Source organism: Campylobacter sp. RM9333, from assembly GCF_020137705.1.
In the GTDB taxonomy this organism is placed as follows: Bacteria; Campylobacterota; Campylobacteria; order Campylobacterales; family Campylobacteraceae; genus Campylobacter_E.
Genome location: NZ_JACGAY010000004.1, coordinates 1 through 57,671 on the forward strand (window position 1 = coordinate 1; position 57,671 = coordinate 57,671).

The 57,671-nt window shown below is 27.6% G+C and carries 56 protein-coding genes and 1 pseudogene; 18 read left to right on the forward strand and 39 right to left on the reverse strand.

Features of this window, described 5'->3' with window-relative positions; genetic code table 11:
• The 8 genes from AVBRAN9333_RS02500 to AVBRAN9333_RS02535 all read right to left on the reverse strand — a co-directional run.
• Positions 1-1,001, reverse strand: a 1,001-nt coding sequence (locus AVBRAN9333_RS02500) for a cache domain-containing protein (protein WP_336607021.1), incomplete at its 3' end; no start/stop codon positions are given.
• A gap of 154 nt (positions 1,002-1,155) precedes the next feature.
• Positions 1,156-1,743 (reverse strand): response regulator transcription factor, encoded by a 588-nt coding sequence (locus tag AVBRAN9333_RS02505; RefSeq protein WP_214118426.1) that lies wholly within the window; start codon positions 1,741-1,743, stop codon positions 1,156-1,158.
• A complete protein-coding gene (locus tag AVBRAN9333_RS02510) occupies positions 1,743-3,035 on the reverse strand; it encodes an HlyD family type I secretion periplasmic adaptor subunit (protein WP_214118428.1) in 1,293 nt (430 codons plus the stop codon). The genes AVBRAN9333_RS02505 and AVBRAN9333_RS02510 overlap by 1 nt, the downstream gene beginning before the upstream one ends.
• Complete coding sequence (locus AVBRAN9333_RS02515; RefSeq protein ID WP_336608565.1) at positions 3,032-5,167, reverse strand: type I secretion system permease/ATPase; 2,136 nt, start codon at positions 5,165-5,167, stop codon at positions 3,032-3,034. Before AVBRAN9333_RS02515 ends, AVBRAN9333_RS02510 begins: the two co-directional genes overlap by 4 nt.
• On the reverse strand, positions 5,164-7,056 hold the full coding sequence (locus tag AVBRAN9333_RS02520) for a bifunctional diguanylate cyclase/phosphodiesterase (protein WP_214118432.1): 1,893 nt from the start codon (positions 7,054-7,056) through the stop codon (positions 5,164-5,166). Before AVBRAN9333_RS02520 ends, AVBRAN9333_RS02515 begins: the two co-directional genes overlap by 4 nt.
• Positions 7,053-7,718, reverse strand: coding sequence for a transglutaminase-like cysteine peptidase (locus AVBRAN9333_RS02525; protein ID WP_214120625.1), 666 nt, complete (start codon positions 7,716-7,718; stop codon positions 7,053-7,055). Before AVBRAN9333_RS02525 ends, AVBRAN9333_RS02520 begins: the two co-directional genes overlap by 4 nt.
• A 3-nt stretch (positions 7,719-7,721) precedes the next feature.
• On the reverse strand, positions 7,722-9,521 hold the full coding sequence (locus tag AVBRAN9333_RS02530; protein WP_336609371.1) for a TolC family protein: 1,800 nt from the start codon (positions 9,519-9,521) through the stop codon (positions 7,722-7,724).
• A gap of 132 nt (positions 9,522-9,653) precedes the next feature.
• Complete coding sequence (locus AVBRAN9333_RS02535; protein ID WP_336609372.1) at positions 9,654-10,955, reverse strand: triphosphoribosyl-dephospho-CoA synthase; 1,302 nt, start codon at positions 10,953-10,955, stop codon at positions 9,654-9,656.
• A 61-nt stretch (positions 10,956-11,016) separates the two neighbouring features.
• Between AVBRAN9333_RS02535 and AVBRAN9333_RS02540 the strand changes: the two genes are divergently transcribed.
• From AVBRAN9333_RS02540 to citF, 6 genes are all read left to right on the forward strand, one after another.
• On the forward strand, positions 11,017-12,555 hold the full coding sequence (locus AVBRAN9333_RS02540; RefSeq protein WP_336609373.1) for a sensor histidine kinase: 1,539 nt from the start codon (positions 11,017-11,019) through the stop codon (positions 12,553-12,555).
• Positions 12,548-13,198, forward strand: coding sequence for a response regulator (locus AVBRAN9333_RS02545; RefSeq protein WP_214118448.1), 651 nt, complete (start codon positions 12,548-12,550; stop codon positions 13,196-13,198). The genes AVBRAN9333_RS02540 and AVBRAN9333_RS02545 overlap by 8 nt, the downstream gene beginning before the upstream one ends.
• Positions 13,199-13,300: 102 nt before the next feature.
• On the forward strand, positions 13,301-14,572 hold the full coding sequence (locus AVBRAN9333_RS02550; protein ID WP_336609374.1) for a 2-hydroxycarboxylate transporter family protein: 1,272 nt from the start codon (positions 13,301-13,303) through the stop codon (positions 14,570-14,572).
• 1 nt (position 14,573) lies between these two features.
• On the forward strand, positions 14,574-14,819 hold the full coding sequence (locus AVBRAN9333_RS02555; protein WP_336609375.1) for a hypothetical protein: 246 nt from the start codon (positions 14,574-14,576) through the stop codon (positions 14,817-14,819).
• Positions 14,816-15,631 (forward strand): HpcH/HpaI aldolase/citrate lyase family protein, encoded by an 816-nt coding sequence (locus tag AVBRAN9333_RS02560; RefSeq protein WP_214120171.1) that lies wholly within the window; start codon positions 14,816-14,818, stop codon positions 15,629-15,631. The genes AVBRAN9333_RS02555 and AVBRAN9333_RS02560 overlap by 4 nt, the downstream gene beginning before the upstream one ends.
• Positions 15,628-17,136 carry a citrate lyase subunit alpha gene (citF, locus tag AVBRAN9333_RS02565; RefSeq protein ID WP_336609376.1) on the forward strand — a complete coding sequence of 503 codons (1,509 nt, stop codon included), beginning with the start codon at positions 15,628-15,630 and terminating at the stop codon, positions 17,134-17,136. Before AVBRAN9333_RS02560 ends, citF begins: the two co-directional genes overlap by 4 nt.
• Positions 17,137-17,179: 43 nt before the next feature.
• Here the strand turns inward: citF and AVBRAN9333_RS02570 are convergent, their stop codons facing one another.
• The 4 genes from AVBRAN9333_RS02570 to AVBRAN9333_RS02585 form a co-directional block, all read right to left on the reverse strand.
• Positions 17,180-18,445 carry an MFS transporter gene (locus tag AVBRAN9333_RS02570; protein ID WP_214118458.1) on the reverse strand — a complete coding sequence of 422 codons (1,266 nt, stop codon included), beginning with the start codon at positions 18,443-18,445 and terminating at the stop codon, positions 17,180-17,182.
• The gene (locus AVBRAN9333_RS02575; RefSeq protein ID WP_336609377.1) at positions 18,435-19,640 is read right to left on the reverse strand and encodes a hydantoinase/carbamoylase family amidase; all 1,206 of its coding nucleotides are present in this window, start codon (positions 19,638-19,640) and stop codon (positions 18,435-18,437) included. Before AVBRAN9333_RS02575 ends, AVBRAN9333_RS02570 begins: the two co-directional genes overlap by 11 nt.
• Before the next feature lies 1 nt (position 19,641).
• Complete coding sequence (locus AVBRAN9333_RS02580; protein WP_214120167.1) at positions 19,642-21,012, reverse strand: dihydroorotase; 1,371 nt, start codon at positions 21,010-21,012, stop codon at positions 19,642-19,644.
• A gap of 144 nt (positions 21,013-21,156) precedes the next feature.
• Positions 21,157-23,895: an FAD-binding and (Fe-S)-binding domain-containing protein gene (locus AVBRAN9333_RS02585; RefSeq protein ID WP_214120166.1), complete on the reverse strand. Its 2,739-nt coding sequence runs from the start codon at positions 23,893-23,895 to the stop codon at positions 21,157-21,159.
• A gap of 105 nt (positions 23,896-24,000) precedes the next feature.
• On the opposite strand from AVBRAN9333_RS02585, the gene AVBRAN9333_RS02590 reads away from it, so the two are divergent.
• Together AVBRAN9333_RS02590 and AVBRAN9333_RS02595 are read left to right on the forward strand one after the other, a co-directional pair.
• On the forward strand, positions 24,001-25,290 hold the full coding sequence (locus tag AVBRAN9333_RS02590) for an SLC13 family permease (RefSeq protein ID WP_239803599.1): 1,290 nt from the start codon (positions 24,001-24,003) through the stop codon (positions 25,288-25,290).
• A gap of 9 nt (positions 25,291-25,299) precedes the next feature.
• The gene (locus AVBRAN9333_RS02595) at positions 25,300-26,052 is read left to right on the forward strand and encodes an amidohydrolase family protein (RefSeq protein WP_336609378.1); all 753 of its coding nucleotides are present in this window, start codon (positions 25,300-25,302) and stop codon (positions 26,050-26,052) included.
• Between the two features lie 62 nt (positions 26,053-26,114).
• Here AVBRAN9333_RS02595 and AVBRAN9333_RS02600 read toward each other — a convergent pair whose 3' ends face one another.
• From AVBRAN9333_RS02600 to AVBRAN9333_RS02635, 8 genes and pseudogenes are all read right to left on the reverse strand, one after another.
• Positions 26,115-26,432: an L-rhamnose mutarotase gene (locus AVBRAN9333_RS02600; RefSeq protein ID WP_214118470.1), complete on the reverse strand. Its 318-nt coding sequence runs from the start codon at positions 26,430-26,432 to the stop codon at positions 26,115-26,117.
• Position 26,433: 1 nt separating this feature from the next.
• A complete protein-coding gene (locus AVBRAN9333_RS02605) occupies positions 26,434-27,168 on the reverse strand; it encodes an amidohydrolase family protein (protein WP_336609379.1) in 735 nt (244 codons plus the stop codon).
• Entirely contained in the window at positions 27,165-28,412 is a 1,248-nt protein-coding gene (gene fucP, locus AVBRAN9333_RS02610; RefSeq protein WP_214149984.1) for an L-fucose:H+ symporter permease, read from the reverse strand. Before fucP ends, AVBRAN9333_RS02605 begins: the two co-directional genes overlap by 4 nt.
• Positions 28,413-28,421: 9 nt before the next feature.
• Complete coding sequence (locus AVBRAN9333_RS02615) at positions 28,422-29,210, reverse strand: SDR family oxidoreductase (protein WP_336609380.1); 789 nt, start codon at positions 29,208-29,210, stop codon at positions 28,422-28,424.
• A gap of 26 nt (positions 29,211-29,236) precedes the next feature.
• Complete coding sequence (locus tag AVBRAN9333_RS02620; RefSeq protein WP_442862222.1) at positions 29,237-30,397, reverse strand: UxaA family hydrolase; 1,161 nt, start codon at positions 30,395-30,397, stop codon at positions 29,237-29,239.
• 99 nt (positions 30,398-30,496) lie between these two features.
• A pseudogene (locus AVBRAN9333_RS02625) lies at positions 30,497-30,754 on the reverse strand (UxaA family hydrolase); the annotation flags it as partial.
• Positions 30,751-31,716, reverse strand: coding sequence for a 2-keto-3-deoxygluconate permease (locus tag AVBRAN9333_RS02630; protein ID WP_214118481.1), 966 nt, complete (start codon positions 31,714-31,716; stop codon positions 30,751-30,753). The gene AVBRAN9333_RS02630 and the pseudogene AVBRAN9333_RS02625, both read right to left, overlap by 4 nt.
• A 13-nt stretch (positions 31,717-31,729) precedes the next feature.
• Entirely contained in the window at positions 31,730-32,626 is an 897-nt protein-coding gene (locus AVBRAN9333_RS02635) for a dihydrodipicolinate synthase family protein (RefSeq protein WP_336609381.1), read from the reverse strand.
• Positions 32,627-32,854: 228 nt separating this feature from the next.
• Between AVBRAN9333_RS02635 and AVBRAN9333_RS02640 the strand changes: the two genes are divergently transcribed.
• Both AVBRAN9333_RS02640 and AVBRAN9333_RS02645 read left to right on the forward strand, forming a co-directional pair.
• Positions 32,855-33,718: a helix-turn-helix domain-containing protein gene (locus AVBRAN9333_RS02640; protein WP_214118485.1), complete on the forward strand. Its 864-nt coding sequence runs from the start codon at positions 32,855-32,857 to the stop codon at positions 33,716-33,718.
• A 62-nt stretch (positions 33,719-33,780) separates the two neighbouring features.
• Entirely contained in the window at positions 33,781-34,611 is an 831-nt protein-coding gene (locus AVBRAN9333_RS02645; protein ID WP_214118487.1) for an ATP-binding protein, read from the forward strand.
• 35 nt (positions 34,612-34,646) lie between these two features.
• Here the strand turns inward: AVBRAN9333_RS02645 and AVBRAN9333_RS02650 are convergent, their stop codons facing one another.
• From AVBRAN9333_RS02650 to AVBRAN9333_RS02660, 3 genes are read right to left on the reverse strand one after another with little or no spacing between them, the layout of a single operon-like run.
• The gene (locus tag AVBRAN9333_RS02650) at positions 34,647-34,937 is read right to left on the reverse strand and encodes a metal-sulfur cluster assembly factor (RefSeq protein ID WP_214118489.1); all 291 of its coding nucleotides are present in this window, start codon (positions 34,935-34,937) and stop codon (positions 34,647-34,649) included.
• Positions 34,918-36,066, reverse strand: coding sequence for a hypothetical protein (locus tag AVBRAN9333_RS02655; protein ID WP_336609382.1), 1,149 nt, complete (start codon positions 36,064-36,066; stop codon positions 34,918-34,920). The genes AVBRAN9333_RS02650 and AVBRAN9333_RS02655 overlap by 20 nt, the downstream gene beginning before the upstream one ends.
• A gap of 10 nt (positions 36,067-36,076) precedes the next feature.
• Positions 36,077-36,397, reverse strand: a complete 321-nt coding sequence (locus tag AVBRAN9333_RS02660; RefSeq protein WP_214118493.1) for a hypothetical protein — start codon at positions 36,395-36,397, stop codon at positions 36,077-36,079.
• A 166-nt stretch (positions 36,398-36,563) separates the two neighbouring features.
• On the opposite strand from AVBRAN9333_RS02660, the gene AVBRAN9333_RS02665 reads away from it, so the two are divergent.
• Positions 36,564-37,577 (forward strand): hypothetical protein, encoded by a 1,014-nt coding sequence (locus AVBRAN9333_RS02665; RefSeq protein ID WP_214150279.1) that lies wholly within the window; start codon positions 36,564-36,566, stop codon positions 37,575-37,577.
• On the opposite strand, the gene AVBRAN9333_RS02670 is transcribed toward AVBRAN9333_RS02665, so the two are convergent.
• The 4 genes from AVBRAN9333_RS02670 to AVBRAN9333_RS02685 are packed head-to-tail and all read right to left on the reverse strand — an operon-like array spanning position 37,563 to position 40,543.
• Positions 37,563-38,036 carry a YbaK/EbsC family protein gene (locus tag AVBRAN9333_RS02670; RefSeq protein ID WP_214118975.1) on the reverse strand — a complete coding sequence of 158 codons (474 nt, stop codon included), beginning with the start codon at positions 38,034-38,036 and terminating at the stop codon, positions 37,563-37,565. The genes AVBRAN9333_RS02665 and AVBRAN9333_RS02670 overlap by 15 nt on opposite strands.
• Positions 38,029-38,793, reverse strand: coding sequence for a phosphatidylserine decarboxylase (locus tag AVBRAN9333_RS02675; RefSeq protein ID WP_214150281.1), 765 nt, complete (start codon positions 38,791-38,793; stop codon positions 38,029-38,031). The genes AVBRAN9333_RS02670 and AVBRAN9333_RS02675 overlap by 8 nt, the downstream gene beginning before the upstream one ends.
• Positions 38,794-38,801: 8 nt before the next feature.
• Positions 38,802-39,893, reverse strand: coding sequence for a metallophosphoesterase (locus tag AVBRAN9333_RS02680; protein ID WP_250325675.1), 1,092 nt, complete (start codon positions 39,891-39,893; stop codon positions 38,802-38,804).
• A gap of 2 nt (positions 39,894-39,895) precedes the next feature.
• Entirely contained in the window at positions 39,896-40,543 is a 648-nt protein-coding gene (locus AVBRAN9333_RS02685; RefSeq protein ID WP_214118979.1) for a Crp/Fnr family transcriptional regulator, read from the reverse strand.
• Positions 40,544-40,602: 59 nt separating this feature from the next.
• On the opposite strand from AVBRAN9333_RS02685, the gene gltX reads away from it, so the two are divergent.
• The 3 genes from gltX to AVBRAN9333_RS02700 are packed head-to-tail and all read left to right on the forward strand — an operon-like array spanning position 40,603 to position 43,851.
• Entirely contained in the window at positions 40,603-41,940 is a 1,338-nt protein-coding gene (gene gltX / locus AVBRAN9333_RS02690) for a glutamate--tRNA ligase (protein ID WP_336609414.1), read from the forward strand.
• Complete coding sequence (locus AVBRAN9333_RS02695) at positions 41,927-42,241, forward strand: YggT family protein (RefSeq protein WP_214118983.1); 315 nt, start codon at positions 41,927-41,929, stop codon at positions 42,239-42,241. The genes gltX and AVBRAN9333_RS02695 overlap by 14 nt, the downstream gene beginning before the upstream one ends.
• Complete coding sequence (locus AVBRAN9333_RS02700) at positions 42,238-43,851, forward strand: lytic transglycosylase domain-containing protein (protein WP_336609383.1); 1,614 nt, start codon at positions 42,238-42,240, stop codon at positions 43,849-43,851. Before AVBRAN9333_RS02695 ends, AVBRAN9333_RS02700 begins: the two co-directional genes overlap by 4 nt.
• 504 nt (positions 43,852-44,355) lie before the next feature.
• On the opposite strand, the gene dnaK is transcribed toward AVBRAN9333_RS02700, so the two are convergent.
• Genes dnaK through AVBRAN9333_RS02715 form a run of 3 tightly spaced genes read right to left on the reverse strand, consistent with a single transcriptional unit; the run spans position 44,356 to position 47,579 of the window.
• A complete protein-coding gene (dnaK, locus tag AVBRAN9333_RS02705; protein WP_214118833.1) occupies positions 44,356-46,221 on the reverse strand; it encodes a molecular chaperone DnaK in 1,866 nt (621 codons plus the stop codon).
• A 12-nt stretch (positions 46,222-46,233) separates the two neighbouring features.
• Positions 46,234-46,797 carry a nucleotide exchange factor GrpE gene (locus tag AVBRAN9333_RS02710; protein ID WP_214118832.1) on the reverse strand — a complete coding sequence of 188 codons (564 nt, stop codon included), beginning with the start codon at positions 46,795-46,797 and terminating at the stop codon, positions 46,234-46,236.
• Positions 46,794-47,579 carry a hypothetical protein gene (locus AVBRAN9333_RS02715; RefSeq protein WP_336609384.1) on the reverse strand — a complete coding sequence of 262 codons (786 nt, stop codon included), beginning with the start codon at positions 47,577-47,579 and terminating at the stop codon, positions 46,794-46,796. Before AVBRAN9333_RS02715 ends, AVBRAN9333_RS02710 begins: the two co-directional genes overlap by 4 nt.
• Before the next feature lie 248 nt (positions 47,580-47,827).
• On the opposite strand from AVBRAN9333_RS02715, the gene AVBRAN9333_RS02720 reads away from it, so the two are divergent.
• Both AVBRAN9333_RS02720 and AVBRAN9333_RS02725 read left to right on the forward strand, forming a co-directional pair.
• Complete coding sequence (locus AVBRAN9333_RS02720) at positions 47,828-48,073, forward strand: XRE family transcriptional regulator (protein ID WP_214118828.1); 246 nt, start codon at positions 47,828-47,830, stop codon at positions 48,071-48,073.
• Between the two features lie 2 nt (positions 48,074-48,075).
• Complete coding sequence (locus tag AVBRAN9333_RS02725) at positions 48,076-48,225, forward strand: hypothetical protein (RefSeq protein ID WP_214118826.1); 150 nt, start codon at positions 48,076-48,078, stop codon at positions 48,223-48,225.
• A 57-nt stretch (positions 48,226-48,282) separates the two neighbouring features.
• Here AVBRAN9333_RS02725 and AVBRAN9333_RS02730 read toward each other — a convergent pair whose 3' ends face one another.
• Together AVBRAN9333_RS02730 and AVBRAN9333_RS02735 are read right to left on the reverse strand one after the other, a co-directional pair.
• The gene (locus AVBRAN9333_RS02730; RefSeq protein WP_214118824.1) at positions 48,283-48,750 is read right to left on the reverse strand and encodes a peptidylprolyl isomerase; all 468 of its coding nucleotides are present in this window, start codon (positions 48,748-48,750) and stop codon (positions 48,283-48,285) included.
• Between the two features lie 9 nt (positions 48,751-48,759).
• On the reverse strand, positions 48,760-49,467 hold the full coding sequence (locus tag AVBRAN9333_RS02735; RefSeq protein ID WP_214118822.1) for a YebC/PmpR family DNA-binding transcriptional regulator: 708 nt from the start codon (positions 49,465-49,467) through the stop codon (positions 48,760-48,762).
• A gap of 55 nt (positions 49,468-49,522) precedes the next feature.
• Here AVBRAN9333_RS02735 and AVBRAN9333_RS02740 point away from each other — a divergent pair, with 55 nt between their 5' ends.
• A complete protein-coding gene (locus AVBRAN9333_RS02740; RefSeq protein ID WP_336609385.1) occupies positions 49,523-50,047 on the forward strand; it encodes a GNAT family N-acetyltransferase in 525 nt (174 codons plus the stop codon).
• Here the strand turns inward: AVBRAN9333_RS02740 and AVBRAN9333_RS02745 are convergent.
• The 7 genes from AVBRAN9333_RS02745 to AVBRAN9333_RS02775 all read right to left on the reverse strand — a co-directional run bounded on the left by AVBRAN9333_RS02745 (position 50,033) and on the right by AVBRAN9333_RS02775 (position 56,360).
• Positions 50,033-50,785 (reverse strand): TSUP family transporter, encoded by a 753-nt coding sequence (locus tag AVBRAN9333_RS02745; protein ID WP_336609386.1) that lies wholly within the window; start codon positions 50,783-50,785, stop codon positions 50,033-50,035. The two genes, AVBRAN9333_RS02740 and AVBRAN9333_RS02745, sit on opposite strands and share 15 nt — an antisense overlap.
• A gap of 97 nt (positions 50,786-50,882) precedes the next feature.
• On the reverse strand, positions 50,883-51,641 hold the full coding sequence (locus AVBRAN9333_RS02750; RefSeq protein ID WP_214118816.1) for a sulfite exporter TauE/SafE family protein: 759 nt from the start codon (positions 51,639-51,641) through the stop codon (positions 50,883-50,885).
• On the reverse strand, positions 51,628-52,401 hold the full coding sequence (locus tag AVBRAN9333_RS02755; RefSeq protein ID WP_214118814.1) for a TIGR02757 family protein: 774 nt from the start codon (positions 52,399-52,401) through the stop codon (positions 51,628-51,630). The genes AVBRAN9333_RS02750 and AVBRAN9333_RS02755 overlap by 14 nt, the downstream gene beginning before the upstream one ends.
• Positions 52,398-53,387, reverse strand: coding sequence for a glycoside hydrolase family 3 N-terminal domain-containing protein (locus AVBRAN9333_RS02760; RefSeq protein ID WP_214118812.1), 990 nt, complete (start codon positions 53,385-53,387; stop codon positions 52,398-52,400). Before AVBRAN9333_RS02760 ends, AVBRAN9333_RS02755 begins: the two co-directional genes overlap by 4 nt.
• The gene (locus AVBRAN9333_RS02765) at positions 53,384-54,262 is read right to left on the reverse strand and encodes an NAD(P)H-dependent glycerol-3-phosphate dehydrogenase (protein WP_214150452.1); all 879 of its coding nucleotides are present in this window, start codon (positions 54,260-54,262) and stop codon (positions 53,384-53,386) included. The genes AVBRAN9333_RS02760 and AVBRAN9333_RS02765 overlap by 4 nt, the downstream gene beginning before the upstream one ends.
• Positions 54,259-55,677, reverse strand: a complete 1,419-nt coding sequence (gene gatB, locus AVBRAN9333_RS02770) for an Asp-tRNA(Asn)/Glu-tRNA(Gln) amidotransferase subunit GatB (RefSeq protein WP_336609387.1) — start codon at positions 55,675-55,677, stop codon at positions 54,259-54,261. Before gatB ends, AVBRAN9333_RS02765 begins: the two co-directional genes overlap by 4 nt.
• Entirely contained in the window at positions 55,677-56,360 is a 684-nt protein-coding gene (locus AVBRAN9333_RS02775) for a F0F1 ATP synthase subunit A (protein WP_214118807.1), read from the reverse strand. Before AVBRAN9333_RS02775 ends, gatB begins: the two co-directional genes overlap by 1 nt.
• Positions 56,361-56,490: 130 nt before the next feature.
• Here AVBRAN9333_RS02775 and AVBRAN9333_RS02780 point away from each other — a divergent pair, with 130 nt between their 5' ends.
• A complete protein-coding gene (locus tag AVBRAN9333_RS02780) occupies positions 56,491-57,525 on the forward strand; it encodes a flagellar basal body P-ring protein FlgI (RefSeq protein ID WP_214118805.1) in 1,035 nt (344 codons plus the stop codon).
• Positions 57,526-57,671: the final 146 nt, after the last annotated feature.

Below are 57,671 nucleotides of genomic sequence, written 5' to 3' on the forward strand. Positions count from 1 at the left end.
GTGATTGCGATTTTATTAGCATCATTTTTTTCATAATTTAAAAATTCAAAAAATTCAGTTAAACCATTTTGCATAGCAATCATAGGATTTAAAGATTTTTTGATTAAATAGTATAAAATTCCTATAACTACAATAATAAATATTATAAACTCATAAATCGAATTCATCATACTATTGTGAATAGTATCATCAATATTTGCCTTTGGCATAATTGAGCAAACATCATATCCTGTTAATTTATCTTCTAAACAATAAGCTATATATTCTTTATCATTTTTATTAAATATAAAATTACCACTATTATCATTTTTATAATAATTTTGTAATTTACTTACAAATTCTTTTTTCCATTCAGGATTTCCTAAATCATCTTTATTAGAACTTGAAATAATCTCATCATTTTTATCCAGAATTATCGTGCTAGAATTTTTTAAAGAATTTGCTCTAGTAATCTCATCGCTAAAATCATCAATTAAAATATTACCACCAACAACAGCTACTATTTTATTATCAATTACTACAGGTGCAAAAATAGTTGTGGCTGATTTTTTACTTGAAACATCTTGATATACTGAAGATAAATTTGCTTGCTTTAATTCTAAAGCTTCTTTATACCAAGCTCTAGTTCTACCATCAAAATTAGGGATTAATCTAAAAGTTAAATCAGATTCAGCCTTATAAACATCGCCATTTGTTAAACCTACAAATAAACCTTTAAAATCTAAAATCTTATTATCATCTTCTATTATTTGCTTAATAAAATTTGGGCTTACATCTTTTGCTTCTTCAAATTTTTTAGCAATTTTTTTAATATTATTTAATTTTACATCTATATAAGAATTTATATATAAATTCTTTAAAGTTATATCATTTCTATTTAATTCATTGTAATTTGAATTAATAATAGTTTTAACTCTATTTAATTCGTATGAAGTTAAAATTACTGATGCAATTATTAAAACTGCGGTAAGATATATGGAAATTTTTTGTGATAGTTTCATTTAAATCCTTTTTTGTAATAATTTAAAAAGGCGTAGTATAAATAAACAAAGTTAAATAAAACTTAAGTAATAATAATTATTAATTAAAAATATTAACTAAAAGAATACAATTTTAATCCTATTTTAAACAAGAATTTAAAATAGGACTTTATATTTATTTATCAATATTTTTTAAAGCCATTACGAATTGAATTCTATTCTTAACCCCTACTTTTTGATAAATAGTTGAAGTTATAGCCTTTATAGTTCTTTCGCTAAGTTGCAAAATATTAGCAATTTGTGCGTTGTTTAATCCATCTTTTATATAATTTGCAACTACTTTTTCTCTATCAGTTAATAATTCATATAAATCATTATTATCTTGTTTATAGCTTTGATTAATAAGACTTATCATATTACTAATAATATCAGGCAATAACCATATACCGCCATTACTAATACAATTAATTGCATCTATAAAGTGAATTTTTTGCATTCTTGCGTTTGCATACCCTTTAGCATTGCCATTTAAAAACGCTTGAGATTCTATAAAATTTGGATTTTTTGATATAGCTAGACATTTAAAATTATATTTTGATAATTCTTTTATACTATCAATATTATCGCAAATTATAACATTAGCATCTTTGTATTTAGCTATTATTACATCTAAATAATTTGTTGAATATACATTAAAATCATTCAATATTTCTTCTAAATAAGTTCTTAGCTCTTTATCTTCTACATTTATAATTATTTGCATTATCTTTCCCTTAAAGCATTTTGTTTGGTTTTAAATATTGGTTTTAATAAATAATCTAATATAGTCTTTTTACCAGTAACAATATCAGCATTTACTATCATACCCACTTTGATATTTAGTGGGTGCTCATCTGTTCCTAGATGATTTTTTTCTGTTACGATTTTTACTAAATAAAAACTCTCTCCTTTATCATTGGTTTCTGTATCGGCACTAATTTGCATAACTTGTCCTTCAAGTCCGCCATAAATACTAAAATCATAAGCACTTACCTTAATAATAGCTCTTAAACCTTCTCTTAAAAATGCCACATCAGCAGGTTTAACCTTAACTTCAGCAATCAATCTATCATCAAGTGGAACTATTTCAGCTATATTTTCACCTGGCTTGATTACTCCTGAAACAGTATGAACATTAAGCTTTGAAACTATACCATTTACAGGGCTTTTTACTAAGGTTCTATCAACCCTATCATCAAGACCTATTTGACTTTTATTAATTCTAGCAATTTCAGCATTTGTTTCATTTAGTTCTTTTTTAGAATCATTAATAAAACCTAATCTTATTTCATTTAATGTAGCTTCTAATTTAGGTAGCGATAATCTTGCTTGAGATAATTCACCCCTAATATCATTTAATTGTCTGCTAATTTGTAAATATTCAACTTCACTCACACTACCTTTTTTATAAAGACTATAAGTTAAATCATTTTGTTTAGATACTAAATTATAACTCGTGCTTAGATGGTTGATTTTTGATTTTAGTTCCTTTATTTCGCTTTCTTTTTGAGAAATTTTTTCTTTTAATTGCTCTATATTACTCTCATATAAACTTTGTTCGTTTTTTAAAGTCTGTGGGAAAATTTTATTTACTTCATCTTCGCTTAAAATACTAATATCAAATTCTTTACTATTTGCTTGAGCAAAAAGCCTAATTTTTTTAGCCAAAAGCTCACTAATTTTTACTTCACTCTCGCCTAAAGAACTCTCAAAACTTTTATTATCAATCTTAAGTAATACTTGACCTTTTTTTACAACATCGCCTTCTCTTACTAATAATTCTTGAACTATACCACCTTCTAGGTTTTGAACTACTTGATTTTGACCACTAGGCACTACCTTGCCCTGCCCCCTTGTAATCTCATCAATCTCTGCTACACTCATCCAAGCAATCAAACCAATTACACAAGTAATAATTATATAAAGCATAGTTTTTGTTTTTTGAGAGCTTTTTGATAATACAGCTTGTGATAAGCTATTCATAAAATCTAAATCATCTTTTGTATAGTTTTTCATTTACTAGCTCCTAACTTTGCTAAAACTTCTTCTTTACTTCCATCTAAAACTACCTTAGCATTATCAATTACAATTATTCTATCAACTAGATTAAGAAGTGATTGTTTATGAGTAATTACTATTAATGTTTTATCTTTGCAAGCTTCTTTTAAATTATTTATAACTTTTGCTTCTGTTTGAGTATCTATTTGATTTGTTGGCTCATCTAATAGCATAATAGGTGTATTTGTTATAAACGCTCTTGATATTGCAATAGCTTGTCTTTGACCCCCGCTTATACCTTCTCCACGCTCATAAACAGGCATATCAAATCCAAGTGGGTGAGAATTTACAAATTCACTAACGCAAGAAATATTTGCAGCTTTTATAATTTCTTCATCACTTGCATAAGGTGCTTTATAAACTATATTTTCTCTTAAAGTACCTTTAAATAGCATAATATCTTGAGAAACATAGCCAATATGCTCTCTTAAATCCACTGGGTCAATTTGCTCAATATCAATACCATCTACATGAATACTGCCTTTACTTGGCTCATAAAGTCCCATAATTAATTTTTCTATAGTTGTTTTTCCACTACCATTTTTACCAATAATTGCAACTTTTTCTCCAGCATTAATCTTAAAGCTAACATCACTTAAAGATTCTTTTTTAGCTTCTGGATAAGCAAATGAAACATTTTTAAACTCAATACCACCTAAGAAATTATTTCTTCTTACAAATTTTTTGCCATTTTCACGCTCTACTGGCATATTCATAATATCATTAAGGCTCTTATAAGCTGTTTTAGTCTGCTCGTAATTTGATATAAGAGAAGCTACCTGACCCATAGGAGATATTGCACGAGAACTTAAAATCACACTAGCAACAAGACCACCCATACTAAGCTCCATATCCTTAATCATATAAACACCCAATACAACAATAGCAATAGTGTTAAATTGAACTAAAAACCCTGTAACCATAGGAATAGAACTAGATAATAATTTATTTTTTATACTTTTATTAGCAATTTCTCCTGTTGCTTCTTCGTATATCCATTGAGAAGAAGATGCTGCACCTAAAGTCTTAATTGTCTCAAGTGTATTTAAACTCTCAATTAAAACACCATTTTTAAATGCACTTGCTTGATATGTGCTTTCTATTGAAGTTTGTAAAGGTTTTCTAATACTAAATGTATAAATTAAAATAAGTATCATAACAATAACAGGAACTACTACTAAATGCCCTGCTAGAAAATAAATTGTTGCTAAAAATATTATACAAAATGGCAAATCCACAATAGCAGCAATACTAGCATTTGCAAAAAAACTTTTAAGCGTATCAAATTCTTTTAGATTTTGTGCAAAAGAACCAACACTAGCAGGTCTAGAACTCAATTTAATATCCAACACTCTTTCATAAATTAATGAGCTCATAATAATATCGCTCTTTTTTGAAGCTGTTTCTAAAAAATAAGCTCTAACTAATTTAATAATCATATCAATTGTATAAACAACAAATACTCCTAAAGCTAAAACCCATAAAGTCTCAATTGCATTATTAGGCACAACCCTATCATAAACATTCATTGTAAAAAGCGGACCTGCTAAAACAAATAAGTTTATGATAAATGAAGCTAGTAAAACATCTACATAAATTGATTTTGATTTTTTAAGCGTATCCCAAAACCAATGCTCATTAGGGTTATTTTTAAGATTATTTATTTCATTTTTAATAACAAATTCTCTTTTTAAATAAAAAGCATAGCCTAAATATTCTTCTTCAATTTCTGCTTTACTAACCAATGTAGCTGCACCATCAAATCCTGGAAAAATAATACTTAATTTATCATTATCTTGAAAACTTTGTAAAATACATGCTTTTTGGTCTTTTAGCATTAAAATACAAGGCAATACTAAATTAGGAATATCTTTTAAATCTTTTTTCACTAATGTGCTAGCAAAACCAGCTCTTTTTGCAGCTCTACTAAAAAGAGATTTTTTATTATTTTTTGAAAATAGCTCTATACCGCCTAAATTTTTATCATAAGGCAACCCAGCTGTAAGTGCTTCGGCACTATAAGGATTGTTATAAAGCTTAGTAAGAATAACTAGACAATCTAGCAATTCATCTGTTTTTGTATTTATCATATTTCTTCCTTAACTTTACTTGTGTAATTTCCTTGAACTAAATTAATATTTAATTCTTTTATTTTGTTGTAAGTTTCTTCATCTTCTATACCTATTGCAATTATTTTTATTCCTTTTGAATTTAAGATAATTTCTAAAGCATTTTTAGCCCCACTAGCATTAACATCTTCTAATAAATCAAGCAATGTTCTTGCCTGAACTTTAATATAAGAAATATTTAATTCATTTAAAATACTTAAGTTTTCTTTGTTTAAAGTAAAATGGTCAAGCCCTAAAGCTATATCATAAGTCTTAGCAAATCTTGAAAACTCAATAAGATTTCTAATATTTAATTCCTTACTCATAGCAAGTTCTAAATAAACTTTTTCATTTTTTCTAGTTTTGAATATTTTTTCTAATTTTTGATAATTTTCTGCTTTTATTAAATCATTTGAAATATTTACAGAAATTCCTGATTTAAATTCTTCACTTAAAGCCTTACTTAATACATAAATATCTAATTCTTTTGATAAATTAAGCTCATTTACAATAGGCATAAAATAAGAAGCATTTTTTAATTCATTTTTATATTTTAATCTCAAATATAATTCTTTATGATATACATTATTATCAGTATCTAAAACTTCTTGGCTAGCAAAACAAAAATCATTATTATTCATAGCGTTATAAATAAATGTTCTAAATTGCTCTTTACCTAAGATAATATTATCAGAATTATTTGATTTGTTTAAAGAATAATTAGTCTTATTTTTAATTAACAATAAGTCTAGTTCAGCAAGAATTTCATTTAGCTTTTTTCCTTCATAAGAACTTAAAGAACTGCTTATTAAAAACTCACTATCATCAAGTCCAAATTCTTTAAATAAATCTTTTATTTTATTTAGATAATTTACGCAGTTTTCTTCAAAACCTAAAGAATTCTCGCCTAAAACAGCGAAATCATTTTCATTAATTGAAAACACACATTCACTATCAAAAACCTTATCATTATCTCTTAAAATATCTGATAATCTTCCTAAAAATTCCATAGATTTATTAAAACCTAAAATCTTTTTTAGATTATAAGTTTCTTTAATGCTTAATAAAAAGCAATATCCATTTGAATATTCTTCCCTACTTTTAATTGATTCAAATTTATTTATAAAATATCTTCTATTAAATAGCTTAGTTCTTTCATCTTTATAAAGCAAATCATTGTATTTATCTAGTGTTTCACTCTCTTTATCAAATATATCTTTAACCTTACCTACCATTGAGTTCATTGCCATTACCATTTTTCTAACTTCTTGGGTAAATGGTAGTTTATTTTGTATTATAAACTCGTGTTCAAGTATAGCTTCTGCTTGTTTTCTAACCTTATTTAGTGGTGCTAAAATTGCTTTTAGTGAAAAATAAATTAAAATCATAGAAACTATAAAAATAATCACTAAATTAATAAACAATTCTTTAAGGGTTGTATAAAGTTGCTCGTAAGCAAATGCAGGGCTAATTTGCACATAAATAGTGCCTATTTTATTCCATTGTCTAATCTCAAAACTCTCAACAGGAGTGCTAATATTTACAAGTTTTACAAATAAATCACTAACTCCATAAAATACTTTTTCTTTACTTTTATCATAAACTATCTCATCATTTGCGTCAGTGAATTTAATTTCTTGATAATATCCACTATCAAAAATAGCATTAATCATAAGCTCAACACTATCTTTATCAACATTATCTAAAGTAGCAATTGATAATCCTAGTGAAGTTGCTGTATGCTTTGCATTTGCACTTAATTGCTCGTTTATAAAATCATTTGTAGTTTGATAGTTTTTAACACCAACAATAGCTATTATAATTAATATAAAAACTATAGCACCTAATAAAATTTGCTTAAATAAAGTCATAAATCACCCTTTTTTAAATTCTCTAAATAACTAGACCAATCTTTTGTATATTTTGAAGATTTTGCCGATAATTTACCGCTTGATGCTTGTTGTGCTAAAAATAAGTCTTTAGCATTAAACGATAACACAGGCTTTAAATCAACTCTTTTGTTTGCTCTTTTAATTGAATTTGTATTACTATCTAAAATAAAAGGAATATCGTTAGGTTTTTCATAATATGCTAAAACCATATGAGAAATCCATTTGCCATTTAAATTAGCATATACGTATGTAAAAAATAATTTTTCTTCACTAACTCCTAAATCAAGTAAAGTAAGATATTTTGCGATTACGAAATCTTCGCAATCTCCAAAACCCTTTCCAAGTGATTCAAATCTATTAGCCCAATAATCAGTCTTACCCCAAGTTATCATATCATCTTGCCATTTTATAATACTTGGGTCATTAAAAAATTCATTAACTTTTACCAATTTATTTGCATCATTTGTATTTTGTATATCTTGCATTAACTTATCTAGTTTTTCAAGTCTTTTAACACTAACTTGTCCGTAAGTCTTCTCCATTCTAACATAAGTTTGTGGTTTAATGAATGAAGAACTAGATAAACTAATACCGATAAAAAGAGTGAATAAAATCACTCTTTTAAAAATTCTACTATACATTAATTACTTAATATCAGAGATTGAGCAAGCTTTATTAATGTATTGTTTTGCATAACCATTAACAAAACCTTCAGAAATTACACCCATATTATCAAGCATTTTGTATTGGGTTAATAAAATATTGCTCTTTGTATTAATTAATTCTTTAGCAGCTGAAAAATATTCGCTTTGAGCATCTAATACATTGATTAAATCTCTTTTACCAATTTTAAATTCATCTTCATAAGTTAAAAGTGTAGATTTAGCGTATTCAACATAATCATTTAAATAATTTAATTTATCATTACTAATTTTATATGAATTAAATGCGTATGAATTGCTTTCTTCTAATTCTCTTAAAGTAGCATTATAATCCATTTGACTTGCTAATGCCCCGATTTTACTTTTTTCAACATTTAGCTTATCTTGACCTTTATTAAATAGGTTGTATGAAAATCTTAAATAAGCACCTGCTGAAGTATCTTTAGTATCTGCTTGTAAATCTCTAAAGATTTTATCTTTTGCATAGTTTGCACTTAATTCTAAGTCTAATTTAGGTAAATAATTTCCTTTTTTAACCTTTGTTTCATATTCAAGCACATTGATATTTTCAGCTTGAATTCTCACACTTGGATTACATTTTTTACTAATTTCATTTAAGCCTTCAACTGAACTAGGAATTGCATAAGTAAATTCTGGCATTACAAGAGAATTAATATCTACATTTTTACCAAATAATCTTGTAAATCTTGATTCAGCATCTTTAAAATCGTTTTCTGCTGATAATAAGTTATTTTTAGCAAGTGCTAAACGGCTTCCTGCTTGTCTTTCTTCACTAGCTCTTGCAAAACCTGAACTTGTTCTATCTTTGATTAGAGCATAAATATCTTCGTGAGCTTTTACATTTTTTTGTGCTATTTCAAGTAATAGTTTAGTTTTTATCATATCTAAATATGCTTTAGTGCTATCATATACGATTTCATTTGAATTTTGAATTACTTTATAAGCTGTAGAATTTGTAATGTGGCTTTGTTGAGCCTTGCCATTCATATCTTTTCCACCATTAAATAAGTTTTCTGTTAAAACTATTGAAGCATCGTGAGTTGTGCCTGTTCCTTTTTGTTCAGGTTGTACATTAACTTTTTTCTTTTTATTAACATATCCACCATTTGCATATACATTTAACATTGGATAATATTCAGCACTTGCTATATCTAAGTCTTTTAAAGATTTTAAATATTCTTGTTTATAAGTATTTACACTTGGGTTTGTATCAAGAACACTAGCAATCATTTTATTTAAAGTAATTGAATTAGCGTCTTCAACATTGTTAAATGCAGGAATATTTAAACCATTATCATTTTTTTCATCTAAACTATCTAACATACTTGAAACAGATGAATTATTATCTACAACAGCTGGTTCGCTAGTTAATTCGTCATTGTTTAAATTAGTATCTACTTCACTATCAACCTTAGAAAATTTAGGTTCATTTGGTTTTCTAGTCGTAAAATAAGCGTCTTTATAGATAGAATTTGAGCGAAGATAGTTTCTAATCTCTGTTACTTTTGATTTAGACATATCAGCAGTTTCAACAACTACGGTGTGATATGTGCTATTATTTGCACTTTGTGGGTCACTAGCTCTTGCTTTTACCACCAATTCATTAGCGTATTTGCTACTATTAACAACTTTTTCAATATTTGATTTTATTTTGTTTAATGTAGCATAATCGTCTTTTTTAAAGCTGGCTATGAATATATTATATTCAGCTGCGTGCAAGCAACTAGCCGCAATAATAGATGTGATTAATGTTTTTTTCATCATTGTTCCTTAAGTTTAAAAATAAATTAAAGGTATTACTTTAATTAATTAAACTTAATATTTCCATAGATTTTTTACTTTTTTTTATAAAAAATTTTAATCTTATATAATTTTTAAGTAATTATTAAAAAATTATTTTATTTTTATAAAATTTAAAAATATTATTAATGATAAAACATCAGCACTTCCACCAAAACTAATGTTTTTACTTGAGTATAAATTGTTTAATTTATTAATAATTTTTATTATTTTACTATCATCATATTTACTAAGTTTTAAGCAAGTATTTTTTACTTGTAAATAATTATCATAATTATAATTTAATCTTTTTATTAAACTCGTATCATCTATTAAATATACGATATAAAATAAAGTCTTTAACAAACTTATATCATTTTTAATCTCAAAAGCTTGATAGAATTTAAAAGCCTTAAAAGTATTTATAAATCCTTTTTCAACCTCATCTCTTATCCCCTTAATCCCAAATCTTTGAAAGCAAATCCCACCGATTGAATTAAGATTATTGTTTAACTCATTTTGACATAGATTTACACATAAATCTTTTGTAATTTTTGAGATATTTTCAAGCGATAATTCATCTTCACTTTTGCTACAAGCAAAAATCATAATCGCAAACAAAAATAAAGCACCTTTATGAGTATTTATATTATTTGTGGCATTAAACATAGATTTTTCTGCTATTTGACCTATTTTTTTAAGCCTAATAAAATCATTTCTTTTTGATAATTTTGCTAAGGTATAAAAGCTATCAAAATATTCTCTTAATTCACTTACGCTATCTAAAAAGGTATAAAAGTTCATATCATTATGAGAATTTGAACTAAATCTATCAACCAAGCCAATTTTAGGAGATAAGCTAACTTCATACAATAATGCCTTTAAAGCAGCTTTGCTAAAATTATTTTTAATACTTTTATTTATGCAAATATGCACATAAAAATCATCAAATAATTCATCAAGTTTTTTATATATGCTAGATTTTGTATGAGTGTTATTTCTTTGACAAACTATGGCTAATTCATCACATAAAAAGCACTTCCTACCTGCATTTCTTAACTTAATTGTCTCGTTATTAAAATACACATCAAAATCAAATAATCTTGAAAAATTATATTTATTTTCTAAAGATATAGTGAGTTTTTTTATATTTAAAGCTTCATCATCAATCGCAAATAAGCAAAATAATTCATCTAAATTAACACTATAATTTATGATATTTTCTAAACTAAGCACTTCGTTAATTCCGAATAAAAACAATTCTTTAACTTCACTAATATTAAATATTTTATACATATAAGGAAGATTTAGGCTAAAGCAAATTACAGGAGTTTTATAAATATTTTCGTATTCAAGTCTTGCATTAAATCTCTTTTCTTTTTGTTCTAAAACTAGCTGAAGCAAATCTTTTTGCATAATTTCAAATTCCTTAAATGATTTTAATATAATGTATCCAAAAAACTATTAGGAATTTTAAATGAGATTATTTACAAAAATTACTTTAACATTTTTTTTAATTTCTTTTATAGTTTTAAGCATTACTTCTGTTTTTATTTTTATACAAAGCAAAAAATTAATTGAAAACGAAATTACTCATAAAATAGAAGCAATATCAAAAACTCTAGCAAAAAATATTAATATAAATAATCCTAATTTAAATGAAGATATAAACACATTAAGTAAAGAATTAAATCTTGATTTCATAGTAATAATAGATAAAAATCAAAAGCGACTAACCCACCCTAATAAAGATTTAATAGGCACTTTAGTAGAAGGCGGGGACGCTAAGCAAGTCTTAAACGGACAAGGACATTATATCTCAATAGCAAAAGGTTCTTTAAAACGCTCAATTAGAAGCTTTAGCCCAATTTATAAAGATAATCAAATTATAGGTGCTGTAATAGTTGGAGTATTCGTAGATTATCTAAATCAAATAATTTTAGAAGAAAATAAATATAATTTTATTTTGATAATTATTTTTATAATAATCATTTTAATACTAGCAAAAATACTAAATAAAAATATAAAAAACATATTATTAGGTTATGAACCAAAACAAATAGCTAATTTAGTTGCAAGACAAAACGCTATCTTGCAATCCTTAAATGATGGGATAATTGCAGTAGATGATAAAAACACCATTACTTTAATAAATGATAAAGCTAAAGATATTTTTAAACTAGCCTTAGTAGATAATGACTTAATAGGAAAAAATGCCAATATTATCCCGCATTCAAATATGCAAAAAGTATTAAATACAAAAATAGCTGAATTAAATCAAGAGCAAATATTAAACGAAATCACAATTTTAACAAATAGAATTCCATACTTTATAGATAATAATATAGCAGGAGTTGTAGCGTCTTTTAAAGATATAAAAGAAGTTAAAAAATTAGCAAATGAGCTAATAGATGTCAAAAAATACGCCGAAGCCCTAAGAGCAAATCATCACGAATTCTCAAACAAACTTCACATAATAAATGCCTTATTAGAAAACAATAATATAAATGAAGCAAAAAATTATTGTGATGAATTGATTTTAAAAAATAAAGAGAATTTAAATAAATTATTATGCAATATCAATGATAAAGTAATCCTAGCTTTTTGCGAAAGCAAATTCGCCTTTGCAAAAGAATTAAAAATCAATATAAATCTTAATAAAAAATCATTTTTAGATAATTTAAATGATAGTAATTTACAAAATGATATTATTAGCATTCTTTCAAATTTAATAAATAATTCAATAGACGCATTAAGCAATACAGAAAATAAAAATATAGAAATATTTATAAAAAATAATAAAAACTACCTAAAAATTCAATGTAAAGACAATGGCTGCGGCATTCAAAATAAAGAAAACTTATTTACTAAAGGCTATTCTACTAAGGGTGAATTTAGAGGATATGGACTTTATTTATGTGCTAAAATTGTTGCTAATTATGATGGAACAATAAGTGTTAGTAAATTAAAAAATGGAAGCTCTTTTAGTGTAATTTTAAGGATTAATAATGATTAAGACAATAATAGTTGAAGATGATTTGATGGTGCAAGATATTAATAAAAACATTCTTTTATCAGTAAGTGAGTTTAAATTACTAGCTTGTTTTACTAAAGTAGATGATGCTATAAATTATTTGCTAAGTAATGAAATAGATTTGATATTACTTGATTTAACCTTGCCAAATACTGATGGAATTGAGCTTATTAGAAGAATTAAAAGTGAGTTTAGCAAGATTGATATTATTGTAATTTCTGCTAGAAATGATAGCTTAAGCTTACAAAAAAGCTTAAATCTAGGAGTAATTGATTATATTCTAAAACCATTTAAACAAAATAGGCTTGAAAGCTCGCTAAATCAATATAAGTTAAGAAGAAATCTATTAAATAGCAAAATCAATCAAGAAAATATTGATAAAGCTCTTTATAAACAAATTGATGAATTACCAAAAGGAATTGATAAAAATTCTTTAGCTCTTATAAAAGATAAAATAAAAGAATTTAATACTTGGTTTAATGTCAATGAATTAGAAAAACTAACAAATATTTCTAAAATATCTCTTAGAAAATATCTAACTTATTTAGAACAAATTAATTACATTACTTCAAAACTAGAATATAAAGCCAAAGGAAGACCACAAATATATTATAAATTAAACTAATTTACTTATTTTAATTATTTAAAAGCTTTTTTAAATTACTTAAATTTACAAAATCTTAATTCTTCTTAAAATGAAAACTCAAATTATTTTAAAGGAGTTTTTATGAAAGAAAGACAAATAGGTGGTGTAAATTTATACGCATTTTGTGTATTTGCACTTATTGTATTTTTCACTTGCTATTTTGGAAAACTTCCTAAAGATATGGTAGGCGGACTTGCTATTACTATGATTTTAGGAATACTGCTTGGCGAAATTGGTATGAAAGTGCCTATTTTAAAAAATATTGGCGGACCAGCTATATTAAGCATTTTTGTTCCATCTTGTATGGTTTATTATGGTTTATTAAATCAAAACTCAATAGATGCTATAACATTTTTCATTAAGCAATCTAATTTCTTATATCTTTATATAAGCGTTTTAGTAGTTGGAAGTATATTAAGTATGAAACGAGCAATTTTAATTGCAGGGTTTTTAAAAATGTTTATACCTTTATTTATAGGAACTTTTTTAGCTATTATAGTAGCATATTTAATAGGTTCAATTACTAGTATAGGCGGAACTCACGCTGTATTTTATATAGCAATTCCTATCTTAAGTGGCGGAGTTGGAGAGGGAATTATCCCACTAAGTGTTGCTTATTCAGAAATTTTAGGAAATGCCAATTCATCAAATATAATAGCACTTCTAGCACCTGCTGCAATGCTTGGAAACTTATTTGCAATTGCTTATGCAGGATATTTAAAAAATCTAGCTCTAAAAAAGCCACATTTAAGTGGAAACGGGCTTTTAGTAAAAACTAAAGAAGAAAATATCAATTCTTTAAATAACGATACCTTGCCTTTTGATATTAAATTAATGGGTGCTGGTTTGCTCGTTGCAGTATGCTATTTTTTAATAGGAAAATTATTAAATATGATAATTTCAATTCCTGCTCCAATTATTATGATTATTATGGCTGCTATTACAAAAGTTTTAAACATAATGCCAAAAAGCCTAGAATACGGAGCTAATTTCATATATCAATTTGTAAGCAAAAACCTAACTTGGGCTCTTTTAGTAGGTGTTGGAGTTATTTGGACACCTTGGAAAGATGTAATTGCTGCAATTAATATTGCTTTTATAATAATTTGCTTTAGCGTAGTTACTACTATGGCACTTACTGGGTATTTTTGTGCAAAGTTTTTAAATATGTTTGAGATTGAATGCTCTTGCGTTATGGTTTGTCATTCAGGACTTGGTGGCACAGGAGATGTTGCAATTCTAGGCTCTTGTAATAGAATGGAGCTTATGCCATTTGCACAGATTTCAACTAGAATTGGTGGGGCTTGCACGGTTATAGCTGCTACATTTTTATTTGCACAATTTGGAGTTTAAGATGATTAGCGTTGGAACTATTGAATCAAATGATTGTTTAATTAATATTCAAAAACATAAGGAATTTCAAATCGTATTTATAAATGAAGAAGAAAATCCTTATGCAAAACATATTAAGAACTTAATTCAAAATTATTGTAAAGAACACAAAAATACAAATGTTTTAATAGAGATAAATGATAAAGGTTCTTTAGATTTTTGTATCTTAGCAAGGCTAAAAACAGCATTAGAAAGGTTAGAAAAATGAGAAGAACATTGCTATTTATACCAGGAAATAATGCAGGAAATATTCAAAACGCAGGATTATTTGGAGCTGATGCTATTATATTTGACTTAGAAGATGCAGTAAGTCCTATGCAAAAAGATAGTGCCTTAAATCTAGTTTGCAATGCCTTAACTATGCTAAATTATGAATGTGAAAAAATAGTTAGGATTAATTTAGAGAATGCAAAAAACGATATTTTAGCACTATCAAAAACTAAAATTAATAGCATATTAATCCCAAAAGCTGAAAATGTAGAAGAGATTAAAGAACTTATCAAATACACTAAGAATTTAAATCCAAAAATTGAAATTTTACTTTTAATAGAAACTCCACTTGGCTTATTAAATGCTAAAGAATTAGCATTTTTAAATGGCGTTAGTGCTATTTGCTTTGGTGCAGAAGATTATACGAGCGAAATTGGTGCAAGAAGAAGCGAGAGTGGAGTTGAGATTGATTTTGCTAGAAATTATTTATTAAATGTATGTAAGGCTGCAAAAATAGATGCAATAGATACTCCATATACAAATATAAATGATGAAAATGGATTAATAGCCGATACAACTTATATTAAAAATCTAGGATTTGATGGCAAATTAGTAATTAGCCCAAGGCATATTGATATTATTCATAATTGCTTTAAACCTAGTGAAAAAGAAATAATCTGGGCTAATCAAGTCCTAAACGCTATAAAAGAAGCCGAACTTAAAAAAAGTGGAGTAATTTCACTAAATGGCAAAATGATTGATGCACCTATTGTTAGTCGTGCTAAAAAGATTTTAAAGGAAATTCTATGAATATTGATTATATTAAAGATTATGGAGAAGTAATTGCTTTTAACGGAGCATTTAGTTTAAAACCTAAAGAAAAATCACTTAAAAAGCATATAAAATTATCAAACCCAACTGATAATAAAGTCTATACAAATGTAAAAGAATTAATCAAAAAAACAGGCTTAAAAAGTGGAGATACAATATCATTTCATCATCATCTAAGAAATGGGGATAAAGTAGTAGGAATTATCTTACAAGCTTGTGAAGAGCTAGGCATAAATGATTTAAAACTAGCAATTAGTGCAATTTTTCCAACTCATGATTTTTTAGTAGAATATGCAAAAAAAGGAATAATAACTCAAATAGATACAAACTATTGCACAGGAAAAGTCGCAAATGCTATTTCTCGTGGAGAATTTAAAAAAGTAGCTATTTTTAGAACCCACGGCGGTCGTGCTAGAGCAATTTATGCTGGGGATTTAGAAATTGATGTAGCATTTATTGCAGCTAGTGCAACTGATAACGCAGGAAATATCAATGGAACAATGGGTAAAAATGCCTTTGGCTCAATTGGTTATGCTATGCCTGATGCAGACTGTGCTAAAGTTAGCGTTGCAGTAAGTGATACTATATATCCTTATCCATTAAGCAATCCTAGTATTACTCAAGATAAGATTGATTATGTTTTAATGGTTGATGAGATAGGTGATCCAAATGGTATTAAATCAGGCACAACTGATATTACAAAAGACCCAATTCAGCTAAAAATTGCTAAAACAACGGCTAATTTAATAGATGAAAGTGGGCTTTTAAAAGATGGTTTTTCATTTCAAACAGGAGCTGGTGGGATAAGCCTTGCAAGTGCTCATTATGTAAAAGAAATTATGAAAGAAAAAAATATCAAAGGCTCATTTATTATGGGCGGAATAACTGCATATTTAGTTAGTTTATATAATGAAGGGTATTTTAATAATATTTTTGATGTTCAAGGTTTTGATTTAGAAGCTTTAAAATCATTGCAAACTAATCCTAATCATTACGAAGTTAGCTCAAGTTTGTATGCAAACATTCACACAAGCTCTCCTATAGTAAATAGACTTGATTGCGTTGTTTTAGGAGCAACTGAAGTTGATACTAATTTTAATACCAATGTAATGACTAGTTCAAATGGATATATTATGGGCGGAAGTGGTGGGCATAGCGACGCTGCTGCAGGAGCAAAGCTAGCAATAATTACTACTAATTTAATTAGGACTAGAAAAGCTATCGTTAAAGAAAAAATAAACTCAATTACAACTCCAGGAGAAAGCATTAATGCACTTGTTTGCGAATATGGAATTGCACTAAATGATAAAACTTTAGCAAAAACCTTAAAAAACTCAAGGCTAAAAATACTTGATATAAAAGAATTAGCTAGTATTGCAAATGATATTTGCGGAGTTTGTGAGTATGAAAAATCAAATAAAAGAATAGTAGCCGTCGTTGAATATCGCGATGGCAGTGTAATTGATGTAATAAGACAAGTCTAAAACAATTAAAGAATTTGAAAATTAATTTTCAAATTCTTTTTAATTAAAACTCTTGCCAATTATCAAGACCTAATTTCTTCATTCTTACAACTCCCCAAAAAGCTAAAATACAAGACAATAAAGTCCAAGCAGCAGGAGCAAATAAGCTAAATTTTGCTAAATATGTAATAATTGCCGGAGTAAATCCTGCAAAAAATATTGCAACTAAATTATAAGAAATACTCAAACCACTACTTCTTACATGAGCAGGAAATAATAAACTCATAATAGCAGGTGCTAATCCAACAAAAAAGCTAATTAATAAACATAAAATTATATGAATAGCAAATAATAAAAAAGCATTACTACTACCTAATAAAACATATAAAGCCAAAAATGGCATAAAAGATAAAAGCCCAATAGAAATCATAAGAGATTTTATAAGACCAATTTTATGTGCTATAAACACTGCAAAAAAACACCCTAATGTCAAAAATATATTTCCTAAAAAACTAGCCGTATAGCCTAATTGCATATCATAGCCTAAGAATTTATGATAAAAAGTAGGCATAAAAATAATTAAACTATAAACTCCAGCAGTCCATAATGTGCTAAAGAGCATACCTGTAAAAATTCTACCTTTATAATCTTTTAATAAATCTTTTAAAGGTGCTTTGTTTTTGTTCTCTTTTTGTTGCTCAATAAAAACTGCACTTTCATTAGATTTATTACGAATATATACACCAACAGGAATAATCAAAAGCCCGAAAGCAAAAGCATATTTCCAAGCACCATCATAAATATCTTGAGTAGTAAATATAGTAGTAATAATAACTCCAGCTAATGCAGATAATATATTAGCAATTCCAATGGTTGATTGCAAAAATGAAGCATATAATAATCTTTGCTTTTTATCAGCATTTTCTAATAAATAACTAGTTGCTCCACCGATTTCTCCACCTGCACTAAATCCTTGAAATAATCTTGCTACTAAAAGCATAATAGGAGCTAAATATCCTATATCTTGAAATTTTGGAGTTAATACTATAATAATTATTCCTATAGCCATTGTTGAAATAGTTAGCAATAAAGACTTTTTCCTACCATATTTATCACCTATATAACCACATAATATAGCACCAATAGGTCTTGCTATAAAACCAACCCCAAATAATAAAAAAGTATTAATCATATTAGTAATTGGGTCTGCTTCTTTTGGAAAAAAATTAGCACTAATATATACTGCAAAAAATGCGAATAAAGAAAAATCATACCATTCTAAAGCATTACCCATAGAAGCTGCTATAACGGTTCTTGTTCTATTTTTCATAACCACTCCTTAATATGTTATTTAAAATAATTTGAGTGCCAATAGCTGCATCTTCAAATGAGCTTTCTTCATCAGGATGATGAGATAAACCATTTTTGCTAGGTATAAAAATCATACCCATAGAAGCTATCTTAGCTATAAAAGCACTATCATGCCCTGCCCCACTTGGCATAATAATATTACTTACTTGTAGCTCATCTGCTGTTTGTTTTAAATTCTTAATAATTAAATCATCAGCAGGAGTAGCATTAGAATCTGATACTAATTTATAATTAGCGTCTAAATCTTTTAACTTTTCTTCAATTTCTTTAATAAAATTTATTCTTATTAAATCATCTTCACTTCTTAAATCTATACTTATTTTTACACTATTAGAAATAACATTAGCAGCATTAGGCATTACACTACACGCCCCAACGGTTGCTACCGTATAAGCTTGTTTAGAATACTCAATAGCTTTATCATTTAACCATACAATAAATTTTGAAGAATTTAATAAAGCATCTTTTCTTAAATGCATAGCTGTTGTTCCTGCGTGATTGCTTAAACCTTTAAATTCCACATTAAATCTTGAAATACCTACAATTTTATTTACAATACCAATCTTAGTATTTAAACTCTCTAACATATTTCCTTGTTCAATATGCAATTCATAACTTTCAATAAGCTTACCTATTCCTAATTCGTTAAAAGTTCTAAATGATTTATTACCACCTGATTTGATTATCATATCTGATAATTTAGTATCATTAACTTTAATATCAAGTTGTTCTTTACTCAAATTACCAGACATTCCCCTAGAACCTACGCAAGATAAACCAAAATAATTAGGCTCTTCTCCTAAATAATCACAAAAAATTAAAGTTTTATCTAATTGTATATCTTTTAAAGCTGTAGCAATTACCATAGCAGATACAACACCTAAAACTCCATCAAATCTACCACCACTAGCAACGGTATCGCTATGAGAACCTATTATAATACATTCATTACTTTTGCCCTTTTTAATAGCTAACATATTGGCAAAATCATCATATATAACATTAAGTCCTAAATTTAAAAAATGATTTTTAATATATTTTCTACCTTCTTCATAAGTATTAGTAAATACCAATCTAGTAAAAGGATGATTTGTTTCTGTAATTTTTGCTAAATTATTTATATGAAATTTAATATCATCTGCAAGTATTTTCATATCAATTCTCGTTAGGATTTATAAATTTTGCATTAAATTTATATACATTTTTACCATCAAATACTTTATTACCCCTAACATAGTGTTCATTTATTTTATAAAGCATTTCATAGCCTTCATACAAACTATAATCAAGATTACTAAAACCATCTTTTGCATAATACTTATAAGTATCTTCGCTTAAAATAACAAAATCAGCATCATTTCCAGCTTTTAATTCTCCTTTATTTGGCAATTTAAACAATTTCGCTGGATTAGTTGATAGTAATTTAGAAGCTAAACTTAAATCTACATTTCTTTTTTTACATTCACTTAAAAATAAAGGCAATAACACTTCAAGACCTGCAGCTCCACTAGAATTTAAAAATATATTCTCATTGCTCTTTCTATCCTTACTCCATCTTACATGGTCTGTTGAAACTACATCAACTAAGCCGTTTTTTAAACATTCCCATATAGCTTCTTTGTTGGCTAAATCTCTTATTGGTGGGTTAATTTTAGCAATACCATTTAATCTTCTAACCTCATCTTCTTCAGAGCAAATTAAATAATGCAAACAGCATTCAACACTAGCTTTATAGCCATCTTTTTTATAATTATTAGCAATTTCTAAAGCTCTTTTATTAGAAGCATGAACGACATGAGCTTTCGCTCTTGCACTAGCTCCTAATTCATATATAGTATTTACAGCTATATTTTCAACCCACTCAGGGCGAGATAAATTATGTGCTTTATAATCTGTTCTTTCTTGTTTTATTTTTTCAGTTAGATAAATAACACTTTCATGGTCTTCATTATGCACTCCTACCATTACATCATATTTTGCACATTCAAGCATAACTTCATACATTAAATATGGTGGTATTCTAGGAAATCTAACAGGGTCTGTTCCGAATAAAGATAATTTAAAGCCACAAGCACCTAATTTTATTAATTCTTCAATATTTTTTATACCATCTTCTGGATTTATGGTTGCATAAAGAGCAAAATCAACATAAGAATTTTCTAAGCCATCTTTTAATTTTTTATTAAAATTATTTGCGTTTGATATAAGTAATCCTGCATCATAAGGCATTTCTACCATTACACTAACACCACCTGCACTTGCTTGTTTGCTTGCTAGTTCAAAATCTTCATTATTTGCTTGAGAACGAGAATGTACTTGAGAATCAATAGCCGATGGAAAAATAATCTTATCTCTTAAATCAATTGCATCTTCACTAAAACCATAAATATTTGCTAATTCTTTTATGCTCTTTTGATAATCTTTTTCTAAAAATAATTCTACTCTACTAAAGAGCTCTTCTTTAACAACTAAAACACCAATACCTATAGTATCTTTTAATACTAATTTAGAAACATAAGTTTTCATTTTACTCCTTTATTAACTTATGTTTTTAGGATACTAGATATATTGATAAAAAGATAGAAAAAAATAAAAATATTAAAGCTTATATTACTTTTAGTAACACAAGCTTAAAGAATTTGAAAATTAATTTTCAAATTCTTTCAATGATTAATTACTGCATTCGTCTAATAAATAAGCAATATGTTGCCAAGACATATTAGTAGCATCGCTAAGTCCTACTTCGCAAGTGCTAGATGAACTAAAGCCTCTTTTAACATTAGTGCTTGAGTAAAATTTCTTAAAATTATTTGTAGCACTTATATTTAGCTTAGGAGTTAAAAAGCCTTTATATCCAGCAAATCCACAGCAGTATGTATCATTATCAATTACTATTTCATCAGCACATAATTTAGCTAAACTCATTATGCTATCTTCTATATGCATTTTTCTAGCAGCACACATAATATATAAGCCTATTGGCTCATTTACTTTTGTGATTTTTAATCTTGGAGCAATTACTTTGTATAAATATTCACTCAAATCATAAACTTTACCTTTATGATTTTTAACTACCTTAGCCGAACAGGCAGAATGATCAATCACAACGCTACAATTTTGATTAGATAAATACTCATTTAATTTTGCTTCATTAGCAATTTGAATATTTTCATAATTCTCATAAGCTTTTCCGCAGCATAAATCATTTGGAGCGTAGATTATTCCAATTCCTGCCTTTTTACATAGACTTTCAAATACTTCTTGAATGCTTCTTTTATCACTCATTTTTGCATTAGGCTTAAATGCTTTATTTAAACAACTTGTAAAATATATAACATTTTCTTCTTGAGTATTTGTTGAATACTTATAATCATTTGCTCTAGGCAAGTAATTTCTACTTTGTGGTAAATTAAATGTAGCTAGTAAATTATTTAATTTGTAATTATCAAATTTATTAGCAATTTTTAAAGAAGTTTTTGCTAGAGCTAAAGTAGTTTCGTGGTGATTATAAGCAAAATTACCGATAATTCTTGAAATAGCTCCTTGATTTGCTTTTCTATATTTTAAGCTAAAATCAGCAAAATTAATACCTAAAGGACATACCATAGAACAAACCCCACAAGCAGCACAGGTAGTATCTACATAAAAATTATAAAGCTTTTTCATATCTTTTAATTTTTTCTTGCTATCTTCGTCGTTTAATTCTTCTAAACTCTTCATCTCTTTAAGCACTGCAATTCTTTGTCTAGGGCTTAGGCTGATTTCATTTGATGGACAAAATCTCTCACAAAATCCACATTCCATACATAAATTTAAAGCTTCATCAACAGGGCTTTGGTTTTTGATATTTTTCTTATAAATATCTTTATCTTTTGTAATAATTACATCAGGATTAAATATATTATCTTTATCAAGAATATCTTTTATCTTGCAATTTATAGCATAAGCTTTTTTACCCCACTCAATCTCAACAAAAGGTGCAACCATTCTTCCTGTGCCATGCTCTGCTTTGATACTTCCACCAAAACTAGCTACTACACTTGACATTTTTTCTACTAATTTTGCAAAATTTTCAAATTCGGTTTTATCATTTAAATTAGGAGTGATGATAAAGTGAATATTTCCAGCTAATGCGTGACCAAAAATAATACCTTCAAAATTAAATTCTTTAAATAAATCTTGAATAGCACTAATACCATTTGCTAAATCTTTTATCTCAAAACACACATCTTCAGTAATAACAGTAGCTCCAACAGGTCTTTTACTAGCTGCTATTGGTAAAAGCGCTTTTCTAATCTTCCACCATAAATCATATTCGCTTTTTTCTTTAGAATAATATGATTTAAAAGTTTTACTTGAAAGCTCTTTAATTTTAACTATATTTGCATTTAAAACTTCTTCATTATCGCTTTCAGTTTGAATTAATACACAGGTATTATTGTCTTTTATATCACTTAATAAATCTTTTAATTCATCATAACTACTAGCAGCTTTTAAACTAGCATAATCCATAATTTCAGCTGAATTTATAAAATCATATTTTGCAAATTCACTAATAGTATTTGCAGCGTCACTAATATCATTAAAAAACAATAAAGCACAGGCTTTATAAGGTAAATCATCAATAGTTTTAAGTCTTGCTTCACTAACAAAACCTAAAGTCCCTTCGCTACCTACAAATAAATGAGCCAAAATATCTATTTCATCATCATAATCAATGAAAGAATTTATAGCATAGCCTGTTGTGTTTTTGATTTTAAATTTGCGTTTAATTAATTCATATAATTCGCTATCATTTTTAATCTCTTCTTTAATAGCTCTAATTTCATTAATTAAATTAGCGTGAGTTCTTTTAAATTCTTCCACATTTGCTTTATCTTTAGTATCTAGGATAGTTCCATCATTTAATATCACTCTAATACTATTTAAAGTTTTATAAGAATTATCCTTAGTTCCACAACACATACCACTTGAGTTGTTAGCAACAATACCACCAATTAAAGCTGAATTAATCGTAGCAGGGTCTGGGCCAATTTTTTTACTTAATTTAGCTAATGATAAATTAGCATTAACTCCAACAACACCACAACCTAAACTAATCTCGCTAGCATCATCATTTATAGCGATTTTTTTGAATGCAAACTTAATTACTACTAAAACACTATCCGTTGAGCTTTGACCACTTAAGCTAGTTCCTGCTGCTCTAAAGTTTAATGGAGTTTTATATTTATTTGCTAGTCTAATTATTTCTTGTATTTCGCTCTCATTTCTTGCTATTACTACTATCTTAGGGACATATTTATAACAAGACGCATCAATTCCGTAAGCAAAACATCTAAGATAGTCATTAAATATCCTATCTTTAAACATATTCTTAGCTTCATTATAAAATAATTCATAATTATTCATATTATTTCTCCTTTTTTCTTCGTTAATCAAATTAATGTTATTTTACATAAATTATTTGGAATTTAAAAAAGAATTTAAAAAAAGATTTTTAATTAAAGGATTAATATGCTTACAAGTTTTATTATCTTAGCCATTGTTTTATCAATTCTAATTGGCTATAAAACTCGCTTAAATATAGGATTTTTTGCAATTATATTTGCCTATATTATTGGTGCGTTTTTTATGGATTTAAAGCCTAAAGAAATTATTTCTTATTGGCCTGTTTCTATATTTTTTGTTATTTTTGCGGTTTCGTTATTTTATAATTTCGCAAGTGTTAATGGGACATTAGAAAAACTAGCTGCATTTTTGATTAAAAAATTTGAAAATTATCCGTATTTTTTACCTTATGCTATATTTTTAGTATCGGCTTTAATTGCTGCAATGGGTGCTGGATTTTATAGTGTTTTAGCCTTTATGGCTCCAATTACTTTTTTACTCTGCGAAAAAACAGGTCTTGATAGAGTTGGTGGAGCTATGGCTATTAATTATGGTGCTTTAGGCGGGGCAAATTTTCCAACTTCTCAAAGTGGGATAATATTTCGCTCTCTTATGGAAAAATCAAGTATAAATCCTGATATTGCATTTTCTAATGCTTTTGTGATATTTTTATTTACTTTTATTTTGCCTATTTTTGTAATTAGTCTTTTTGTATTTAAAGCAAAAAAATCTAATATAAAAATAGAATTATTAAGCGAAAAAATTACTTTTAATGATAAACAAAAAACCACACTAATTTTAATGGCGCTTATGATGGTTTTTGTATTAGCATTTCCTTTATTACACATTGCATTTCCTAATGAAAAAACTATAACTTTTATAAATTCTAAAATAGATATAGGATTAATAGCTATTGTTTTTGTAGCTATATCATTGCTTTTAAAATTAGGAGATGAAAAGCAAGTTATAGCACTTATTCCTTGGGGGACTTTGATTATGATTTGCGGAGTTGGGATACTTGTTAGCATTGCTACTAAAGCAGGTGTGATTAATCAATTATCAGGCTTTGTAGAAAGCAATGTGCCAAAAATAATTGTCCCTATTATGATGATGATAATTGCAGCTATTATGTCGCTATTTTCTAGCACTTTAGGAGTGGTTACTCCTGCACTTTTCCCACTTGTGCCTACATTAAGCAATGCAAGTGGGTTTAGTGAAGTTGTGTTATTTACTTGCATAGTAATTGGAGCACAAGCTAGTGCTATTTCTCCATTTAGCTCTGGAGGTTCATTGGTTTTAGGAGCGATTGCAAACGAACATAAGGATAGTTTATTTAAAGGCTTGATTGTAAGAGCAATTCCTATAGGTTTTATAGCAGCATTAATTGCTGGAATTATTGTTATGAATATTTTTTAAGGAAGAATTATGTATATAGATACTCACGCTCACATTTTTAGAGCAAATATAAGTTCGGCTAATGTAGTTAGATATGTACCAAATTATGATGCAAGTTGCGAACAATATTTGGCTAATTTAAAGGAATTTAATTTTTCTTATGGTGTTTTAGTTCAGCCTAGTTTTTTAGGTTTTGATAATTCATATTTATTACAAGCTTTAAAAGAGCATTCTAATTTAAGGGGAATTGTGGTAATTGACCCTAATAATATTAGTGATTTAAAAGAAAAAAATGTCTGTGGATTAAGGCTTAATCTAATAGGAAAAGATAAGCCTAATTTTGATGATTATAAAGAAGCTTTAGAGTATATTAAAGAATTTAATCTTCACATAGAATTACATAAAGAATTAGATAAATTATTATTTATCATTGATGATTTAGCCAAATATAATGTAAAAATTATGATTGATCATCTTGCAAGACCTAATAAAGATACTTTTAAATTATTAGATGAGTTTAATAATTATAAAAATTTAGATATTAACTTTAAAGTAAGTGGTTTTTATAGATTAGATGAAGATTTAGCGTTTAGTAAAGATGTATTTGATAAATTAAGCGATATTTTTGATATAAAACACTTTGTTTATGGAAGTGATTGGCCACATACAAATTACGAAAGCAAAATAAATTATCAAAAAGCTTTAGATGATTTTTTAAAAGTTACTAATGATAAAGCTAAAATTATATTACAAGATAATGCTAAAGAACTTTTCTTTATATAAATATTTTTAATTCTTATTTAATTGAGTTAAATAAGAATTATTTTAAACTTAATATGAAAAGTCTAATCTAAATGATAAACTTCTTTCATATTAAGCCATTTTTGACCTGCATAGCCAAGTGATATTTGGCAAGGGTCTGTGCAAGCCCACCACTTACGAGTATTCTCATCGGCTGCCATTTTTGCCATATCAGCTTCGTAATCACTCCCTACATACTCAAAATAAGCGAATAGATATTCGCCAAAATTATAAATTGAATAATTACGAATATTGCAAGCCTTTATCATCTCATTTACACCTTCCATAGGATTTGCGTGAAGTCTTTCGTATTCAGCTAATTTTTCCGGAATAACTTTTATAATTTGCCCAAATCTTTGCATTTTAAATCTCCTTTATCTTATAAATTTCTTTTGCATTTAAATAAAAAATCTTTTCTTTTAAATCATCACTTTTAAAATGATTTTCAATTATTCTAATCCATTCATTTGGTTTTAACTCACTTACAGGATAGTTTGAGCCAAAACAAATTCTACTTTCTCCAAAAATATTAAATGCCATATCAAGTAATTTTGAATAATCCTTGCCTAAAATAAAATCATCTTGGCATGATAATTTCATATAAATATTTTCTTTTTTAGCAATTTGCCTTAAACTATCTTCGCCACTAAAATCCTTAATATTTGCAAAATGATTAAAGATAATTCCTGATTTAAATTCCTTTGCAATTTTACTAAAATTACTTAGCTCATCTTCATTTATACAAACTTCAAACATTAAATCATTTGCATTTACTAAATTAATAGTCTTTTTAAACTCACTGCCTAAGCAATATCCACTTGGCTTTGTATGTAAAACTTCTCTAAAACTAGCACCACCTATCGTAGCAAGGCATAAAGCAAGTAATTTTTTATGTTGAAAGCTAAACATTTTTGCACTCTCTTGGCTAGGATTATTTGCATTTATTTCTACATAAACTCCACCTAAAAAATCACTTTTGCTAAACTCACCTAAATATTCATCAAAAGAAAAATCTCTTTGCAATCTAGTTGGGGCGTTTTGCACCCAACTAATATCATTTTTATCCCATATATGAAAATGTGTATCAATTATTTTCATGACTTTTTAGTCCATAAAAAGCTATATAATGCTACATATAAAAAGCAAGGAGCTAAAGCTAAAAATCCCGCACCTGTGCCATAACTATCATTTATTGAACCCATAATTGTAGGCATTATTGCACCACCACAAATACTCATTACTAAGATTGAGCCACCAAGTTTTACTTGATTTAATGGCAAATCCTTTGTAGCAACGGCAAAAATAGTAGGAAAACTAATACTCATAAAGAAAAATACCAAAATTAAAGCATAAACACTAATCATTCCATCAGCAATATATAAATAAAAGCACAATGCAACATTTATTAATGAATAAAGCCCCAAAATACTCTCACCTTTAAATTTTTTCATAAGTGGAGTTGTAACAATTCTTCCTATCATAAACGCAACAAGTGCAGCTGAGAAAAAATATGCTGATTTTTCATCGCTTAAAGCTTTTTCTCCTAAACTTGCTGTATGTTCTACTGCGTAATTTATAAAAAACGCTCCTGCTCCAACTTGAGCTGCAACATATAAAAATTGAGCTAATACGCCTAAGTTAAAATGCCTATGTTTAAATACATCAATTGATTTTGAGTTGTCTTTATACTCTACTTCTTCACTTACTTCGCTACCTTCTGGAATTTTATTAAACACAAATGCAAGTAAGATTAAAAACACTACTAAAGCAATTCCTACATAAACCATTTGCACATTAAACATATTTTCAAGTAATGCTTGTTCTTTTTCTGTATCAGTTGCATTTTCGCCACTATGAGTGATTGATAAGAATAAACTTCCACCAATAATAGGTCCAACAAATTGTCCAAAACCATTAAAGCTTTGAGCTGCATTAATTCTAAAAGAAGCGTTTTTCTCATCTCCTAGCTTTGTCATATAAGGATTTGCATTAGTCTCAAGTGCTCCAAGCCCGCACGCAAGAATGAAAAATGCAAATAAAAACATAGAAAAACTAGCCATATTAGTTGCAGGAATTATTAGTAAGCAACCAATCGCATAAAGTGCTAGTCCTGTAATAATCCCAACCTTATAAGAAAATCTTGAAGCAATCCAGCCAGCAGGTAGTGCCATCACAAAATACGCCCCAAAATAAGCCATTTGCAAGTAGCCACTATTTTGTTGAGTAATGCCTAGATGATTTTGAAAGTTTTTATTCATAACATCAACAAGTCCATAGCTAACACCCCATAAGAAAAATAATGAAGTTACTAAAATAATTGCAATTTTTACATTTTTATTCATTTTTTCTCCTTAATTTTCCCAGTTTAATGCACGATCAAGATGCATATAACCACCATCTGGAGTTAAAATCTGCCCTGTTGTGTGAGATGCTCTTGGGCTTATTGTAAATACTGCAGTATCAGCTATCTCTTCGCAAGTTGTAAAGCGATGACCTAGTGGAATAAATTTTGCAATTTCTTGATATTGTTTTTCAGGATCAGAGAAATTTTTAATCCATTTTTCATAAAGCGGGGTCCAAACTTCAGCAGGGCAAATACAATTTACTCTAACATTATCAGGTGCAAAAGCGCAAGCCCACTCTCTTGTCATAGCTATTTGAGCGCCCTTTGCACTTGCGTATGCTGTTGTTCTTCCTTGACCTGTGATACCTGTTTTACTTGAGATATTTAAGATACTTCCTTGCTCTTTTTTAATATGTGGAAGGCAGCATTTTGTCATTTCATAATAATGAAATAAATTGCTCTCATAACTTTTAATAAGCTCTTCAGTTGTAGCACTTTCAATATGAAGATTATCATTCATACCTGCATTATTAACAAGTGCGTAAATTGAGCCATATTTAGCCACAATTTGCTCTACAACTGCACTAATTTCTTGCCATTTTGACAAATCTAATTGATAAAAGCCGTAATTTGGGCAAAGTGCTTTAATTTTGCTTTCAAAATCACTATCAAGCTTAGAGCGAGATACGATAACAGGAATTGCACCTTCATTAGCTAAGCAAATACTAATGCCGCCACCAATACCTTTTCCACCACCTGTAACAACTACAACTTTTCCTTTTAATCCTAAATCCATAATTTCTCCTTTGTTTTAATTTTTATTTAGCAAGTTGTTGCTAGTCTCCAAACGCTAAAATCATTTTGTTTATTGATTTCTGCTTTTGTTAATTTGCCTTCACTAATTTTTACGATTAGCTCTATTAATTCATCTCTAATATCTTCTTTACTCTTATTGCCATCTACGATTTCGCCTGCGTTTAAATCAATCACATCAGCCATATTTTTCGCACAAAAATTATTTGTGCTTAGCTTAATCGTTGGAGTTACAGGGCTTCCTGTTGGAGTTCCACGACCTGTAGTAAATACAACTAAATTAGCCCCACCTGCAACCATAGCACTAAGCTGCTCTATATCATTTCCTGGAGTATCCATAAATGTAAGACCTTTTTTAGTAACTGGCATTGCATAATCAATCACATCTACAACTTTGCTTGTCCCTGCTTTATAAACACAACCAAGACTTTTTTCTTCAATAGTAGTTAGCCCACCTGCTATATTTCCTGGACTTGGATTTGCACCACGAATGTCTGAGCCACTATTTTTTACATTTTCTTCAAAGCCATAGATTTTTTCATAGATTTTTTTCTTTACATCTTCGTTTAATGCACGCCTTGCTAAGATATTTTCAGCTCCTATTAGCTCGGTCGTTTCAGCTAAAATCACAGCTCCACCATTCTCTACTACATAATCACTTAAACTTCCTAAAGATGGATTTGCACTAAGCCCACTATAAGCATCACTTCCACCGCATTCAGTGCCTAAAATAATATCGCTAAAATCACCTTCACTTAATTCACATTTACTAGCATTTTCAAGCATATCTTTAACTATTTTTATGCCTTCGTTTGTTGTATTTGTAATACCGCCTAGCTCTTGAATACTAATTGCTCTTATATATTTATAAGGAGCTAAACTTTTTGCTAATTCTTTAACAGAATTTGAACTAATAGTCTCACAACCAAGCCCAACTACAAGTGCTGCATATACATTAGGATTTGCACAATTTCCAGCCATTAGCATTCTTGTTTGCTCTGCATCAAAATCAAGCTGACTACATCCGTGCTGATGAGTTACATATACAGCTTCAGGACACGCTTTAGCAATGTTTTCTACGACTTTATTGGCACATACAACACTAGGAATTATTAAGACCTTATTTCTTAAGCCAAAACTACCATCTTCTCTTCTATAGCCTTTCAAAATTACTTTTTCGTGTTTTGAATCTTGTGCGTTTAGGTTTTTCTTATTTGCACTCTCAATGCTTAGTCTTAAAGCATTTTCTAATTTTGAACTATCACAGCTATCTCCCCTACCACGAACGCCTTCGGTGTTGCTTGTATGAACCCACTCGCCTTTTTTTATATCAATACTAGCTGCTCCTATTACTTCGCCGTATTTAATAATAAAATCACCTTTTTTAATATCAGTTAAAGCGAATTTATGTCCGCTTTTAATATCATTTAATAAGGTAACTTCATTAAAAACTTCGCCTTTGTTTAAATCACTTATTGCAGTTGCAACATTGTCAATTTCACTAACTTTTAAAAATCTATTTTTCATAATTTAACCTTAAATTTATTTTTTGCCCATTTAGAATAATAAGCAGTAATTATTGGCACAACAAAAGCTGTTACTACAACGCAAGTGCTAACTAAAATAGTTGCATGTTCTACTAATGGTTTAAAATCTGGATAAAAATCAGCAACTAACATCGGAGTAGCCGCAGCTGCTCCTGCAGTACTTGATGCTGCTATACCTGCAGTTCCATTGCCTTTTGCAATAAAAATATCTGCAAATATTAATAATATTCCTGTGTATATGATTACAATAAATGCTAAAACCAATCCAGATAATCCAGCATCAAGAATCGAGCTTAAGTTTATGGTACTTCCAAGTGCAAAACCAACAAAAATTATCATTGGCTCATTTAATTTAGTTAAAAATTCTCTAAAATCTTCATCTAAATTACCCAATACAAAACCTAATACAAATGGAATCATTAATCCTATAAAGTTTTGTATAGGAAAAGATGCTAAACCACTAACCCCCAAAATTAACATAGTAAATAAAGGACCACTTTCTATCATTAACAATAAACTAGCACCAGCTTCTTCTGTAGTTCCGTATTGTTTTGTTAAAGCCGTATAAAGACCAGCATTAGTCATATCCATTGCAGCAACTACTGCTAATGTGCTAAAACCAACAAAAAAGCCTTCAGTTATCATACCGTTAGGAACAAGCTGTTTAACTATAATACACGCCATAAATGCGGCAAATATTTTAGTTGCTAACAATACTCCAGATTTTTTTAAAACTGTTGTAGTAGCCTTAAGTTTAATACTTGCTCCAATACCTACAAACCAAACAGCAAGCATTACTGTTGCACCTGTTCCTAAGGCATTAGTAAAAGGTCCAAAATAAGCCAATTTATCAGGAAGAAAAGTATGTATAATAGCACCTAATAACATAGGAACTAACATCATACCACCTGGAACCTTTTCTAAAAATTTCTTAATTTTCATTTTAAACCTCTATTCAGAGTATTCTCTCTATGTTTTTAACTAATTCTTTTGCATATTCGAATTTTTCATCAAGTGCTTTTAAGGTCTCTTCGCTTAGTGGGTGAATGCTTTTGTTTGCAAAAGCAAAACCACGAGCTTTAAGTAAAAGCGCAAATCCCATAGGAAATGATAAGCTCATTCCAAATCTAATAGCTGGTAGCAAGGCTTTTTGAAGCTTGATTGCTCTTTCATAATTTTTCTCATTATATGCTTTATAAATCGCACTCATAGCGTCAGGGAAAACACATCCTGCACTTGTCATTGAACCTTTTGCACCCATCATTAAAGCTCCAAAATAATGCTCTTCACGACCCACAAATACATCAAAATCACTTGGCACAACATCTAAAATATGATTTAGCAACAAAGCATCTCCACTGCTATCTTTAATACCTACAATATTCGGTAATTTGCTTAATTTTTCAATTAGATTTAAGCTCATTGCAGGTGCAAAAAGTGGAATATTGTAAATATAAAGTGGGAGTTTTACTTTTGCTTGTAAGTCTTTTACATAAGCATAAAGCGTATCATCATTAAACTTATAATAATATGGCATCATAAGTAAAAGCGCATTAGCTCCTTTTATATAAGCTTCGTTTGCAAGGTCTAAACTCTCTTTATAAATACAACTTCCTATCCCACAAATAACAGGCACTTTATTATTTGCAGCTTTAATTGAAAGCTCTAGCATTTTTACTTTCATATCGTATGGCATTGCTTGAGAATCTCCCGCACTACCATTACAAAATAAACCATCAAGTCCTTTTTCAATGCCCCATTCACATATCTTTAAAAACTCAACTTCGTTAATAGCTCCATCATCTTTATATGGTGTATATAAAGCTGGTAAAGTTCCTTTTAAAATTCCCATAATTTCTCCTTAATTTTGTATATACAAAAAAATTAAATTTTATTTTTTGTATTTAAGAAAGAATATGCAAAAAATGATAAAAATTATGAAAAATAAATTAAATAAAATTAATTTTTTTGAAAAAGTGTTACTTTTTGTAAATTAAAATTTATATTTTGTATATACGAAAGAATTTTTATTAAATTTTTCTTTTGTAAAATATATAAATTTTAAAACTAAAGGCAAAAAATGATATATTTACCTAATGAATTAAGTAAAATCAGCAAAAATGTTATAAGTTCTAATTATCTTAATCTTTGTTTATATGAAACTAGAAAAAATGATGATTATTATGAAGTATTATTTGATGATTATGCTCTTGTTTTTATAAATGATGGATATAAAATGATACATACTAAAAAGCAAGATTTTACAATTAATAAAAACGAGATTTTGTTTTTTACAAAAGGCTCATATCTGATAAAAGACTGCGTAGAAAATAACTATTATAATTCAATTATAATTTGTTTTAAAGAAAGTATTTTAATAGAGCTAATTTATAAATATAAAGCCCTTTTAAATAGCAATTTTACAACCAATGAGCATATTTTTAAGCTAAATTCTAATGAATTATTAAGCTCAATTTTTACATCATTTTTGCCTTGTTTTAGCTATAAAACCAATGAAGATATTTTAAAATTAAAATTTGAAGAATTATTTTTAGCCCTACTTTATAGCAAAAACAATCAAAGTTTTTTATCATTTTTAAAAACTATAATTACCAATTTTAAACTATCTTTATATCAGATATTTTCGTATTGTGAACAAGATTTTCAAAGCGTAAATGATATGGCAAAAATATCTAATATGTCCTTAACTACTTTTAGCAAAAACTTCAAACAAAGTTTTGGAATTAGCCCTAAAGAATGGCTTGATAATAAAAAATTTGAAAAAGCAAAATTCTTATTAGAATTTTCAAATAAAAACATTACAGAAATATGTTTAGAAGTAGGATTTAACTCCCCTGCTTGGTTTATTTCACGCTATAAAAAAAGATATAATAAAACCCCAAAACAATTTCAAAAATCAAAAAACTTATATTTTTTACATTAAAACTATTAGAAATAAAATTCTTTTTTCCTTATAATTTTTCAAAAATTATTTAAGGAGAAAAGATGAAAAAATATATTTTAAGTATAGCATTACTTGCTAGTATGAATGCAATGGAAGTTAAAGAAATCAATGCTTTTGCTTCGCCTGAGAGTGTTGTGGCAAATAAAGATTATGTATTTGTCTCAAATGTGGGTCAAAAAATTGAGCCTTTAAACAAGGATTTAGATGGTTATATAAATATAATCTCAAAAGCCGATGATAAAATCAATGTATTTGTAAAGAATTTAAATGCTCCAAAAGGTATGAAAATTATTAACAATACACTTTATGTTGTAGATATTGATACTTTATACGGCTTTGATATAACAAGCAAAAAAGAAGTATTTAAGCTAGAAATTAAAGGCTCGGTATTTTTAAATGCAATTGAGAGCTTAGATAATGATACTCTTTTAGTAAGTGATACTGGCACTTATACGATTTTTGAAATCAATTTAAAAGATAAAAATTATAAAACTTTTATGAATATTGACAAAAGTTATGGTGGTCCTAATGGCTTATTGATTGATAAAAATTCTTTATATGTCGTAGGGTATGACCCTAGTGAAAAAGATGGCGGAGCTATTTTAAAAATTGATTTAGCTAGTAAAAATATAGAAAAACTAAGTGATAATTTAGAGCAATTTGATGGAATTGTTAAAATTAATGATGATATTTTAGTATCTAGCTGGGGTAAAGAGCTAAATGGTTATATTTATAAACTTAATCAAAATAAATTAGAAAAGCTAGATTTAAAAGCACTTAAAGGACCTGCTGATATGTTTTATGATAACTCTACAAACACACTTTTAGTGCCTGAAATGGCTAATAATTCTTTATTAAAAATCAAATTATAATTAGAATTTACTATGAGAAAATCTCTCATAGTAAATTAAAAACTTAAAGCACTTTTAACCTCATCACTAGCCATTTCTATACTCCAAGCAGGCTCAAACACTAAATCAATATCAACACTATCTATTCCATCTACACTTAAAACAGAGTCTTTTACCCAAGTTATCAGTAAATCATGCATAGGACAAGACTTAGTAGATAAGGTCATAGTGATTTTACAATATGAATTATCAATTTGTATATCATAAATAAGCCCTAAAGCTAAAATATCAAAACCCACTTCAGGGTCAATTACATTTGAAATTGCATTAATTACTTGCTTTTTCATTCTTTGCTCCTTTGTAATTTATATAAGTAAAAAAATTGATTACATTAATTAAAAGACCTATATTTAACGCTATATATAAATAAATTGATGAACTAAAATAAAGAGAAATTACTAAGCATATATTAATTAGCATAGTAAAAAAAGCTGCTTTTTTAATCACCATATCATCTAATAAAGGGACTTTTATTTTTCCGATTAATTTTGAAATAAAATGAAACCATATTAAAAATGGCAAAATCTTATAAATATGTGCGATTATAAAAGGTAAAATCGTTGCAAAAATTAATAATTTAATAGCTAAAGCATAGTCTAAAACATAAAATTCTCTCATCGCTAAAAACGAGCCAATACAAGCAAAAACAATATTTAAATTCCAATAATCTTTAGCCTTTCTTGTTCGTATTTTAAGTATATATAAACACCAAAACACAAAACAAGCTAGGGAAAAAATCGCTATACTTTTATGAAAAAATGCTAAAAAATATGCCACTAAACTAAGCCATAATAAATAATTTTTATGCTTATGAGTTAGTGCAAACATTGGCAATAATACACTAGCAGCACCTACACAAATAAATAAAATAAAACCTAGCATAAAATATATATGAAGATGAAGAATTAGTTCATAATCTAAATATATAAGCCCGTTTAAAATAAGCGCAATTAAACCAGCACAAACTAAGCCTAATGCTAAAAAAACAACCCCACAAAATAAAGCACTTTTAGCAATATTATTAAAATCAAAAAATGATATTAAAAACAGCACAATAAAATAAAAAACACTTAAAATCATAGCAAATACGCTATATTTTAGTAATTCCAAATCATAATTTAAAAACGAATACATAATAAAGGCTAAAGAGATATTGCAAATAAAACTCACAAAAAATACACCTTTTATACTAAAGAATGCTTTTTCATAAATTACCGAGCTTAATTGATAAAGGCTACCTATTATTATATTTAAAGCAAATCCAGCGAAAAAACAATGCAAAAACGCTTTAAATTGATAACTCTCAAAATCATAATTTGAATAAGAAAATAAAAACATAAAAGCTAATAAATAGCAAAATGCAAATATAAAATAAATAGCCACCACTTTAAATGGTGGTGCGAATGCGTTTAACATAATTTAGCCCTTATGGATGGTCTTTACAAGCTTCATCAAAATTGCTATGCTCTTTAATTTTAGTAAATACTAGCCAAAAAAGTCCATCTTTTTGTGTAGTTTGAATATCATAATATGGCTTAACGCTAGGAAGTAAGCCTAAAGGATTTTTATGATTTAGCATAATTAATTTTTGATTAGGCTTTAAATTATTTAAGCCAACTCTAGCATTTATCATAGGTTCAGGTGGCATACACTGACTACTATCAAAAGCTAAATATTCATCATTCTCATAAAATTCAACCGTAGCATTTGCTAAACTAACTTTTTTCCAAGATTTAAAATCAAACATTTTTTCTCCTTTTTTCTCACTATTCTAAAAAAGTTTAAAAATTTTGACTTTGACTTAAGTCAATTTGAAGTTCAAAAAAAGAAAAATTAAATACTTAAATAAATTTTTAAATCAAATTCCTAAATATTTATTTGCTATAATAAACCTTATTTTTACAAGGTTAAATATGAATATAAATCAAATAATTAATTTTAAATTTAATTTTAAAAAGATTTTATACAAAGCTTTATTTATTGTTTTTATAATAATTCCACTTTTATATATTTTAATTATGAGTTTATATTTATTAGAATTTAATCCACAAAAATATAGTAAAAACCCAGAAGCAAGTGAAAAATTTTTAACCGGATATTTATTTATTGATATTGCAAATACATTAAATATATTTTTTAAATATGATAGCTTTATTGTAAGACCTTTTTTAAATATAGCTAAAAATTATTATGATGAAGGTAAAAAGCTCTTGCCAGATGATAGTATTGAAGATATTATGTGGTGGGTTTTGTATTATAAACGCATGTATGGTTTAACTAATAAAACACAAGATTATAGTATGTTAGACAAGCTAAGCTACGATGATTATCAAGAAATCTATGAAATGATAAAAAGAGTGCCTTATGGCAATATTTATTATGATGTGGATATTATGACAGAATATAGACTATCTAATATGCTTGGTTTGGTTATGCTATATACAAATTATACATCAAATAGAGCTTATGAATATTATATAAAAGATTATGATAAAGCAAGTGAAATTTATGAGCTTTTAAATATAGCTTTTAATAAATACTATACATATCAAGCAGAGAAAAAATTGAATTACGCACTATATTTAGATGTCATGATAGATCTTTTAAGCACTTCGGCATTTAAATATTATAGTGAAAACAATTACTACGATGGAACTTCAAAAATAGATGTTACTAATATACCTTTACCTGATTATATTTGTAATGCTACAGACACAATAAAAATTAATGAATACTTTAAAAAAGCTATTTTATTTACAGACGAAAGTAAGTTATTTATAAGGAGTATATATAAAGGTTCTGTTAATTATTTACATGCTTTACATAAATATTGCCCAGAAGATAAGGAAATAAGATACAGAATGCTTAATGTTATTGTTAATAAATTTCAACCAATGTATAAAAAAGGAGAATTAAATGATAGATGAATTGCTTATACTAGCAATATTAAAAAGCTTTTGAATATATTTTGCATTTATTTTTAGCTGAAGACCACGAAGTCCAGCACTAAGCACAAAATACTCAAGCTCTAAAGCTCTTTCGTCAATAAATCTAACATAATCTTTTTTCATACCAAAAGGCGAACAACCGCCCCTAATATACCCTGTTTTATCCTTTAATTTATCAAGTTTTAAAAGGCTTAAGGATTTTTCTCCTACTGCCTTTGCAAAAGATTTTAAATCTATTTCTAAATCCCCTTGAATACAAGCAACATACAAGGCATTTTTGCCCTCACAAACTATGGTTTTGTAAATATATTTAATATCAATTCCTGTCTTTTTTGCTACGCTAATTGCTGATAAATCATCATCTACTTCGTAGCTTAATAATTCATAATCTATTTTTAAAGTATCTAAAAACCTTGCTGCATTAGTCTTTTTAATCATTTGCTATTCTCTGTCCGAATTTAATCGCACCAACTTGGCATTCAAGTTTTAAATCATCGCCTAAGATTAAAATAGTAGAACCCATCAAAAATCTTCCTAGCATTTCGCCTTTTTTTAAGCTTACATTATCATAGTTTTTCTCATAATCACTTGCATTTTTCATATTAGTTTGCACGCTTGTATCAAAATCAAATTCCATCTTGCCAACATTTACAGCCCCTACAAAAACCATATAAAAAATATCTCCACTATCTTTTTTGCAAGTTAAAACCACACGCTCATTTCTTGAATACAAATTATCATGCTTACTAAGTGCTTTTAAATTAACGCTAAAAAGCTCCGCACAAAAATATTTTAGATTTAAAACCTGCATATTACAAGGACTATGATAATTGTGATAATCCCTTGGGCTAAGATAAATATTTAAAAAATCAAGCTCATTTTTAGGAGTAAAACCTAAAAGCTCTTTAATATCATAATCTTTACCTTTTATACTAAATGCCTTTAAATTTGAGCTTTTTGCATAACTTAAAATAGTGCCATCACAAGGACTTATAAAGCCACTTTCAAATTCTCTTGGCTTTATTAATCTTCTAGTAAAAAGAGCTAATAAACTATCGTATTCTTTATAATCTTTAAACTCATCTAAAGGTATATTAAAATGCTTTACATAAGTTTTGTTTATATAATTTTGCATAATTTTTGGATATTTTATGCTTACTAATTTACCAAAAATTCTTGAAATTGTTTTTCTCATTATATTCCTTAAAGTCTAATTATTACTATTTCACTAGGTGCTAAAAAGCGTATAGATGGACCCCAAAATCCAGCACCACTACTAACATATAATTTAGTTTTTTTACCGATTTCATAAAGTCCGTGCAAAAATCCTTGCTGCATTAAAACAAAAATACTAAATGGGAAAATCTGCCCTGCGTGAGTATGTCCTGATAAAACTAAATCAAATCTACTCAAATCAAATTCCTTAGCTACAACAGGTTGATGAGCTAATAAAATATTGTATTTAGTATCATTAAAATTTTTATAAATTGGGGCTAAATCCATTGGCATTCCATATTTTGCACCCTTTAAATCATTTATGCCACTAAGCACTATTTTGCCTAAATCTATGCTTTCGTTTTCTAATACTTTTATATTGGTTTGTTTTAATTTTGCTAGGATTTTTGTAGCGTCGTGGTAGTATTCGTGATTGCCAGTTACATAAAAGCAAGGCTTATTAAAGGTATTTAATAAATCCAAATAATCAATATCATCTATGTTAGTATCTATTAAATCCCCAACAATTACTACATAATCAACTTCTTGTTCGTTGATTTTTGCGATTAATTTTTCTAAAAAATCTTTGTGCAAATTCTTGCCTAAATGCACATCACTTATCATTGCGATTTTTATTCCTAAATTAGCATTTAAATCTACATATTTAATAGGTGGAATTTTAATTGCCTTAAATATACCTTGTAAAAAACACCCAAATGCAACAAATAAAACACCTAAATCACAAATCAATTTTAAAGTTTTTCTTCTATTTGTGTCTATATTCTTTACGCTTTTAAAGGCTATAAATTTAACAATATCATAAATTAAAGCGATTAAAAAGAAGAAGAAAGAAAAACCCAAAAGAATTGATAAAGTAGTATAAAGAAAATCAGGCAAAAAATTAGCTCTCATAGAGAACAAAAATACAACATTAGATATAAATAAAACTATGCAAACTACTAAAAAAAAGCCTTTAAATCTAGGGAAAATTACTCTAAATAATTGTCTATAAATATAAGCATTTGCAATAAAAACAGCAACACAAAATGCAATAGCAAATAATAAATGGTGTAAGCTCATAATTAATTCTCGTAAAGTGATTTTAAATATTTTTCATCATGAATTATTAAGTTTTTATCATCATCAAAACTAATAATTCCATCATTTTTAAACTTAGCTAAAATTCTAGAAAAAGTCTCTGGAGCTAGATTTATAAATGAAGCTAATTGGATATGTTTTATGCTCTTAAATACTTCGCTTTGCTCGCAAACTAATTTAGCTAACTTTGCTTCAGCACTTAAAATCATTTCATTATGAACGAATTCTGATAAATAAATTAACTTTTTTGAAATTCCACTTAATAAAGCTAGAACAAAATCAACCTTAGTTAAAAACTTATTTTTAAGCTCTTCAAAATCAATCTTAATCACTTCCCCACTATTTAAAAAACTAGCACTCGCAGGAAAAGGAATATTTTCAAAATTAGCTAATTCGGCTACAAAAGAAATCGGAGTTAATTTATGCATAAAAATTTCAGCTCCTTTTTGGTTGGTTTTATAAACCTTAATATTTCCTTTAATTAATAAGTGCAAATACTTACTACTTTCACCTTCCATAAATAGCATTTCGCCTTTTTCGTAGCTTTTAAGAATACAAATTTTTGCTAATTCTTCAAGCTCATTTTCGCTAAAATCTTTAAAAAAAGAAATTTTTTTTAATACTTCTTTCATTGGCACTCTTTTTACTTTCTTAAAATAGAATTATGAAAAATCATATCAAGGAATTACAAATGTTTAGATTTGCCCCATCACCTACAGGCGATATGCATATAGGGAATTTAAGGACTGCCGTTATTAATTATGTATGTGCGAAAAAATATAATAAAAAGTTTATTTTAAGGATAGAAGACACAGATACTGCTAGAAATATTCAAGGCAAAGAAGAAGAGATTAAGAGTATTTTAAATTTATTTGGGATTAATTGGGACGAATACTATGTGCAAAGCACTCATCTAGCAACTCATCAAAAATTAGCAGCAAAATTATTAGAAAATGGTTCTGCTTTTAAATGCTATTGCACCGAAGCTGAATTAGAAGAGAAAAAAGAATTAGCAAAAAACGAAAAAAGAGCTTATAGATACGATGGAACTTGCGAGAATTTAAAACAAGATTTAAATAAACCATTCGTAATAAGACTTAAAAAACCTAAAAACACAATCACTTTCAAAGATGAAATAAAAGGCGTTTTATCATTTGAGCCAAATGATGTTGATAGTTTTGTAATTTTAAGAGCTGATGGGACACCTACATATAATTTTGCATGTTCTATGGATGATATGTGCGAAGGAGTTAGCTTTATTATCCGTGGAGAAGACCATGTAAGCAATACTCCAAAACAAGAACATATAAAGGCGTCTTTAGGCTTTAATGAAAGTATGCAATATGCACATTTACCTATCATTTTAGACGAAGAAAGCGGTCAAAAAATGAGTAAAAGACAAGAGCATTCAAGCGTAAAATGGCTTTTAAATGAAGGCTTTTTGCCTGATGCGATAGCTAATTATTTACTAGCTTTAGGAAATAAAACCCCTGATGAAATTTTTACGATGGATAATGCAATTTCTTGGTTTGAAATAAGCAATATTTCTAAATCTCCGGCTAGATTTAGTATGGCAAAATTAAGATTTATAAATAGAGAACATATTAAGATTTTAGATGATGAAATTCTAGCTAGATTATTGTTTAAAGATGAGTTTTTAGCTAAGTTTAGCAATGTAAAAGTATTAGCAAAATTAGCAAAACTTCACTTAGAAGAAGCAAGCACTTTAAATGAAATTAGAGCTAAACTTAGTGGATATTTTCTACCATTTAATGTAGTTTTTGCTAACAATTTAGACTTTAGTGAGAGTGCGAAAATATTAAAAGCTGAATTAGAAAAATCAAACCTACCTAGCAAATACGAAGAATTTAAACTAAATCACAACGCTAATTTAAAAGGCAAACAATTATTTATGAGCTTAAGATTATTGCTTAGTGGTTCAGCTCACGGCCCTGAATTAGCACAAATTTATGAGATTATGCAACCTTGTATGAGCGAGTTCTTAAAGGTAAAAGATGAGCTTTGCTGATATTGTAGTTTTACTACTTGTATTGATAATAAGAGGACTAAATATTTATTCTTATTTAGTTATTGCCTATTGTTTATTTTCGTTTTTTCCACAAGCTTTTACAAGCCCTATCGGATATAAAATATACAATATTGTATATAAATTAGTAAGACCTGCCTTTGATTTAGTATATATGATAATACCGCCTAGATTTTTAAATATAGGTATGGTAAGTCTTGCTCCTATTGCTGTTTTCGTAGGAATACATTTATTACAAATCGGATTATTTGAATTAGTAAAAATCGTAAAAGGATTATTATGAAAAAATTAATTAGTATATTATTAATTGCTCAAGCTTTATTTTCATATACTTATGAAGAATTAAAAAATGAGCCAAACTCACTTGCTAAGGACTTTTTTTTATATAATTTATTAAAAAATAATGAGATAAAAAAAGAAGATTTAAAAGAATTTAAAACACATATTTTCCGTTTTGCTGGAGTTATGAAAAAAGAATATGAAAAACTAAGCAAAGATATTAAAGAAGAGCCAAAAACATTACCTGCTGATTCTTGCTATAATTATTCAATCAATTCTATAATGAACGCAGATGAAAAATGTCAGATATTTAGACTAAAAGAAATAAATTTTGCAAAAAAGTTAAGCAAAGAAAACCTAATAAAACTAGCAAATATTTATAAACAAAAAGATAAAAATCTTAGCTCGCAATTAAGCATATTAGCTAACAAAAACCCTGTGGCAGAAAGCATTAAAAAAGGTGATGGAAAAACCTTAATGAAGCTTTATTATGATGGATATAAGCTAGATGATTTTTCTCCAGGGCCACTTACTCGTGCTAGTATGATGGAACACCCTAATGCTTATAAATTTTTAAACTCAGCTATAGTAGATGATAAATATCCAAAAATAAAAGAAAAATTAGCAAGTCTTGATAAAGAAGACGCTAAAGAAGATTTAGCATTTGTATTAGGTTTAAATGCACTTATGTTTAATAAAAATGCCTTAGCAGAAAAATACTTTTTAAGAGCTAATAAAACTTATAAATATAAAAGACCAAAGGATAATGCTTTATTTTTTGCTTATTTAGCTAGTAATAAAACTAGGCATTTAGATACTTTAGCAAATAGTGATGATTTAAATATTTATAGTATTTTAGCAAAAGAGCTAACAAACACACCATTACCGACCATCATCACACCAAATCCTACAAAAAGCATAGATTATCCTATAAATAATGCTTTAGTTCAAGCTAGATTTATGAATGACATTAAAAACGCTGATACTCAAAAGCTTAGTGAAATGCAAGAATATTTTAATACCAAAAATACTCAAGGACAATATCTAGTAATTAGCGATAAATTAAGTAATTTTAAAGATAATATTTATCCAATACCATTTCCTGAAGAATTAGCCAATTATAGCGTAGAGCAAAAAGCACTAATTTTAGCTATTGCTAAACAAGAAAGCAGATTTTTACCAGCTTCTGTAAGCACTTCTTATGCTTTAGGTATGATGCAATTTATGCCTTTTGTAGCAAGACATACTGCTAAAGTTGATTTTAATGATAATGATTTTGATGTTACTCAAATGTTTGACCCAAAAATAGCTTATAAATTCGCAAACGCTCATATAAATACGCTTAAAAAAGGAGTTAAGCATCCTATATTTATAGCTTATGCTTATAACGGAGGCTTAGGATTTACTCAAAGAATGCTAAAAAAAGATTATATGTTTAATCCAAATTCTAAATTAAAATCATACGAACCATTCTTATCAATGGAGCTTGTGCCTTATTTAGAAAGTAGATTGTATGGTAAAAAAGTTTTAGCAAACTATTATATCTACCTAAAAATATTAGGTCAAAATGTAAAAATGAGTGATTTAATAAAACAAATAGATAAAAATCAATAATATAGGTATTTTTACCTATATTATCCTTAGCTTTTGCACTAAATTATAAGAGCTAAAAACCATTTAAGGCTTAAATACTAGTATAAAAAAACAATTCAAATGATTTTAATAACTTACTTTATAATAATTGATATATGCTTTAAATATTGCAGTAATAAAAAATAAATTATATTTTGGGTTTAAAATTGCTATCAAATGTTTTTAAAAATACTTAATTTTTATATATGCTTATTTAAAAACTATATGACTTATTTAAATTCTTAAAAATTATTTTATAAAATATAAGAACTCTTATTTTATATACTTTTCATACTTAATTGTAATTTACAAAATTAATTCAGAGCTTGCAATCTATTTTTGTGTAAAAATATAATATTTACTAAATTTTACCATCAATAAAAATAAACATTAAAAGATATTTTAAATTAAGATAAATTAGGAATTTCAAATTGAAATTCCTAAAATTAAGGATAAATCCTTGTAAGACTAGTTTTTAATAAATTATTATTCTACTTCTGCATCTACTGCATCATCTTTTTCGCTTTTTTTAGCGTCTTTGCTATCATCTTTTTTGTAAAGATTTTCAGCTAATTTATGACTTGCGTCGCTTAGTTTTTTCATTTTCTCATCTATTTGAGCTTTTGTTGCATTTTCGTTATTTACTACATCATTTAGCTCATTTATTGCACCCTCAATCTCTTGTTTAATTGCAGGTTCAACTTTATCTCCTAAATCATTTAGGCTTTTTTGAACTTGATGAACTAGGCTTTGAGCTTGATTTTTCGCATCTACTACTTCTCTTCTTAATTTATCAGCTTCTTTGTTTTTCTCAGCTTCGTTTATCATATTTTTAATCTCTTCATCACTTAATCCGCTTGAACCTGTGATTGTGATATTTTGAGCTTTACCACTTGCTTTATCTAATGCACTTACCGTTAAAATACCATTTGCATCAATATCAAATGTAACTTCAATTTGTGGCACACCTCTTGGAGCTGCTGGGATACCTTCAAGGTTAAAATTACCAAGAGATTTATTATCACGGCTAAACTCACGCTCACCTTGTAAAACATTAATAGTAACTGCACTTTGATTATCTTCTGCAGTTGAGAATGTTTGACTTTTTTTCGTAGGAATTGTTGCACCTTTTTCTATAATTTTACTCATAACTCCGCCTAAAGTTTCAATTCCAAGACTAAGTGGAGTAACATCAAGTAAAAGCACATCTTTTACATCACCTTGAATAATTCCTGCTTGAGTAGCAGCACCCATTGCAACAACTTCATCAGGATTTACGCTTTTATTTAGTTCTTTTCCAAATACTTTTTTAACTTCTTCTTGAACTAAAGGCACACGAGTTGAACCTCCAACCATTACTACTTCTTTAATCTCGTTTTTACTAATTCCTGCTTCACTTATAACTTCATTAATTTTTGTAATAGTTTCAGCTACAAGTGAGTCAATCATTCCTTCAAATTGAGCTTTTGTGATAGTTTTTACAAGGTGTTTTGGACCTGTTGCATCAGCTGTAATGAATGGTAAATTCACTTCAGTTTGATTTGTGCTTGAAAGCTCTTTTTTAGCGTTTTCTGCTGCTTCTTTTAATCTTTGTAAAGCCATTTTGTCATTTCTTAAATCAATTCCTTGCTCATTTTTAAACTCAGTTGCTAAGAAATCAATTAATTTATTATCAAAATCATCTCCACCTAAAAACGCATTACCACCAGTTGCTAAAACTTCTACAACACCATCACCAGTTTCTAAGATTGTAACGTCAAATGTCCCACCACCTAGGTCATATACTGCAATTTTTTCAGCACTTACTTTATCAAGACCATAAGCTAGAGCTGCTGCGGTTGGTTCGTTTATAATTCTTAATACATTTAATCCTGCGATTTGACCTGCTTCTTTAGTAGCTTTTCTTTGTGCATCGTTAAAGTATGCTGGAACGGTAATTACTGCATCAGTTACAGATGTTCCTAAATAGCTTTCAGCATCTTCTTTAAGTTTCATTAAAACTTTTGAAGAAATTTCTTGTGGAGTGTAAGTTTTACCTGCAATTTCTATCGCACAAGCACCATTTCTATCTACTATTTTATAAGGTAAATGTTTTGCCGCTTCTTTAGCATTGTCTTCATTCATCATAAGACCCATAATTCTTTTAATTGAATAAATTGTTTTTTCAGGGTTTGCTACTGCTTGGCGTTTTGCACTATCACCTACTAAAACTTCGCCTTTATCTGTAAATGCTACAATTGAAGGAGTTGTGTTTTTTCCTTCTTTATTTGGAATTACTTTTTTTTCTCCACGCTCATAAATTGCTACACATGAATTTGTTGTTCCTAAATCTATACCTATTGCTTTTCCCATAATTTTCTCCTTTTATTTTGATACGCTTACTTTGCAAGCTCTAATTATTCTGTCATTTATCATATAACCCTTTTGAAACATAGCTGCAACACAATTTGGTTCAAGCTCTGCTTCAACATGCATCATAGCTTCGTGATAACTAGGGTCAAATTCATCACCTTCATTAGCTACGATTTCTTTAATTCCGTGTTTTGCTAGGATATTTTTAAATAAACTTAAAGTATTATCAATACCTTGTTTAAGTTGTTTTGAAAACTCATCATCTGCTTCAAAATTACTAGCATTTTCTAATGCGTCTAAAACAGGTATTAAATCCTTAAGCAATCCTTCTTGTGCATATAAAACTGCACTTTGCTTATCTTTTTCTAAGCGTTTTTTATAATTTTCAAAATCTGCATTAGCTCTAAGATAAGCGTCTTTTAATTTTGCAAATTCTTCATTTGCCTTATCAAGCTCTGCTCTTAAAGCAATTTCTTCATTACTTAACTCATTTTGTTCGCATTCACAATTTTCATTGCATTCGCAAACTTCTTCGTTATTTACTACATTTTCTTCTTGCGTGGCTTTTTCGCTCATATCGCCTCCCTTAATTGATTTAAAACATTTTCATAGTCTGTAAAAATACTACCTGCAATTATTAAAGAGCTTTTATTTTGCATATAATTACAATCTAATTTAACTCCCATAAAATCAGGTAAAAATAGCTCATCATAAATCAAGTTATTAGTAAAATAATCAAGTAACTTTAAATTCATAATAGAACTAAATGAAGAAAGTTTTACAATATTTGCAAAAATTTTTTCTCCACATATAAAGTTAATTTTATTTTTAAAAGAATTTTCAATATCACTTAAAGTATTTATTAAATTTAATCTATATAAAATCGTCTTAATATCATTTATCTCGTATCCTTTTAACTGATTAAAAAGTATATTTAATTCATCGTTAAAATCAATCAAAACCCTATTTTCTATAAAATCTAAAATAATAAATCTATTTTCAATGTTTAAAATATCATTTAAAAATATTTTTTTGTTATCAACAATAAGGAAAAACAAATCATTCTCGTTAGCAACTCTTAATAAATTTAAAGTTGAGTTTAATTCTAATTTAGAATTTAATTCATAATTAAAAAATTGCTTCCAATAATATTTCATAGCTTTTTGAGTAGGAATTCTTCCACCGCTTGCGTGAAGTTTTGAAATATAACCATCACTATCAAGTTGTTTAAAATAAACTCTTATAGTACTTGCAGGAACATTCAAACTATCTTGCAATAACATAGAGCCAATTGGATTTTGCTCGCTTAAATAAGCTTTAATCATTTGCTCTAGTATAAAATCAGTTTTTTTACTCATTATCACTCATACCTTAAAATTGATAAACGAATTATATCACTTGAGTTGTTAACTATCAAGTAACTATTTAGTCTAATACACTCAACTTAATTTAGTAAAATTATTTAACCATATATTTTATACATTATTTCGTATATATTTTATTTTTTAATGTATTAATTTAAGGATATTTTGTATTTTTTATATTTTTTTACAAATATAAACTCCGTTTTAGCGAAGTTTAATTTTTAAAATCGTATAATTTAAAAATGATTGAGACGAACGATATATTTAATTTATTACATAATGCGATAGAGAGTAAAGAAAATGGTAAGAAAATTTCTTTGCAAGCAATGTCGCAGCGTTTAGGATTACCTATGCGAACTTATCAAGACTGGCGTTTAGGTAATTCTAAACCACAAGCAGTAAAAGCTGTATTTACAATGCTTTGTGAATTAGATGATGATGAGTTATTATTTTTAATGTCTCGTATAAGAAAACAATTAAAGGATTAAAAGTGATTACCGAAAAGGAAAGAATAGAACTTGATATGATATTTAATAGTATTAGAACAAGTAAAAAAAATATAATAAAAAGATATTTAAAAAATATCTGCAAAAAACTTTTATATCCTCGTAAAAAGCAATATAATCATCAATTTAATTAATTTTCAAATTCTTTAACCTAAATTAAAGAATTTGAATCATATCTTAGATATTTTAAATTATTTTATTTCAATACTTTCAATAATATCGCCTTGGCGGATACTATCAAGAACCTTTAAGCCATCTTCATTATTAACTTGACCAAAAATCGTATGAACTCCATCTAAGTGTGGTTGTGCTGAATGACAAACAAAAAATTGAGAGCCACCAGTATCACGACCAGCGTGAGCCATAGATAAAGTCCCTCTTAAATGCTTATGCTCTTGATTTTTACATTCACATTTAATATTCCAACCAGGACCACCTGTACCTGTGCCTAAAGGACAACCACCTTGAATAACGAAATTAGGAATTACTCTATGAAATTTTAGACCATTATAAAATCCATTTTTTGCTAAATGAACGAAATTTAAAGTAGCTTGCGGGCTATCTTTAAATAAAGTTAATTTCATATCACCTTTATTAGTCTTAATAATAGCTTCATTAATATTTTCTAAATCTGCAAAATTGTCATATACTTTTAACATAATTTTTCCTTATTCTATATTTGTATAAACTGCTTGAACATCATCATCTTCTTCAAGCTTATCTAATAATTTTTCAAGTTCAGTGATTTGCTCTTCACTAAGACTTATTGGATTGTTTGGAACATATTCAAGTCTTCCACTAACAAGCTCTAATTTAAGCTCATCAATTCCTGTGCTAAGCTCTTTAAAGCTATCATAAGCTCCGATAATTCTTACATTTTCTTCTTCATCTTCTAATTCTTCTAAGCCAAAATCAATTAGGCTTAATTCTAATTCTTCTAAATCCATATTAGGTTTTTTACATACAAAAACACTTTTTCTTGAAAATAAAAATTCTAAACTACCATTTACAAGTGGAGTAGCTCCGTTTTTATTAAAAATAGCTTTTATATTAGCTGCGGTTCTATTGGTATTATCAGTAGCAACTTCAACTATAATTTGCACTCCGTAATTAGCTTTAGCTTCATAATGAAGGCTTTTAATATCGTTTCCATCTTTACCTGCTGCTCTTTTTAATGCCGCGTCAATATTATCTTTTGGCATATTTTGAGCTTTTGCTGTTGCTATTGCTGAACGAAGTTTTGCGTTCATTTCAGGGTCAATTCCACCTTCTTTTGCTGCAACTTCAATAGCTTTTGCTAATTTTGGAAATATCTTACTCATCTTATCCCAACGAGCTTCTTTTGCTGCACGTCTGTATTCAAACGCTCTTCCCATATTCACCTCTTATAATTAAAATTTGGTTAAGATTTTACAAAAACAAGGATAACTAATGATTAGACCTGCTAGAATGAGTGATTATAAGGCTTGCGAGATTTTAGACTTAGCTATGGCTGAGTTTAGTGAAAACTTTTTTAACGAGAAAGACTATCATAAAAAAATAGAAAAATTTTATGAATTTTTTGGCAAGGAAAAAACTAGATTTTGTCTTGATAATTTATTTGTATATGAAAAAGACAATCAAATTATTTCAATTTGTTGTGCTTATGGCGATAAAGAATATAATGATGACGCTTTAAAGCAATATTTAAAAAATATAAACTCAAATTATGAGATTATAAAAGAATGCGATAAAGACGAATTTTATATAGATAGTGTAGCGATAATTCCTAGCTATAGAAAAATGGGGATATTAAAAGAAATGCTTGAATATGCAATTAATATAGCAAAAAATAAAGGTTATAAAAAAATTACACTAATAACCAAATCTTCACAAATATACGAAAGATATGGTTTTAAAGTAATAAATGAGTGTAAAGAATTTGAAAACTATTTTAAAATGCTAAAAGAAATTTGAATATATTAATTTACAAATAGTGCAAAAAACAATAATTATAAAAACCCATCTAATTATATTTATATTAATTTTTAGAAGGCATTTACCACCCAAATAAGCACCTATTATCCCACCTACTCCCATAATAAGACCAAGTTTAATTAAAACATCATAAAAGCACAAAAAGAAACATAAAGAACAAACATTGCTTGTAGTGTTTAATAATTTAGTATTTATTGATGCTTGCTTTAGATTAAATCCTAATAAAGAAGTAAATGCTAATATCCAAAATGAGCCAGTTCCTGGTCCTATAAAACCATCATAAAATCCCAAAATAACACCAAAAATTATTAAAAATAAAGTAGTGCTTAAAATAGCTTTTTTGTTTATATTCCCTAAATTTGGCTTAAAAATAGTATAAATAAATACTAATATTAAAATAACTAAAATAAGTGGCATAATAGCTTCATTAGATATTAAAAGCAAAACATAACTTCCAAGAATTGAAAAAATTGCTGTTATTAAAATTCCAAGTCTTAATTCTTTAAATTTTATTTCTTTTCTTAAACTAAATACAGCAGAAACTGCAGCCATACTAGCCTGCAATTTACCCGTTGCAATAGCTAAAGATGGTGGCACTCCAAGTCCTAAAATCACAGGCAATGTAACAAGTCCGCCACCACCAACAACAGCATCAATAAAACCACCAATAAATGAAGCTAAAAAGCCTATAAAATATTCTAATAAACTAAATTCCATAAAGAAATTATATAATAATTTTAGTTAAATTATACAAGACTAAATAAGTTTATAAAAAGTCTTTTATATAAATAAATTTTATAATTTGTAATAAAAATTATTTTAAATAATATTCATAAGTTAGTTTAAGTAAAGTTATAAAAACAATAACTAAAAATATTTTTTTGATAGAATCACTTTTGTATTTTAAAACAAATTTAGCACCTAAAAATGCTCCAAATATACCACACATAGCCATTTTTAGACCAAGTGAATAATAAATCTTAAAATCTATCATAAATATTATAAGAGAAATCATACCACTTGCCATACATAAAGCTTTAGCATTAATACTTGCTTGTTTAATATCTTGACCTATTAAACTAATGCTAGCAAATATCCAAAATGAACCTGTAGCAGGCCCTAAAAATCCATCATAAAATCCTATTAATAAGCCAAAAAACGGATAGAATAATTTTTCACTCATTATTTGCTTAGCTTTAATGCTACCTAGTTTTGAATTGAAAATAGAATATATAAAAATCAATAAAAGAGTAAATAATATAATGGGTTTTAATGGTTCAGGATTAATTATTAAAAGAACCCTAGCACCTAAAATACCACCTATTATGCTAAAAATCATTCCTATAAATACTTTTTTAAATTCTATATATTTAAAAAGGGTTGAAAACGAACAACACATCGCAAACATTGCTTGAAATTTGTGAGTGCTAATGGCTAATTGTTCTCCTAAACCAAAAGCAATTAGCATAGGTATTATAATAAGCCCTCCACCGCCGCAAATTGCATCAATAAAGCCAGCAAATAGTGCCGATATTAAAACTACAATTTCTTGGATAATACTAATTTCTGGCATTTTTAATTAATTCTTGTAAAGAATTTTCATCATTAGTCTGAGATATTCTATATAAAGCAAAATCATATTTTAAAGGGTCTTCATTGCAAAAATTTTTTAAAGCCTTACTAAGCTCTAGCATACATTTTTGATCAGCTTGTTTTCTTTTAATAAGTCCTAACATAAGCCCCATTTTATGTGTATGCGTATCAAGTGGCATTAGTAAATCAGCAGGGCTAATTTCACTAAACAAACCTAAATCTAAATTATCATTTCTTACCATCCAACGATAATACATACAATATCTTTTATACGCACTTGTATTATTAACTTTACTAAAAAAGAATTCATACCCATCACTTCTATAATCATTCAATGAATAAATCTCAGTAATTAAAGCTTGAATAACTTCTAATATTTTATTATTTTTGCTTGTTTTATAAATTTTATGACTAAAATCTTTTATACTTGATTTTTCTTTAAATCTTTTTAGACTAATAAAAATCTCTGCTACATCTCTTTCGTTTTGAAATCTATATTTGTGATTTATTTGCCTTATTTCTTCATCACTTTTATTAAGTAAAGTAAAATCAAGTTTTTTTAAAAATTTTACTATAGCACCAGCATTTCCATACGCAAATAAAGCGCATATTAAAGCAATAAATTCTATATCTTTGCTATTAATATTATCATATACTACTTGCAATGGGTCAGGGTGTGAATATAAATTATCAATTGTATTTTTAATACCACTTTGTTCATCTAATAATTTTTTTATCATATTCTCTCTTTTAAAGAAGTAATTTTTATATAAGATTCTTCTAATCTACTTCTACTTATTTTGCCATCATCTACTGCTTGACTTATAATATCAACAACATAACTTGCTGTATCTCCATACTTTATCCTAGATAATCCAAAATATAATATATCAACTCCAGCATTTATACTATCAATTATCCTATCTTTAAAATCTATGCCATCTAAATCACCACCTAAGATATCATCACTTACTATTACCCCATTAAATGATAAATCATTTTTTAATATATTAATGATTTTCTTAGACATATTTGCTGGTTTTTTATCTAGTATAGGATAAATTTTATTTGAAACCATTATCATATCAACTTTATTAGTTTGTGTAAAATCATAAAATGGCTTTAAAAAACTTAATCTATAATCTTTAACAAAACTTGAAGAATTATTCATATCTCCAGGAAAAGTTTTAGCTGCTATTAAAATATTACTTTGCCTAAAAGCATCAGAGTATTCTCTAGCATAGATACTAAGTTTATCTAATAAATCATTAGTTATACTAGTATTTACCCCTAATGTTAAATTTAAATTAAGTCCTAATTCTTTTAAATTTAAAGCTGATTTTAGATAATTCAATCTAGCATCATTAATATTTAAATTCTGATTAATAAAATCAGGTTCTTTACAATATAAAAAATCATAATTTTTATCTAAATCTTTATAATCAATACCTAAAAATAATGGATTTACAATTGCTATATTTTTAAATCTACTTACTAATTTTTTTGCCTGTTCAATATCTGTGAAATTATTTGCCCTAAAAACTATACCACCAACTTTTCCAAGACTAGCTTCTTGACCTAATTTTCTTATATTGTATTCTTTAATATCTTTTCCATTAAAACCTATCATAATCATCTGACCAGCTAGTCTTTGGGTGCTTATATTTGATAAATTTTGAGAATACAATACAATATTTATAAACAATATAATTAAAAATTTTTTCATTTTTTTAATAAATCTTGTAAGCTAGTTTTTACATTTTTGCCATTTAAAATTAATAAAATTTCATTAGCAATAGGACAATATATATTATGTGTTTTTGCAATTTTACAAACTGATTTAGTGGTATCAATTCCTTCAGCAACTTCATTTAATTCTTGCTTAATTTCATCTTGATTATAGCCCTTTGCAAGCATTAATCCCACTCTGTAATTTCTTGATAATGTTGAACTAGCAGTTAAAAATAAATCACCTGCCCCACTTAAACCTAGAAAAGTATTATCTTTAGCACCAAAAAACTTACCAAATCTAGTAATTTCTATAAGACCACGAGAAATAAGAGCAGCTCTTGCATTATTACCTAATTCTAATCCATCACAAATTCCACTAGCAATAGCAATAATATTTTTATATGCGCCACAAATCTCAGCACCAACGACATCATTATCGGTGTATGTCTTTATAAAACTAGGAAAAAAATTAGCAAATTCTTGATTTAACTTATCATTAACACCACTAATTACAAGTGCTGTTGGTAAATTTTTACTAACTTCTGCTGCAAAAGATGGGCCAGTTAAAACACTAATATTTTCTATTGGAAAAAACTTAGAAAATACATCATGTAAAAACAAGTCTTGATAAATACCTTTTGAAGCGATTAATACATAATTATCATTTAAATTACTAAAGTTAGCTCTAAGATAATCATAGGTTCCTTGAGCACTTAATGCAAATATTAAATATTTACTTTTTTTAGCTTCGTTTATATCAATATATTCACCTGATTTTTTACTAAAAGAACAAATATTTACTTTGTTATTAAGTGAGATAGCATGAGCTATTGCACTACCCCACTTACCAGAACCAATTACGCTAATCATCCAAGCTTAGCCTTTAAAAGCTCATTTACTTTATTTGGATTAAAAGCTCCTTTGCCTTCTTTCATAGTCTGCCCTACAAAAAATCCAAACAATTTATCTTTACCCGACTTATATTCAACTACTTTATCTGCATTCTTAGATAATATTTCATCTATTATTGCATTAATAGCACCATCATCACTAACTTGTTTTAATCCTAGTTTATCAATAGCATCACTTACACTTATATCGTTTTCAAACAAATAAGCTAAAACATCTTTGCCTGCTTTATTTGATATTTCACTATTTTCAATAGCTTTTATCAAATCTGCTAATTTTTCTTTTCCTACAGGAGAATTTGTTATATTTAATTCACCTTTTAATAAACCCATTAATTCTACACTTAACCAAGTTGTACTAAGTTTTGGAGAACAACCTGATTTTATTAAATATTCAAAAAACATAGCCATTTCTAGTGAGCTTACTAAAACCTTAGCATCATCTTCTTTTAGCCCATACTCGCTAACATAACGAGATATTTTCTCATCTGCAAGTTCAGGAATTGCAACATTAATCATATCAGCACTAGCAAATACAGGTAATAAATCAGGGTCTGCAAAATATCTATATTCAGCAGCTTCTTCTTTGCTTCTCATAGGCTTTGTAACAAGTCTTGTAGTATCAAATAATCTTGTTTCTTGAACTACTTCACTATCATACTTACCATCCATCCAAGCAGCTATTTGGCGTTCTTTCTCATACTCTATTGCTTTTTGAATAAATTTAAAACTATTTAAATTCTTAATTTCTACTCTTGTATAAAATTTATTATCGCCTTTAGGTCTAATAGATATATTAACATCACATCTAAAAGAGCCTTCTTGCATATTAGCATCACTAATATCTAAAAATCTTATAATAGAATGAAGTTTTTTAAGATAAGCTACAGCTTCATCAGCACTTCTAATATCTGGCTCACTTACAATCTCAAGTAGTGGAGTTCCTGCACGATTTAAATCTACTAAAGAATTATCATTTTCGTGAATATTTTTACCTGCATCTTCTTCAAGGTGAGCTCTAGTAATTCCTACTATTTTTTTACCAAAATCACCTTCAATTTCTAATTTTCCACCTTCAACTATTGCCACATCAAATTGTGATATTTGATAAGCTTTAGGTAAATCAGGATAAAAATAGTTTTTTCTATTAAAAATACTTACTTCATTAATTTTTGCGTTAATTGCTTTACCAAAATATATAGCCTTTTGTAAAGCTTCTTTATTTAATACAGGTAAAGCTCCAGGCAATGCCAAACACACAGGGCAAACATTAGTATTAGCAACTTCACCAAAACTTGTCGCACAAGAACAAAAAATCTTAGTTTTTGTATTAAGCTGAGTATGAACTTCTAAACCAATAACTACTTCAAATTCCATTAATGCTCCTCATCAATTGCAATAGCACTAGCTATATATACATAAGTTAAAATCATAAATACAAACGATTGTAAAAATGCCATAAATGTTAAAAGAAAATATGGTGGAAGCGGAGCTACGATTGGAACTAAAGCCAAAATAACACCTAAAAATAAATCATCTCCTTTAATATTTCCAAAAAGACGGAAAGATAAAGAAACTATACGAGAAAAATGTGATATCACTTCAACAACAAACATAAGTGGAGCAATCACTTTAACAGGACCAAAAAAATGCTTGAAATACTTAAAAAATCCTTGAGTTTTTATGCCTTCGTAATGATAGTATATAAAAACAATTATTGCTAAAGGAAGTGTTAAATTTAAACTAGCACTAGGAGCTTCAAATCCAGGAATTATACCTATTATATTGCTTACAAAAACAACTAATCCAAGAGTAGCGATTAAAGGAACATATTTTAAAGCTGCTTCCTTTGAGCCTAAAGTATCTTTACCCATAGATAAAACACCATCTAAAAACATTTCCATAATATTTTGAATACCTTTTGGAACTAATTGCATTTTAGAAGTTGCTAATTTTGCTAAAACTAAAATAATTGCAATAACTAAAACGAAATGAATTAAATAAGTAATCGCTTTATTGTCATCAGCTATAAAATCACTAAATAAAAATAAATTGTGCATTTATTATCCTTAAAATTTGAAAGTAATCTGCTGATTTTACAAAAGCTAATTTAGTATTTGGTTAATGTTTTTGTAAAAAATATGGAATATGATTTGCTTAATTTAAACATATTTAAAATAAGGAAAAATAATGAGATTTATGATATTTTTGATATTTATATTAAATTCCTTAATGGCTTCACAGATAAAAGATATAGCAAATATTGTTGGAGTTAGGGATAATGAATTAATCGGATATGGTTTGGTTGTTGGTCTAAATGGTAGTGGAGATGGTTCTAGTAGCGAATTTACTATTCAATCAATTGCAAATATGCTAGGCTCTATGAATATCAAAATAAGCCCTGATGATATTAAAAGTAAAAATACCGCAGCAGTTATGATTAGTGCAAAATTACCTGCCTTTGCAAAAAGTGGGGATAAAATTGATGTAAATGTAGCTTCATTAGGCGATGCTAAAAGTTTAAAAGGTGGAACACTTTTATTAAGTGCTTTAAAAGGTGTTGATGGAAATATTTACGCATTAGCTCAAGGAGCGCTTAGTATAGATAGTAGCGGCAAAGGTGCTAGTATGACAAATGCAAAAATAACAAATGGAGCTAGTATAGAAAGAGAAGTTAATTTTGATTTTAACAATCAAGAAAGAATTACTCTAAGTCTAAAGCAAAATGATTTTGCACTAGCTAGTAAAATAAAAAACGCAATAAATAAAGCTTATGATTTAGATATAGCAAAAGCTACAGATGGTAAAACAATAATAATAGAAAGACCAGAAGAAGAAAGTGCAGTTGATTTTATAGCAAAAGTATTATCGCTAGATGCTGGAGAAATAAACGCAAATAGTAAAATCATAATAAATGAAAAAACAGGAACAATAATAAGTGGAATTGATGTAGAAGTTAGTCCTGTTTTAATATCTCATGGAAATATAACAATTAAAATTGAACCTAAAAGACCTTATGAACTAAAAGACAATGAAGTTGATTTAAAAGATGGTAGTGTAATTGATACTAGCTCAAATATTTTAAGAATTACTAATGATAAAATAACTTTAGCAAATATCACTAGAGCCTTAAATAAACTAGGTGCAAGCCCTGCTGATGTAATAACGATTATTAAAAATTTAAAACAAGCTGGGGCAATTAATGCTGAATTGGAGATTTTATAATGGATATATCAAAAATTTATGAAAATACATATAAAAATACTCTACCAAATACAAATACCTTAATAAAATTAAGCGAAGATAGTAAAAATAATTTTTCTAATTTATTAGAAAAAGAAATTAATAAAATAGAAAATAAAAAATCTCAT

Excerpts from the sequence above, each read along its gene's own strand:
- AVBRAN9333_RS02505 (WP_214118426.1), bottom strand. The coding sequence starts at position 1,743 with ATGCAAATAATTATAAATGTAGAAGATAAAGAGCTAAGAACTTATTTA.
- AVBRAN9333_RS02510 (WP_214118428.1), bottom strand. The coding sequence starts at position 3,035 with ATGAAAAACTATACAAAAGATGATTTAGATTTTATGAATAGCTTATCA.
- AVBRAN9333_RS02515 (WP_336608565.1), bottom strand. The coding sequence starts at position 5,167 with ATGATAAATACAAAAACAGATGAATTGCTAGATTGTCTAGTTATTCTT.
- AVBRAN9333_RS02520 (WP_214118432.1), bottom strand. The coding sequence starts at position 7,056 with ATGACTTTATTTAAGCAAATTTTATTAGGTGCTATAGTTTTTATATTA.
- AVBRAN9333_RS02525 (WP_214120625.1), bottom strand. The coding sequence starts at position 7,718 with ATGTATAGTAGAATTTTTAAAAGAGTGATTTTATTCACTCTTTTTATC.
- AVBRAN9333_RS02530 (WP_336609371.1), bottom strand. The coding sequence starts at position 9,521 with ATGAAAAAAACATTAATCACATCTATTATTGCGGCTAGTTGCTTGCAC.
- AVBRAN9333_RS02535 (WP_336609372.1), bottom strand. The coding sequence starts at position 10,955 with ATGCAAAAAGATTTGCTTCAGCTAGTTTTAGAACAAAAAGAAAAGAGA.
- AVBRAN9333_RS02540 (WP_336609373.1), top strand. The coding sequence starts at position 11,017 with ATGAGATTATTTACAAAAATTACTTTAACATTTTTTTTAATTTCTTTT.
- AVBRAN9333_RS02545 (WP_214118448.1), top strand. The coding sequence starts at position 12,548 with ATGATTAAGACAATAATAGTTGAAGATGATTTGATGGTGCAAGATATT.
- AVBRAN9333_RS02550 (WP_336609374.1), top strand. The coding sequence starts at position 13,301 with ATGAAAGAAAGACAAATAGGTGGTGTAAATTTATACGCATTTTGTGTA.
- AVBRAN9333_RS02555 (WP_336609375.1), top strand. The coding sequence starts at position 14,574 with ATGATTAGCGTTGGAACTATTGAATCAAATGATTGTTTAATTAATATT.
- AVBRAN9333_RS02560 (WP_214120171.1), top strand. The coding sequence starts at position 14,816 with ATGAGAAGAACATTGCTATTTATACCAGGAAATAATGCAGGAAATATT.
- citF (WP_336609376.1), top strand. The coding sequence starts at position 15,628 with ATGAATATTGATTATATTAAAGATTATGGAGAAGTAATTGCTTTTAAC.
- AVBRAN9333_RS02570 (WP_214118458.1), bottom strand. The coding sequence starts at position 18,445 with ATGAAAAATAGAACAAGAACCGTTATAGCAGCTTCTATGGGTAATGCT.
- AVBRAN9333_RS02575 (WP_336609377.1), bottom strand. The coding sequence starts at position 19,640 with ATGAAAATACTTGCAGATGATATTAAATTTCATATAAATAATTTAGCA.
- AVBRAN9333_RS02580 (WP_214120167.1), bottom strand. The coding sequence starts at position 21,012 with ATGAAAACTTATGTTTCTAAATTAGTATTAAAAGATACTATAGGTATT.
- AVBRAN9333_RS02585 (WP_214120166.1), bottom strand. The coding sequence starts at position 23,895 with ATGAATAATTATGAATTATTTTATAATGAAGCTAAGAATATGTTTAAA.
- AVBRAN9333_RS02590 (WP_239803599.1), top strand. The coding sequence starts at position 24,001 with ATGCTTACAAGTTTTATTATCTTAGCCATTGTTTTATCAATTCTAATT.
- AVBRAN9333_RS02595 (WP_336609378.1), top strand. The coding sequence starts at position 25,300 with ATGTATATAGATACTCACGCTCACATTTTTAGAGCAAATATAAGTTCG.
- AVBRAN9333_RS02600 (WP_214118470.1), bottom strand. The coding sequence starts at position 26,432 with ATGCAAAGATTTGGGCAAATTATAAAAGTTATTCCGGAAAAATTAGCT.
- AVBRAN9333_RS02605 (WP_336609379.1), bottom strand. The coding sequence starts at position 27,168 with ATGAAAATAATTGATACACATTTTCATATATGGGATAAAAATGATATT.
- fucP (WP_214149984.1), bottom strand. The coding sequence starts at position 28,412 with ATGAATAAAAATGTAAAAATTGCAATTATTTTAGTAACTTCATTATTT.
- AVBRAN9333_RS02615 (WP_336609380.1), bottom strand. The coding sequence starts at position 29,210 with ATGGATTTAGGATTAAAAGGAAAAGTTGTAGTTGTTACAGGTGGTGGA.
- AVBRAN9333_RS02630 (WP_214118481.1), bottom strand. The coding sequence starts at position 31,716 with ATGAAAATTAAGAAATTTTTAGAAAAGGTTCCAGGTGGTATGATGTTA.
- AVBRAN9333_RS02635 (WP_336609381.1), bottom strand. The coding sequence starts at position 32,626 with ATGGGAATTTTAAAAGGAACTTTACCAGCTTTATATACACCATATAAA.
- AVBRAN9333_RS02640 (WP_214118485.1), top strand. The coding sequence starts at position 32,855 with ATGATATATTTACCTAATGAATTAAGTAAAATCAGCAAAAATGTTATA.
- AVBRAN9333_RS02645 (WP_214118487.1), top strand. The coding sequence starts at position 33,781 with ATGAAAAAATATATTTTAAGTATAGCATTACTTGCTAGTATGAATGCA.
- AVBRAN9333_RS02650 (WP_214118489.1), bottom strand. The coding sequence starts at position 34,937 with ATGAAAAAGCAAGTAATTAATGCAATTTCAAATGTAATTGACCCTGAA.
- AVBRAN9333_RS02655 (WP_336609382.1), bottom strand. The coding sequence starts at position 36,066 with ATGTTAAACGCATTCGCACCACCATTTAAAGTGGTGGCTATTTATTTT.
- AVBRAN9333_RS02660 (WP_214118493.1), bottom strand. The coding sequence starts at position 36,397 with ATGTTTGATTTTAAATCTTGGAAAAAAGTTAGTTTAGCAAATGCTACG.
- AVBRAN9333_RS02665 (WP_214150279.1), top strand. The coding sequence starts at position 36,564 with ATGAATATAAATCAAATAATTAATTTTAAATTTAATTTTAAAAAGATT.
- AVBRAN9333_RS02670 (WP_214118975.1), bottom strand. The coding sequence starts at position 38,036 with ATGATTAAAAAGACTAATGCAGCAAGGTTTTTAGATACTTTAAAAATA.
- AVBRAN9333_RS02675 (WP_214150281.1), bottom strand. The coding sequence starts at position 38,793 with ATGAGAAAAACAATTTCAAGAATTTTTGGTAAATTAGTAAGCATAAAA.
- AVBRAN9333_RS02680 (WP_250325675.1), bottom strand. The coding sequence starts at position 39,893 with ATGAGCTTACACCATTTATTATTTGCTATTGCATTTTGTGTTGCTGTT.
- AVBRAN9333_RS02685 (WP_214118979.1), bottom strand. The coding sequence starts at position 40,543 with ATGAAAGAAGTATTAAAAAAAATTTCTTTTTTTAAAGATTTTAGCGAA.
- gltX (WP_336609414.1), top strand. The coding sequence starts at position 40,603 with ATGTTTAGATTTGCCCCATCACCTACAGGCGATATGCATATAGGGAAT.
- AVBRAN9333_RS02695 (WP_214118983.1), top strand. The coding sequence starts at position 41,927 with ATGAGCTTTGCTGATATTGTAGTTTTACTACTTGTATTGATAATAAGA.
- AVBRAN9333_RS02700 (WP_336609383.1), top strand. The coding sequence starts at position 42,238 with ATGAAAAAATTAATTAGTATATTATTAATTGCTCAAGCTTTATTTTCA.
- dnaK (WP_214118833.1), bottom strand. The coding sequence starts at position 46,221 with ATGGGAAAAGCAATAGGTATAGATTTAGGAACAACAAATTCATGTGTA.
- AVBRAN9333_RS02710 (WP_214118832.1), bottom strand. The coding sequence starts at position 46,797 with ATGAGCGAAAAAGCCACGCAAGAAGAAAATGTAGTAAATAACGAAGAA.
- AVBRAN9333_RS02715 (WP_336609384.1), bottom strand. The coding sequence starts at position 47,579 with ATGAGTAAAAAAACTGATTTTATACTAGAGCAAATGATTAAAGCTTAT.
- AVBRAN9333_RS02720 (WP_214118828.1), top strand. The coding sequence starts at position 47,828 with ATGATTGAGACGAACGATATATTTAATTTATTACATAATGCGATAGAG.
- AVBRAN9333_RS02730 (WP_214118824.1), bottom strand. The coding sequence starts at position 48,750 with ATGTTAAAAGTATATGACAATTTTGCAGATTTAGAAAATATTAATGAA.
- AVBRAN9333_RS02735 (WP_214118822.1), bottom strand. The coding sequence starts at position 49,467 with ATGGGAAGAGCGTTTGAATACAGACGTGCAGCAAAAGAAGCTCGTTGG.
- AVBRAN9333_RS02740 (WP_336609385.1), top strand. The coding sequence starts at position 49,523 with ATGATTAGACCTGCTAGAATGAGTGATTATAAGGCTTGCGAGATTTTA.
- AVBRAN9333_RS02745 (WP_336609386.1), bottom strand. The coding sequence starts at position 50,785 with ATGGAATTTAGTTTATTAGAATATTTTATAGGCTTTTTAGCTTCATTT.
- AVBRAN9333_RS02750 (WP_214118816.1), bottom strand. The coding sequence starts at position 51,641 with ATGCCAGAAATTAGTATTATCCAAGAAATTGTAGTTTTAATATCGGCA.
- AVBRAN9333_RS02755 (WP_214118814.1), bottom strand. The coding sequence starts at position 52,401 with ATGATAAAAAAATTATTAGATGAACAAAGTGGTATTAAAAATACAATT.
- AVBRAN9333_RS02760 (WP_214118812.1), bottom strand. The coding sequence starts at position 53,387 with ATGAAAAAATTTTTAATTATATTGTTTATAAATATTGTATTGTATTCT.
- AVBRAN9333_RS02765 (WP_214150452.1), bottom strand. The coding sequence starts at position 54,262 with ATGATTAGCGTAATTGGTTCTGGTAAGTGGGGTAGTGCAATAGCTCAT.
- gatB (WP_336609387.1), bottom strand. The coding sequence starts at position 55,677 with ATGGAATTTGAAGTAGTTATTGGTTTAGAAGTTCATACTCAGCTTAAT.
- AVBRAN9333_RS02775 (WP_214118807.1), bottom strand. The coding sequence starts at position 56,360 with ATGCACAATTTATTTTTATTTAGTGATTTTATAGCTGATGACAATAAA.
- AVBRAN9333_RS02780 (WP_214118805.1), top strand. The coding sequence starts at position 56,491 with ATGAGATTTATGATATTTTTGATATTTATATTAAATTCCTTAATGGCT.